Consider the following 55,416-nt stretch of genomic DNA (forward strand, 5'->3'; position numbering starts at 1 on the left):
ATCTGGCCCTGGTCGGCGAATCCGAACCAGCTGGCGATCATAGAATCATAGGTCGCGGTTGCGGCGAACGCCTTGGCGGCCAGCTTCTTGCGTTCCTCGAACGTCGTCTCGCCCTTGTCGAGCAGCGCATAGTCCGCAGGGTCGGTGACGATCGCGACAAAGGCATGGTTCTTCGCCGCCGAGCGCACCATCGACGGACCGCCGATATCGATATTCTCGACGATCTCGTCGCGCTCGGCACCCTTGGCCACCGTCTGGGCGAACGGATAGAGATTGACCACGACCAGGTCGATCGCGCCGATCGCATGCTCGTCCATCGCCTTGGCATGTGCGGGATCGTCGCGCACCGCGAGCAGGCCGCCATGGACCATCGGGTGGAGCGTCTTGACCCGCCCGTCCATCATCTCGGGGAAACCGGTCAGGTCGGATACGTCGCGGACGCTCAGCCCGGCGTCGCGCAGCGCCTTGGCAGTGCCGCCCGTCGAGACCAGTTCAACGCCCTTGGCGGCAAGTCCCGTGGCCAGCTCGACGATTCCGGTCTTGTCTGAAACGGACAGCAGCGCCCGCCGGATGGGGACGATATCGGTGGCCATGGCGATTTCCTGTGTTGGGCTGGGAAGCAGACGCCGCCCCCATTGCCGATCAGGTCGCGCGCTTCAAGGCCCAGCTGATATTCTCGCCGCCCGCCGCCGCCTCGCCGCTTACCACCAATTGCTGGGTGGAGACCGGGCGGCCGTCGGGATCGATCCACAAACTCTCCTCGATCGTCAGCGATCCGCCGCGGCAGCGGAATTGCCACAGCCGCCCCGACGGCAAGCGCAAAAGTGCCGCCATGCCGTCAGCGGTCGGTGCGGCCTCGACCCCTGCCCCCAGATGGAAGCGGATCGCGAACGGGATCGTGCCGACCTTGCGCTTGCGCCCGGCCGGCAACAGCATGTCGTCGCCGCGCAATTCGCGGCCGTCGCTCGCCAGCAGCAATTGGCGGCGGTGGAGGAAGCCGAAGCGCCGGGCATAACCGTCATGGCTCGCTTCCAGCCGGCTGGCGCCGTTGCTCTCCTGCCGCGCCAGTTCGACCTCGGCGACGCCTTTGCCCAAGGTGCCGTCGGCATGGATCGCGGTCGAATTGCTGTCGCCGACCACCAGAGTCGAATGCGCCGCGGTGGTGCGCAGCCCTTCGGACAATGTCGCCGGGATCTGCGCGATCGCCGAACGGGCGCCGCCGCAATTGACGATCAGCCGTTCGGCGCCATCGGACATTTCGAAGGCCAGGGTCGAGGCGCAACCGCCTTCCGCAAGCCGCGACACAGGCGGCGGCGCGGCATCGACGATGACCACCGCTTCGCCCTGCGCCAGCCGCTGATAGCCCCAGTCGCGCGCCTGGCGCAGCGGCCGCGCGCGCACGCCCGTCGCCGCGACGATCTCGTCGATCCGCTCGCCGCGGATCGGACCGCCACCTTGCCAGCTGGAGAGGCCATGATCGCCATGGCAGACGCCCTGCAGCGCGGGAACCATCCGGCCGAGCGCGGCCGACAAGGCCGCCGGCGGCGCCAGCCGCCGCGCCGTATAGGCCTCGCGCAACATGGTCAGCAGCATGATGATGTCGACTTGCGCCAGCGGCGCGCGCGCGATCACTCCGCCATCCTCATAGACGGCGCTCTCGATCGCCTTTTCGAGCCCATCCTCGCCGATCTGGCGGCGCGGATCGCCGCCCGGGATCAGCAGCCCGGCGCAGATTACGCCGCACCAGGCCGCGATCCGCGCGACTCCGGCGGGCGCCTTGTCGGCGCTGCGGTCGAGGTGCCGCGCGCCGCGCGCCAGCGTGTTGAGTACCTTGCTGCGATAGACCAGATCGGACGACGAGAGGATCAGCGGCGCATGCGCGGTCCAGTGGAGAATGCGCCGGCCCCACAATTCCGGCGTCCAGGCGGGCTCGCTGACCTTATCGGCATGGGCTTCCAGCCACAGCCGCATGATCGTCTCGGCGATCGGAACGCCGACCGGGCGCGTCGCCACCGTCGACAGGTCGCGCAGCCAGGCGAAGCTGTGGAGGTAATGCGCGAGAGGCTTCGACCAATCGGGCTTGGCGAAATCGAGATCGGCGATCGCCACGCTGTCGCCGCGGAACGCGACCCGACCGTCGAGCAGCGCATTGCCGCGCCGCGGGTCGCCGACGAACGGATCCTCGGGCACCGCGACCAGCTTGAGCGGATGGCGGCCACGCAGGCGGAGCGCGTGGAGCGGCGTGCGCCAGGTGAGCTTGCGGAAGCGTTCTGCGACGCGGTCGGCGAGCGACAGGCCGGCGCTGCTGCCGATGCGGATCAGCCGCTTGCCTTCGTCGATCCCGTCTGACGCGCGTTCCTCGCTCACCCGTCCCTCAACGCCGCGATATTGGCGGCATAGGCACTCGGCCCGCCGCGGAAAGTGGCAGTGCCGGCGACCAAGGCGTCGGCACCCGCCGCGATCACCCGGGGCGCGGTCTCGCGATCGATCCCGCCATCGACTTCCAGGTCGACATCCAGCCCCTGCTTGTCGATCATCTTGCGGATGGCTTCGATCTTGCGCAGCGCCGAAGGAATGAAGGTCTGCCCGCCGAAACCTGGGTTGACGCTCATCACCAGCACCAGATCGACTTCCTCGAGCAGGTAATCCAGCGCCTTGGCCGGGGTCTGCGGCGTCAGCACCACGCCGGCGCGCTTGCCCAGGCTGCGGATATGGCGAAGGCTGCGATGGATGTGCGGCCCCGCCTCGACATGAATCGAGATCGTGTCGGCGCCGGCTTCGGCGAATTGGTCGAGATAGGGATCGACCGGCGCGATCATCAGATGGACGTCCAGCGGCTTGGCCGTGTGCGGGCGGATCGCCTTCACCACTTGCGGCCCGATCGTGATGTTGGGGACGAAATGTCCATCCATTACATCGACATGGATCCAGTCGGCGCCGGCGGCGTCGATCGCGCGCACTTCCTCGCCCAGTTTCGCAAAATCGGCACTCAGGATCGACGGCGCAATACGGACGGGCTTGGACATGGCTTGCTCTAACCGGCCCTCGCGAATCGGGCAATGAAGAAGCCGTCGCATCCGCCCTGCTCGGCCAGCGCACCTGGCAGAATGCGTACCCAGCCGCGCGGATCGGGCGCGATTCCGGCCGGCAACTCGTCGGCGCGGACTGGATCGATCGTGAAATCGCGATTGGCGGCGAGGAAGGTTTCGACCTGTTCCTCGCCTTCCTCGCGCTCGAGCGAGCAGGTGGCATAGACCAGCTTTCCGCCCTTCTTCACCCAGCCGGCGGCCTGGACCAGCAATTGGCGTTGAAGATGCGCCGCTTCCTCGATGATCGCCGGGTGGACGCGGTGGAGCACGTCGGGATGGCGGCGGAAGATGCCGGTCGCGCTGCACGGCGCGTCGAGCAACACCGCGTCGACTGGTGCCTGTGGCGACCAGAAAGCGACGTCGGCGGCGACGATCTCGGCATTCAGATGCGTACGCGCCAGATTGTCGCGGAGTCGTGCCAGACGACTCTCCGACGCGTCGACGGCGGTGACCGACCATCCCGCGGCGGCGAGCTGCATCGTCTTGCCGCCGGGCGCGGCGCAGGCGTCGATGACACTCCCTGTCGCCGGGCCGAGCAGGCGCGCCGGGATCGCGGCGGATAGATCCTGCACCCACCAATCGCCTTCGGCAAAGCCGGGCAGGTCAGGGATCGCGGTCCCGCGCGGCAGGCGGCGCTGGCCGGGCATCAATTCCAGGCCTTCCGGCCCTTCTTCCCCGCGCAATGTCAGGTCGACCGGCGGCGGTTCGGCCATCGCCCGCCGTGCCGCCAGCACGACCTCGTCGCCCCAGGCCGCTTGCCACCGCAGGGCGACCGCATCGGGCAAGGCCGGCGGTTCGGGCAGGGTCGCCTTGCGCCGGTCGAGCGTGCCGAACACGCCATGGACCAATTTGCGTGGACCGCCATCGACCAGCGGCAGCACGGTCGAAATCGCCGCATGCCCCGGCGTTCCTAGGCGCAGCGACTGGGCGAGCGCGATGCGCAGTGCGAACCGCGCCTTGGCGTCATGCGGCAATGGCCGCTGCGTCGCCGAGTCGATCAACGCGTCGAGATCGGGCAGATGCCGCAGCACCTCGGACGCGATCGCGCGCGCCAACGCACGGTCGTTATCGGCCTTCAGGCTGGACAGCACGCGCGGCGCGGCTTGCTCGAGCGTCTCGCCGCGTCGGAGCACGGCGTCGAGCAGACGAAGCGCGGCCTGGCGCGCGGGAACGCCGGGGGGAAGCGAGGAATTAGACAAGCAGGAAATATCCAATCGTAATCAGCGCGGAGATCCCGGCAAGCCAGACGATCAGCCCGAGAAGGACGGCGGGCACATAGCCGACCCGACGATCCGGACGAAACGCTTTCAGGATGAGCGCCCCGGTCCCCCAGATCAGGCTGTCCAGGACCGTGTCGATAAAAAGATCTGCTATGAAACCGCCCAACAGGCCCTCCGGCACGATCGGCACTTGCGCCGATCCTTTGCTGCGCCAATGTGGTTCGTCGACGATCAGCGTTCAATCAACGGACCCATCATGCCCCGCCCCCCGCACGTCAAGCCGCCCGCTTATCTCACGCCCAGCCCGCCGGTGCCTGAGCCGGAAAAGGTCGAACCGTCGGAGAAGGATCCGCTCGACAAGGATCCGACGCGGTATGGCGACTGGACGCTGAAGGGCATCGCGGTCGATTTTTAATCTTCGTCACCCCGGCCTTGTGCCGGGGTCCACCGGGCGGCAAGCCAGGAAAAAAGAGCTCTAGCTGCTCGCTAACCTGCGCAGTGGATGCCGGGACAAGCCCGGCATGACGACAAGATTTTGATCTGCTCGATCATGCATAGCCATTCCGGTCGCTTCGACGCCATCCGCACCGGCGCCCAACGGTTTCGGCCAGGAAGGCGACCTACCCCTCCTCCACCCAAGCCGTCAGCAAGGTATGCGCGATGGCATAATGCGGCGGCGACAGGAACGGCGCGGACGGGTCGCCGGCCAGCGACTTGCGGACATCCTCCCGGCTGACCCACATCGCATCCTGCAGCTCATGGGGATCGATCGTGATGACGTCGTCCTCGGCCTCGCCGATACAGGCCATCATCAGCGATGACGGGAACGGCCAGGGCTGGCTGGCGACGTAGCGGACGTTGCGCACGCGCACCCCGGCTTCCTCGAAAATCTCGCGCGCGACCGCTTCCTCGATCGACTCGCCCGGCTCCATGAACCCGGCCAGCGCCGAATAGCGTCCCGCCGGCCATTGCGGCCCGCGCCCGACCAGCGCGCGGCCCGAATGTTCGGCGATCATGATCACCACCGGATCGGTGCGCGGGAAATGCTCGGCGCCGCAGTTCGGACACGAACGACCCCAGCCGCCACGGAACATCGCCGTCTGCGTCCCGCAATTGGCGCAGAATTGATGGCGGCTGTGCCAGTCGAGCACGCTGCGCGCCGCGGCATAGGTCTCGGCTTCCTCCGGCCGCATCAGGTCGAGCGCACGGAACAGGCTGGGCGAGCGTCCAGCCGGCGCGCGCATGCCCGGGACATAAGCGGCGAAATGCGGCTTGCCTTCGATCAATCCCAGCAGGACCAATTCGGCATCGTCGGGCGCGTCGGCCAGGCTGGTCCAGCCCAGCGTGCCGTCCTCCGCCACCTCGGGCTCGAAATTGTCGAGCTTGAGCAGCCTGGCGCGCCAGTCGCCCATCGCCGCCGCCAGTTTCTCGGGATCGTGACGCAGCGGATCGGCCCGGTCGAGCGGGCTGCCGGTAAAGCCGGGGCGAATCATTTGGCCCGGAAACGCTGCATGTCGCTGATCAGCGCCTTCACCGTCTCGTCGCGGATCGGCCATTTGTCGGCGGGGAAGTAATTGACCATGATCGTGCCGCGGATCTTCTTGACCGGATTGACCCAGGCCGCGGTGCCGGCGGCTCCGCCCCAGCCGTACGTGCCGGCGCCCATCGAATTCGCCTTGTCCTCCAGCACCACCGATCCGCCGGCGCCGAAGCCCATCTTGGGCCCCGCGGTTCCGCCGGTGGCGCCAGCCACTCCGCCGAACTCGACACCGGCGGGGAGGAGGTTCGACATGGCGAGCCTGGCGGTTTCCGGCTTCATGATGCGGACGCCGTCCAGCTCGCCATAATCCTGCAGCATGTGCAGGAACCGGTCATAGTCGCGCGCCGACATCACCAGTCCGGCGCCGCCATAGGGAAAGCTGGGCGGCGACAGATAGGCCGAGGTCGCGGCCGGATCGATCGCGAACAGCTTGTTGCCGGGCAGGAAAGCGTAATTGGTCGACAGCCGCCCGACCTCGCCCGCCGGGACCGTCCAATAGGTCGACGTCATCTTGAGCGGGTCGAGGATGCGCGTCTGGACGAACGCGTCGAAGCGCATCCCGCTCGCCTTCTCGATCACCGCGCCCATCAGGTCGAGCCCGATCGAATAGCTCCACTTGGTGCCGGGATCGGCGATCAGCGGAACGCTCGCCACGCGGTCGGCGAATTCCTGCAGCGATGTCGGACGCGTCTTGCGCGCATCGACCTCCATCGCCGCATTGACCTGACCGGGGGTGATGCCCTTGTCCATATAGAGCTGGAGCAACGGGCCCTTGGTAATGATGTTATAGCCCAGGCCGGCCGTGTGCGTCAGCAGATTGCGGACCGTGATCGGGCGTACGGCGGGGCGGCTGTCGATCGTATTCTCGTTGAGCTGGACGCGCATCGTCTTGAACGCGGGCAGGAAGTCGCTGATAGGCTCGTCGAGCTTCATCTTGCCGTCCTCGATCAGGATCATCGCCGCCATCGCGGTGATCGGCTTGGTCATCGAATAGACCCGCCACAGGCTGTCGGGCCCGGCCGGCGCGGCATTGGCGTCGGTCGCGATCTTGCCCGACGCGACGAACGTGGTGGGCAGGTCGCCGGTACCGAACGCGCCGACGATGCCGGGCATCTCGTTCTTGGCGACGTACGAATCGTAGAGCGCCTGAGTGTCCGGAAGAGGGCTTGCCGGCGCGGCCGCGGGCGCGGCGGCCGACATGGGCAAGGCGGCCTGTTGCGCGGCGGCGGCACCGGCCAGCAGCGCGATCGTGGCGGTAGCGATAAACAAGGGGGGCACGCGCATCGTCAAAACTCTCCCGTCGCTCTAGCGGCCTTGGCGAAGACGGTCGGCAGACCGGCTTCTCCAAGCGACTCGATCGGCCACCATTCGGCGCCGTCGGGCGCTGCATGACGGTCGACGACGGCGCCCGCAAGCGCCAGCTGCAATCTGAAATGGGTAAAGACGTGTTCGATGCGCCCCGCCAGCATCTGCCAATCGGCCGAGAGCGGAGCGTCGGCGAGGCCCGGCGCCGAATCGACCCAGGGCCCGGTCGGCAGCGCGCGCATGCCGCCGAGCAGTCCCTTGGGCGGCCGTCGCACCAACAGCACGTCGCCGCCGCTTCGCGCCCAGAAGATGGTGCCGTGGCGCGTCGGCTTGCCTGCTTTTGCCGGCTTGACCGGATAGGCTTCCTGGTCGCCGGCCGCATTGGCCGCACATCCGTCGCGCAGCGGGCAGAGCAGGCATTTGGGCGCGCGCGGGGTGCAGATCGTGGCGCCGAGGTCCATCATTGCCTGGGCGAAATCGCCGGCGCGCTCGTTCGGTGTCAGCGTCGCGGCGGCCGGGCGGATCGCGGCTTTCTCCTCGAGCCGGAACAATCGCGCGACGACGCGCTCGACATTGGCGTCGACCACGGTCGCGGGCGCGTCGAACGCGATCGCGGCGATCGCGGCGGCGGTATAGTCGCCGATCCCCGGCAGCGCGCGCAGCTCGGCCTCGGTGCGCGGAAAGACCCCCTCATGCTCGGCGACCACGGCGCGCGCGCAGGCGACCAGGTTGCGCGCCCGGGCATAATAACCCAGCCCCGCCCATGCCGCCATGACGTCGGCCTCATCCGCCCGGGCCAGGCTGGCGAAATTGGGCCAGCGCGCTATCCAGGCGGCGAAGCGCGGACCGACCGCCGCGACGGTGGTCTGTTGCAGCATCACTTCGGACAGCCAGACGCGATACGGATCGGCGGATTCGCCGGGTCCCGCGCGCCATGGCAGGGTGCGGCGATGCGCGTCGTACCAACGCAGCAATGCCGGCGCGACAAAACCGGACAAGGATGGTGCGGAAGGAAGCTTGGCGGCCACCCCGCGGCTATGGCATGGATAGCCGAATGAGCAAGCGCGCCACTCCCAAAGGCCCCGCCAAACCCGTATCCGAACGGCCCCGGAGCGGACCGGCGCGCGCGGTCGGTGACTTGCTGCCCCAGGTCGGCGGCGCGGCGTTCCGCCGGTTCGGCTTCGTTCAGTCGGGAATCGTCACGCGTTGGGCGGAAATCGTCGGCCCCAAATATGCCGGCGTGTCGTCGCCCGAATCGATCCGCTTTCCGCCGGGCAAGAAAGCCGAAGGTGTGCTCACCGTCACGGTGAAAGGTGCCCACGCGGCAATGATGCAGCATATCGCGCCCGAGATCGTCGAGCGGGTCAATCGCTTCTTCGGCTATGCCGCGGTCGCGCGGCTCAACCTCAAGCAAGGCAGGGTCGCCGAGCGCCCGTCGCGCGCCGCGCCGCCCAGCCTGCGTCCCGCGCCGACCCCGCCTGCCGAACTCGGCCCGGGGCTGCGCGCGATCGCCGATCCCGAATTGCAGGCGGTGCTCGCGGCACTCGCCGCCGGCGTCGCGGGTAATCGCGGCATCCCCGTCCTTGGGCCCGTCAAAGTGCCCGTCATCGGAAAGACCGAAAAATGATCCGTTCGTTGCTGGTGTTGGGATTGATTGCCGGACTGCCGCTTGCCGCCGGTGCCGCGACCAGGGCGCCGGCGAAAAAGGCCGCCCCGGCCAAGCGCGCGCCGGCCAAGGTCAATTGGGTCAATGTCGTCGCCGCGACGCCCGAAGGCGGAATGCGGATGGGCAATCCCAATGCCAAGGTGAAGCTGATCGAATATGGCTCGCGCACCTGCCCGCATTGCGCAGCGTTCGACAAGGAAGGGCTTCCGGTCCTCAAGGCGGGGCCGATCGCCGCAGGCAAGCTCAGCTACGAATTCCGCGATTACCCGGTCCATGGCGCGTTCGATCTCGGCCCGATCTTGCTCGGTCATTGCGTCTCGCCGGCGCAATTCTTCCCGTTGCTCGACGCGATGTTCGCCAACCAGCAGGCGCTGACCGCCAAGGCGCAGGCGGCCGAAGCCAAGGTACAGGCGATGACCAACCCCACACCCAATCAGGTCGCGACCAGCTTCGCGACGGAGCTCGGCTATGTCGATTTCGTCAAGCGCCGCGGCATGGCGCCCGCGCGCGCTCAGGCTTGCCTGGCGGCGCGCGCCGGGGTCGACCGGATCGTCGCGGTGACCAATGCCGGCGAGAAGCAATATTCGATCACCGGCACGCCAACCTTCGTCATCAATGGCACCAAGGCCGATAACGTCTATGACTGGGCGGCATTGCAGCCGTTGCTCGCCGCCGCCGGCGTCTGAATTTTCCCCAAGGGAGTAACATATGAAGATTTCGCCCCTGTTTGCCGCTCTGCCCTTGCTGGCGCTCGCCGCTTGCGGCGGGTCGGGTAACGACGCCAACAGCTCGACCCCGGCCGCCCCGGTCGCCGCCAAGCCAGCGCCCGCCGGCACGTCCTGGGTCGATACGGTGGTGAAGACGCCCGAAGGCGGCTTCCGGATGGGCAATCCCGACGCGCCGCTCAAGATCGTCGAATATGGATCGCGCGCCTGCCCCTATTGCGGCAAGTTCGATCAGGAAGGGTTCCCGGCGCTCAAGGAAAAGTACATCTCGGCCGGCAAGGTCAGCTACGAGTTCCGCGAGTATCCGGTCCACGGCCCGCTCGACCTCGGCCCGATCCTGCTCGGCCAATGTTCGGGCGACACCGCGACCTTCTTCCCGATCCTCGATCAGATGTTCGCCAACCAGCAGACGCTGCTCGCCAACGAACAGCAGGTGTCGGCCAAGGTCCAGGCGGCGCAGGGCGCTACTCCCAACCAGGTTGCCACCATGTATGCCGAAGGCCTGGGCTATCTCGATTTCATGAAGCAGCGCGGCCTGCCCGAGGACAAGGCGCGCGCATGCCTCAACGACAAGGCGGCGATCGACAAGCTGGTCGAGCGCACCAAATTCGCCAACGACAAGTTCCAGATCAGCGGCACGCCGACCTTCATCATCAACGGCGAAAAGCTCAACGATGTCGGCGACTGGGCGACGCTCGAACCCGTGCTCAAGGCACGGGGCGCCTGATCGCCGAACGCGCCGGGGGGCTGATCACAGGATGCAGATCAAACGGCTGAGGCTGTCGGGGTTCAAGAGCTTCGTCGACGCGGCCGATCTCCGCATCGAACCGGGGCTGACCGGCGTGGTCGGCCCCAATGGCTGCGGCAAGTCCAATCTGCTCGAGGCATTGCGCTGGACGATGGGCGAGAACAGCCCGAAGTCGATGCGCGGCGCAGGGATGGACGACGTCATCTTCGCCGGCACCGACAAGCGTACCGCGCGCGACTTCGCCGAAGTGTCGATCCTGGCCGAGATCGACGGCAGCGAGACCGAGGTGGTGCGGCGGATCGAGCGCGGTGCCGGATCGGCCTATCGCATCGACGGGCGCGACGTCCGCGCCAAGGACGTCGCCTTGCTGTTCGCCGATGCCGCGACCGGCGCGCATTCGCCGGCTCTGGTCAGCCAGGGGCGGATCAGCGCGGTGATCTCGGCGCGGCCGACCGAGCGCCGCGCGATGCTCGAAGAGGCGGCGGGGATCGCCGGCCTCCATGTCCGCCGCAAGGATGCCGAGCAAAAGCTGCGCGCGACCGAAGCCAATCTGCTGCGGCTCGACGAGATCATGGCCGACCAGGAAGCGCGCGCCTCGGCGCTCAGGCGCCAGGCGCGCCAGGCCGAGCGCTATCGGTTGCTGTCGGATCAGATTCGCGTCGCCGAGGGTCGGATGATCTTCGCCCGTTGGCGCGACGCCGCGGCGGCGGCCGATGCCGCCAAGGCCGAAGCCGCGCAATGTGAGGAAAGGGTTGCGGCCGCGGCCGAGGCGCAGCGTGCGGCGACCGCGCACCAGCATGCCGCAGCCCAGGCACTGGGCGATGCCCGTGCGGCGGCGACCGCGGCGCGCGAGGCAGCGAGCGACGCCGCCCACGCCCTCGCTGCGCTGCGCGCCGAGCATCAGGGCGCCGAGCGGCGGATCGCCGAACTGGCCGATCAGCGGACCCGGATCGGCGAGGATCGCGCGCGCGAAGGCGCGCTGGCGGTCGACGCCGCCGAGGCACTGGCGCGGCTCGACGCCGAGACGAAATTGCTGGCGAAACGTGCCGACGAGGCGGCGGCGCGGCTGCCCGCGCTCGACGCGACGTTGGCGGAGGCCGAGCGCGCGGCACGCGATGCCGATGTCGCGCTGGCGCAAGCGATGAGCCGGCAGGCCGCCGAACTCGCCGATGCCCGTGTCGCCGACGCCGCGGTGGCGGCGGCCAAGGCGCGGCACGACCGCGCGCTGCGCGACCAGACGACCTTGGCGGCCGAGCAAAGGGCATTGGGCGATGCCGCGCCGCTGCGCGAGGAGCGCGAGCGGGCGATCAAGGCGCGCGCCGACGCGCTCGAATCGACCGAGACCGCGCGCGGCGCCCGCGCCCGCGCCGATGCCGACGAACGCGCCGCGCAGGAAGCGCGCGACGCCGCCGAACAGGCGCGCGCCGCTGCCCGCGCCGAACTCGCCGCGATCGAGAGCGAAGTGCTCGCGCTCGAAAAGACGACGCGGCCGTCGGGACGCGACAAATTGCTCGACCATGTTCGCGCCGCGCCGGGCTACGAACGCGCGTTGGCGGCGGCGCTGGGCGACGATCTCGAAACCGGGCTCGACGCCAAGGCCGATCGCTATTGGGCCGGCGCCGAGCCGCAGCCGGGCGACCCCCCGGCGGCGGGGCTGACCCGGCTCGCCGACCATGTCGAGGCGCCGGCGGCGCTGGCGCGGCGATTGGCGCAGATCCTGGTCGCCGAACAGGACGATCAGCGCGCGCTGGCGGTCGGGCAGCGGCTGGTCACGCTGGGCGGGATGCTTCGCCGTTGGGACGGCTATGTCGCCAAAACCGGTGGCGCGGCCGCCGCCGAACGGCTCGAACGAATCAATCGCCTCGCCGCGCTCAACAAGGCGCGGCCCAAGGCGCAAGCCGCGGTCGAAAAGGCCAATGCCCAGCTCGACGATGCCGAACGCCGCATAGCCGCCGCGCGCGCCGATGCCCAGGCGGCACGAGCCTCGCTCGAACGCGCCGAACACGCCGCGCGCGAGGCGAGCCGCGCGGAGGACCGCGCCACCGCCCAACTCGAACGGATCGAGGCGCAGCGCGCCGATCTCGATACGCGGGCGCGCCGGGTAGCAGCCGAAGCCGGTGAGGCCGAAGCCGAACTGGCGCGTGCGGAAGCGGCCCGCGCTGCCTTGCCTGATGGCGCCGACACGCGCGCCGCGGTCGCGCAGCTCCAGGCCGAGGCGGAGGCGCGCCGCGCTCATGCGTCCAACGCCCGCGCCGACCGCGCCCAGCTCGACCGCGCGGTCGCTGCCGACCGCGAGCGGCTGGCCGCGGCGGAGGCCGAGCAGAAAGGCTGGAAAGCGCGCGCCGGTGAGGCGGCTAAGCGCATCGCCGACATGGACAAGCGCGAGGCGCAACTCGCCGCCGCAGCCGAGACGGCGGAAGCGCGTCCGGCGCAACTCGCGGCGCAGATCGCGGATCAGGAATCGCGCCATGCCGAGTTGCGCGCCGCCGCCGACACCGCCGCACTGACCGAGCGCGAGGCGGAAGCGCGCGTCCGCAATACCGACGAGGCGGGGCGGATCGCTTCGGAAGCGCTGTCGCTGGCGCGAGAGGCGCGCGCCGGGGCGACCGCGCGCGCCGAGAACCAGGATTCGCGCCGGATCGAGATGGCACGGCTGTCGGGCGAGCGGTTCGCCTGCCCGCCGCCCCTGCTCGGCGAACGCGTCGGGTTCGATCTCGAGCAGGTCGGCGACCCACAGGACGAATCGGTCAAGCACGACAAATTGCTGATCGATCGCGAGCGGCTCGGACCGGTCAATCTGGTGGCCGAAACCGAACTCGCCGAACTCGATTCGCAGCGCACCGATGCCGCCGCCGAGCGCGAGGAACTGGGCCAGGCGGTCGCCCAGTTGCGCGGCTCGATCGGCACGCTCAACCGCGAAGGCCGGCAACGCCTGCTCGCCGCGTTCGAGGCGGTCAACGGCCATTTCCAGCGGCTGTTCACCACTTTGTTCAACGGCGGCGCGGCGCGGCTCGAACTGGTCGATTCGGACGATCCGCTCGAAGCCGGGCTGGAGATCATGGCGCAGCCCCCGGGCAAGAAGCTGCAGTCGCTGACCCTGCTGTCGGGCGGCGAACAGGCGCTGACCGCGGTCGCGCTGATCTTCGGCCTGTTCCTGACCAACCCGGCGCCGATCTGCGTGCTCGACGAGGTCGACGCGCCGCTCGACGACGCCAATATCGAACGCTTCTGCGACCTGCTCGACCGGATGACGCAGGAAACCGCGACGCGTTACCTGATCGTCACGCACAATGCGGTGACGATGAGCCGCATGCACCGCCTGTTCGGCGTGACGATGGTCGAACGTGGGGTGAGCCGGCTGGTGTCGGTCGATCTGGGTGGCGCGGAGAGTTTGCTGGCGGCGGAATAGACCTAAGCCCCTCCCCTTCAGGGGAGGGGTTGGGGGTGGGGAAGTGCCTCAAGCACATCGCCAGTGGAGAGGCCCCACCCCAACCCCTCCACTAAAGGGGAGGGGCTAAATAGCCGGGCCCTCAATCCGCTCCGGCAACAACAATTTCCCGAACGCCAGCTTGATCGCGACGAATACCGCCGCGGCGCCCAGGATCGCGCCGACATGGATTCCCCAGAAGCGCCCGGCCGGCATGATCTCCAGCCAGCCGCCGACCACGCCGACCAGATAATTGGCCAGCGCCAGGAACAGATAATAGATGCCGACCACCGTCCCCGAAATCGCCCGCGGCGCGGCGCGCGAATAGAGCGCGAGGCTGACCGGAAAGACGTTGGCGAAGCCGAGATTGTTGAGCGTGTTGACCGCGAGCGCGACCCATAACGCCGGCTTGACGCCGGTGGCCTCGTGACGGCTCGCGACGATCATCACCAGGAGGAAGGCGGAGGACGAGATCAGGCAGCCGATGATCAGCTTGGTGATCTCGTCGGGCTCGCGCCAATGCCGCGCATACCAGCGCCAGAACGCTACCGCGCCGGCCAATGTCACGAAGCCGGTAAAGGCGTCGAAGGACACCAGGAACGAGGTCGGCATACGATGGCCGAACAGCATGAACTCGTAGGACCGGTCGGCCCAGACCAGATAGGCGTTGAACATCTGCTGGTTGCCGATCGCGCTGACCGCCAGCACAGGCACCATGAATAGCAGCAGGATTAGCACGACGATATCCCGCCGCGTCATCGCCGCCCGTGGTGCGGCCGATGCGCGCGCCGCGCGCCGCTCGGTCAGCGGATCGGGCGGCAGATGCCGGCGTCCTGCGAGGTAGATGATCAGCCCGATCACCATGCCGACGCCGGCCGCCCCGAATCCCCAATGCCAGCCGACTTCCTCGCCCAAGGCGCCGCACACCAAAGGCGCGAAGAATGCGCCGAAGCTGATGCCGATATAATAGATCTGGAACGCGTCGGTCGCGCGGCCGTCACCCGGCGCGTAAAGCGCGCCGACCTGGCTCGCGAGATTGCCCTTGAGGCACCCGACGCCGAGCACCAGCAACAGCAAGGCGAACAGGAACGATACGTCGAACGCCATCAGGAAATGACCCGCCGCCATCAACAGCGCGCCGATCGTCACCGTTGTGGTCTTGCCCAGCCAGCGATCGGCGAGCAGCCCGCCCAGGATCGGCGTGACATAGACCAGCATCGTGTAGGTGCCGAAAATGTGCGAGGCGAGCGCTTGGGTATTGGGCGGCGCGCCGTAGATCCCCGCCAGCACGTTGCTGAACCAGCCGAACCCTACGATCCGCTCGACATGCGGCGCCAGCAGCAGCGCCTTGACCATGTACAGCACCAGCAAGGTCTGCATGCCGTAATAGGAGAAGCGCTCGAACGCCTCGGTAAAGGCGATGACCGGCAGGCCGACCGGGTGGCCGAGGAATTCGCGGCGATGCGGCACATCGACGGGCTGCGACCCGGCATCCGGTTCTTCGATCGTCACGCACCCACTCCCACTCGAAAGGACGAGGCTAGGGCGGTGGCGCGGTTGGGGCAATGGGGCAGCATCCTGGGTTCGTTCCCGCCGATGAGCCGAAAAAGGTCACGCGAAGGCGCGAAGGCGCAAAGGGAAAGGGTTTTCGCGCAGAGGCGCAGAGCTGTTTAGCGATAGGCGTCCCCGCGCGATCAAATTCGAACGATCGATTAAGGAGCCTCGCATGGCGAGGCTCAGCCGATGATCTCAGCGCCCTCTGCGCCTCTGCGCGAACCGTCTTCGCGCCTTAGTGCCTTGGCGCGAAAAAATTACGACCGGGCAAGGCGGTCGGTTTCGGCCATCATCCCGGCTGTCTCGCTATGGTTTTCCATCGTATCGTACACCAGCTGATCCGGTGGGAGGTGGGCGGATGATGCGACCGGTACTTCGCCTTGCGTTCGCGATGATCGCGGCGACATTGCTGTCGAGTTGCTGGTGGGTCGGCCCGCCCTTCTACAAAGGCGATCCCGCCGATGCCGGTCCGGTTCGGCCCGGCGCCTACAAGGTCGATCTGCTCGGCGACGGCAAGCCCGCGCACCTCTATCGGGTCGCCTGGCAGCCCGACGGGACGATCCTCGTGACGCCGCTCCGGCCGCGAAAGGACGAGCAGCCCTCCCGCGTGATCATGGTGCGGTTCGTGGTGGCTGGGCGCGATCTGTGGATCGTCCAGGACATGCCCGATGAAGGCACGGCCGAGGTTTCCTACGGACTGGCGGAGCTGCGTGGTGATATATTGTGGCTCTCACCGGTGATCGATTGCGACACGACTGAGGATATCGTTCGCGCGGCGGGCGGAGAGGTCGAAGAACCTGCCACGACCAGTGCCGAGGAGACGGACGCCGCGGCCGCGGACAATTCGACCCAGGCCGAACCGGCGGCCGCCCCCAAGCCGAGCGGCGGGGCGACATGCCATTTCAGGGACCGGGCCTCGCTTGAGCGCGCGCTTCGTGCTTATGTCGCGACGAATCCGCGATTTCCCGAGCGGATCCGCCTCAAGAGGATTGGTGATTGACCGCTGCGACCGACGACACGAGCTTCCTCGGCCACCCGCGCGGGGTCGCCTATCTCGCTTTCACAGAATGCTGGGAGCGGTTCAGCTATTACGGCATGACGTCACTGCTGACGCTTTACATGGTCCAGCAATTGTTTCTGCCGGGTCACGCCGAGCATGTGCTGGGACTGGCGGCGTTGCGGCAGCTGTTCAGTTGGCACGGGGCACTCAGCGACGTCGCTTTCGCGTCGCTGATCTATGGCTGGTATGGCGGGCTGGTCTATTTCACCCCGATCCTGGGCGGCTGGATCGCCGATCGCTGGCTGGGGGCGAAGGTCACCGTGATCATCGGCGCGCTGCTGATGTGCGCCGGGCATCTGGCGATGGCATTCGATGCCTCCTTCCTGCTCGCTTTGCTGTTGCTGATCCTCGGCTCGGGCTGCCTCAAGGGCAATATCTCGGCACAGGTCGGCGAGCTCTATCCAGCCGAGGCGGAATCGCGGCGGACGCAGGGCTACACGATCTTTTCCGCGGGCATCAATGTCGGCGCGATCCTGGGGCCGCTGGCGTGCGGCGTGCTGGCCGCGGCCTATGGCTGGCATGCCGGGTTCGGCGCGGCCGCCGCGCTGATGCTGCTCGCTTTGATCATCTATCTCGCGGGCCAGCGCCATCTGGCCGGCCGTAGCCCGCGCGCCGACCGCGTCGCGCTGCCGCCGATGACCGCCGCCGAGCGCAAGCGGATGTGGCTGTTGATCCTGGTCGCGGCGATGACGCTGTTCCCCAACGTCGCCTATCCGATGATCTGGAGCATCGGCGTGCTGTGGGTCGACCAGCATGTCAGCCTGTCGACGCCTTGGGGTGGTGTCCCGCCGTCCTGGTTCAACTCGATCGATCCGTTCGCCTCGGTCGTCGCGGTGCCGCCGCTGGTCGCGCTCTGGGCGTGGCAAGCGAAGCGCGGTCGCGAGCCGTCCGACGTCGCCAAGATGGCGATAGGATCGTTGCTGGCCGGAGCCTCGGCGTTCGTGCTCGCCGTCGGCGCATTGCTGGCCGGGCCGGGCGGCAAGACCGCCGTGGGGTGGGCGCTCGTCGGGTTCTTCGGGATGGGCGTCGCCTTCCTCTATTATTGGCCGGTGCTGCTCGCGCTGATCAGCCAGGCCGCGCCGAAGCAGGTCACCGCGACCATGATGGGCGGGGTGTATCTGTCCTTCTTCCTGGGCAGCGTGATCATGGGCTGGGTCGGCAGCTTCTACGACACGATGAGCCCCGCCGCCTTCTGGGCGCTCGACGGGTCGATCGGGCTGGTCGGCGGGTTGCTGATGCTGGCGATCGCGCGGCCGCTTGCGCGGGCGCTGGAGCCGGTGCCGGACGGGGACGCCAGCGCGAGCTGAGACTCCGTTCGAAAACGCGCTGAGGGGCGCGTTTCGCGGCACCAGCCCGCTCCCCCACCCGATCTCCCATAGAATAAACTGATTGGGAGGTCGGGTGGGGAGCGGGCTGGTGCGGTCTCAAAACTCGCTCTTTCGCGAGTTTTCGACAGACTCTGAGCACGCGCGAATTCGCTTGGTACAAGACCGGAACGGGCGTAACATCACCGTCATGCGCGGGTTTATCCCCTTGCTGGTCCTCGCCCTTGGCGCGACGGCTGCTCCGTCGTCGGCCGATAGCGGCGTTCCCCAGGATCCGCCGGTGGTTCCGGCGACCGGCGCGACGACGCCGGCGACAGCCTCCGAACTGCTCGGCTTCGCCAATGCCGAACAGCGCATGACCGTTCCTGTGTCGATCGGCCCGAGCGGACCCTATTCCTTCATCATCGATACCGGATCGGAACGCACGGTAGTGTCCCGCGAACTGGCCGATGTGCTCAAGCTCAGCACGGGGCGCCGTGTCCGCGTGACGACGATGGCGGGGCAAAGCGAGCTCGGCACCTACAAGCTCTCCGACCTCCGCGTGAACATGATCGCGCCCGACACGCTCGAGGCGCCGGCGGTCGAGGCGACCAATCTCGGCGCGCCCGGCATGCTCGGGATCGACGCGCTCAAGGGGCACGCCGTCTCGATCGATTTCGACAAGAACGTGATGGAAGTTCGGGCTTCCAAGAAACGCGGCCTGATGGGCAGCCCGGACGATATCGTGATCCGCGCCAAGAATCTCTATGGCCAGTTGATCGTCACCGACGCGCGCTATCGCGGCAGGCGCATCTCGGTCGTGATCGACACCGGATCGCCGGTGACCGTCGGCAACCTCGCCTTGCTCAAGCGCGTGAAGACCGAAAAGTCGCTCGGTACCGTGTCGCTGCAAGCGGTGACCGGCCAGTATCTCCAGGCCGATTATCGCGTGATCGACTCGCTCGACATTGCCGGGGTCGGTTTCCACCAATTGCCGATCGCGTTCGCCGATGCCGTGCCGTTCAAGCGGTTCGGACTGACCGATACGCCGGCGCTGATGCTCGGCATGGACTCGCTCCGGCTGTTTCGCCGCGTCCAGATCGATTTCGCCAACCGCGAGATCCGCCTGACCTTGCCGCGCAACGTGATGGCGAGCTCGGCCCGCATGCGTCCCTGACCGCGGGCGGTTGCGTGCCGCCCGGTTTCGGGCTCTAATCTCCTCCAGTCGTCATATAATCGGGGGGTCGTCATGCGCGCATTGGGATGGATCATCGCGGCGGGGCTGCTCGCCCAACCAGTGGCCGGCGCGGCGGCCGATCTCCGGCCGGATCAGCAGGCGTTTTTCGGCCTGTACAAGGAACTGGTCGAAACCAACACGGTGGTCGACATCGGCAGCTGCACCCAGGCGACCGCGCAGATCGCTGCGCGGATGAAGGCGGCGGGCTATAGCGACAGCGAGCTGACGCCATTCTCGGTGCCCGACCATCCCAAGGATGGCGGACTGGTCGCGGTGCTGAAGGGCAGCGATCCCAAGGCCAAGCCGATGTTGCTGCTCGCGCATATCGACGTCGTCGCCGCCAAGCGCGAAGATTGGGTGCGCGATCCGTTCAAGCTGATCGAGGAAAACGGATTCTATTACGGACGCGGCACCGTCGACGACAAGGCGATGGCGGCGATCTGGGCCGATGCGATGATCCGCTTCAAACAGAGCGGCTACAAGCCGAAGCGCACGATCAAGATGGCGCTGACCTGTGGCGAGGAGACCACTTACGCCTTCAACGGCGCGGAATGGCTGGCCAAGAACAAGCCGGACCTGATCGCGGCCGAATTCGCGCTCAACGAAGGCGGCGGCGGGCGCTACAATGCCAAGGGCGAGCGCGAGATATTGGCGATCCAGGTCGGCGAGAAAGCGGCGCAGAACTTCACCTTCACCACCACCAATCCCGGCGGGCACAGCTCGCAGCCGGTGCCCGACAACGCTATTTACGAGCTCGCCGATGCGCTCGAGAAAGTGCGTGGGTACGAATTCCCGGTGAAGTTCACCGATACGACGCGGGCTTTCTTCACCGCGGTGGCCGGCGCGCCGCAGACCCCCGCGCCGATGGCGGCGGCGGTCAAGCGCCTGCTCGCCAATCCCAACGACGCCGAGGCCGACAAGATCGTCTCGCTTGACAAGGCGATGCATTCGACCTTGCGCACGACCTGCGTCGCGACCTTGCTCAGCGCCGGCCATGCCGAGAACGCGCTGCCGCAAAAGGCGACGGCCAACGTCAATTGCCGCATCTTTCCGGGCGAGACGGTCGACGGCACGCTGGCCACGCTCAAGCAACTGGCCGGACCCAAGGTGACGGTGACCGCCAACCAGCCGGTCCGTCCGATCGGCATCCCGCCGACGCTCGATCCCAAGATCGTCGGACCGATGAAGACGCTGGCCGACAAATATTTCCCCGGCGTGCCGATGCTCCCCAGCATGTCGACCGGGGCAACCGACGGCATCTTCCTCGAAGCGATCGGCATTCCGACCTATGGCGCGCCGGGCGTGTTCATCGAATCCGACTTCAGCGGCATCCATGGACTGAATGAGCGCATCCGGGTGGAATCGCTCTATACCGGACGCGATTATCTGTACGATTTAGTGAAAGCGTACGCGGGCTGACTAAATTCCCTCTCCCCTTGTAGGAGAGGGAAGGGGCCCGCGAGCGTCAGCGAGTGGGAAGGGTGAGGGGAACTCTGAGAGTTCGCCGATTCCCCCCTCATCCTTCCGGCGCTTCGCGCCTCCCTCCTTCTCCCACAAGGGGAGAAGGAGTTGTGCCCTAAACCGTCACCTGCTCGCCCAGCTCAAGCACCTTGCCCGGCGGGATATGCAGGAAGTCGGTCGGGTCGCTGGCATTGCGCTGCAGGAACATGAAGATGCGGTCCTGCCATAACGGCATGCCGACCTCGGCATCGGGCTTGAGCGTATTCCGCCCGATGAAATAGCTCGCTTTCATTGGATCGAGCGCGATCAGCCCCGCCTTGGCCGCGTCGGCCAGAGCGCGCGGCACGTCGGGCGTCTCCATGAAGCCGTAACGCAGGATTACGACGCTGAAATTGTCGTCGATCCGTTTGACCTCGCACCTTTCCTCGGGCGGCACTTGCGGCCGGTCGGCGGTGCGCACCGAAGCGATCAGATTGACCTCGTGCAGCACCTTGTTGTGCTTGAGGTTGTGGAGCAGCGCGCCGGGTGCGCTGTCGGGATTGCCGGTCAGGAATATCGCCGTGCCCTCGACCCGTTCGGGCGCTCGCCGTGCCAGCGCCGCGGCAAGATCGGCGAGCGGCACGCTCTGGCGTTGCTCGAACGTCTTCACGATCGCCTTGCCGCGCACCCAGGTGAAGATGACCAGCCCAATCACCGCGGCGATGACCAGCGGCACCCAGCCGCCTTCGATCACCCGCAAGCTATTGGCGCCGAAAAAGATCAGGTCGAGCGTCAGGAACGGCAGAATGATCGCCAATGCCCAGGGACGCGGCCAGTGCCAGCTGTGCCGCACCACGACATATGCGAGCAACGTCGTGATCACCATCGTGCCCGTCACCGCGATGCCATAGGCCGCCGCCATCGCCGATGAGGTGCGGAACTGGACCACCAGCACCAGCACGCCGGCCAGCAGCAACCAGTTGATCGACGGCAGGTAGATCTGGCCGGCATAATCGGCGGACGTGTTGCGCACGCGGAGCCGCGGCAGGAAGCCGAGCTGGACTGCTTGTTGGGTCAGCGAATAGGCGCCGGTGATCACCGCCTGGCTGGCGATGATCGTCGCCAATGTCGCCAGGATGACGAGCAGGGGGCGCACCGGTTCGGGCGCCATCAGGAAGAACCAGTCAGCGCTTTCGAACTTGCCGCCGGCCGCTTGCACCGCCTCCAGCTTGTTGAGCGTAAAGGCACCTTGGCCCAGATAGTTGAGGCATAGGGCAGGAAAAGCGAGTAGGAACCAGCCGAGACGGATCGGCTTCGCCCCGAAATGCCCCATGTCGGCGGTCAACGCCTCGGCGCCGGTCACCGTCAGGAACACCGCGCCGAGCACGAACAGACCCAGCACGCCGTGCGTCGCGAGAAATTGGCCGGCATGCCATGGATTGAACGCCCACAGGATGCCGGGCTCATCGCTGATATGATAGAGGCCGAGGCCGCCGATCACCAGGAACCACAAGACGCAGACCGGGCCGAACAGTACCGATACGCGCGCGGTGCCGCGGGCCTGGATCATGAACAGGCCGATCAGGATGGCGATAGTGACCGCCAGGATGGTGTGCTCGCCGATCGCGTCGGCGCCGCCCGGTATGGTGCGCAAGCCCTCGACCGCGGACAGCACCGACAACGACGGCGTGATGATCGCATCACCATAGAATAACGCCGCGCCCGCCGCGCCGAGCACCAGAGCGATTCGCGAACGCCAGCCGAGTGCGCGCCGCGCGAGCGCCGCCAGCGCAAGCACGCCGCCCTCGCCCTGATTGTCGGCGCGCATCAGGAAGGTGACGTATTTGATCGAAACGACCAGGATCAGCGACCACAAGGCCAGGCTGAGCACGCCCAATATCTCGTCGGCGGTCAGTCCATCCGCCGCCGCCTGGCTCAGCGCTTCGCGAAACGCGTAGAGCGGGCTGGTGCCGATGTCGCCGAACACCACGCCGATTGCGCCGAGAGTTAGCGCGGCCAGCGCCTTTTTCGACATCGTCTGTTGGGGTGAAGGGGCTGCTGACATGGAGTCGGATGGGCCTGCCGGAAAGGACGGCGCGCTTTACGCCTGTTGGCGCGCCGATCAAGGGGCTTTTGTTGCACCGCCGCAAGCCATTGATCGCGCCCTGCTATTACGGCATGAATGGTGAATGGTTCCCTTTTCGTTCGCCGGCCACCAACTTGCCGCCTTGCCCGACGGCGCATTGTTCTGGCCGGCGCGGCGCGCATTGATCGTCGCCGATCTGCATTTCGAGAAGGCGAGCTGGTTCGCCAGCTTCGGCCAGATGCTGCCGCCCTATGACAGCGCGGCGACGTTGGCGGCGCTGGAGCAAGCCGTTGCGGCGACCGCTCCGGCCGAGATCTGGTGCCTTGGCGACAGCTTCCACGATTCGCGCGGATGCGAGCGCTTGCCCGCGGCCGAACAGGACCGGCTGCGCGCGCTGACCGCCGCGCACCGCTTCGTCTGGGTCGTCGGCAATCACGACCATGCGCTGGCCGATCCGTGCGGCGGCGAGATTGTCGACGATGCCGAGCTCGACGGGCTGGTACTGCGGCACGAAGCCGATCCGCGCGATCCGCGGCCGGAATTGTCGGGCCATTTTCACCCCAAATTGCGCGTTCGCGTGCGTGGACGCCTGGTGTCACGGCGCTGCTTCGTCGCGACCGGGTCCAAGCTGATATTGCCGGCATTCGGTTCGCTCACCGGCGGCCTCGACGTCCACCATCCCGAGATCGTCCGCGCGGTGGGTCGGAGCGGCGAGGCGCTGGTGCCGGTCGCCGATCGGTTGCTGCGGTTCCCGTTGGCGGCGTGATCAAGGATTCGAGGGAAACCCGACCCACTCCGTCATGCCGGGCTCGTCCCGGCATCCACCGTGCAAGTGAGCGCTAAGCTGGAGCCGCTTGTCCTGGACTTGTCGCCCGGTGGACCCCGGCACAAGGCCGGGGTGACGGATGGGAGGCCCTACTTCGCCAACGTCGGAAACGCCGCCTTGAACGCCGCGACCTTCGGCTTGTCCCACGCCACGATATAGGGGTGGTTGGGATTCCTGTCGAAGAAATGCTGGTGATAGGCTTCGGCCGGATAGAAGCCGCCGGTCTCGATCTTGGTCACGATCGGCCGCGCATAGGCCTTCGCCTGGCCCAGCTGCGCGATGTACGCCGCGGCTACCGCGCGCTGCGCCGCGTTTTGCGGGAAGATCGCCGAGCGATAGCTTGTGCCGCGATCGGGACCCTGGCGATCGAGTGTCGTCGGGTCGTGCGCGACCGAGAAATAGATGCGCAGCAACGTGCCGTAGCTGACGACGCGCGGATCGTAGCTGACGCGAATCGCTTCGGCGTGGCGCGTGGTTTCGGTCGACACCTGGTCGTAGGTCGCGGTCGCGGCAGTGCCGCCGGCATAGCCGGCTGTGACGTTGGTCACGCCTTTGACGCGCTCGAACACCGCCTCCATGCCCCAGAAACAGCCACCGGCGAGCACCGCGACACTGGGCTTCACGGTCGCCTGGACGTCGTGCGCCGGCACCGGGATCGGCACCGCGCGTTCGGCATGGGCGAAGGGGCTGGTGAAGATCGCCGCGGCCAGCGCTCCGGCGGCGGCAAGCGGCAGAACATATTTGATCATACGGGGGGCTCCGTTACTCCGACCCTGTAGATACGGAACACGGCGCCCCATGGTTTCAGTCCGCCAGATGCACGATCGCCGCAGGGGCCTGCGGCATGGTTTGCGCGCCGGCCGGATGCAGCGTCAGCACGCCGACTCCGCCCAAAGCGAAGCCGCCGACGAAACGCCAGAAAAAGGAGGAAGTGATGAGGGCCTTCATGGCTCTTGTCCTTTGTTGCGGGTGCGAAATCGGCGTTCGGACGCTTCGCTTCAACCCTGATGGTCGAAACGATAGGTTTCCCGGCCTGAACTTTCTCTGGCCCGCCTGTTCATCGGGGGTTGGAATTCGTTACGCGCTCGGACCCACGCTCAAGGTCAGTTGATCGCCGACCGGATGCGCTCTGTTTGAACTCGTCGTGCCGGGCTTGTCCCGGCATCCACCGTGCAGGCCAGCGAGGTGCTGGAGCCTCTTTCCCCAGGTTTGGCGGCCTGATGGACCCCGGCACAAGGCCGGGGTGACGGTTGGATTCGCTTAGCGCAGCGCGGCGCAGGCCGTCTGGATGCGCTCGCACGCCTCGCGCAGCAATTCGTCCGAGGTCGCGTAGCTGATCCGCATCGCCGGCGAGAGGCCGAACGCCTCGCCCTGCACCGCCGCCACCTTGGCGTCGTCGAGCAGATAACCGACGAAATCCTCGTCGGTCGCGATCGTCCGGCCACCCGGTGTGGTCTTGCCGATCAGCGCGGAGAATTCGGGATAGACGTAGAATGCGCCCTCGGGCCGCGGACAGGTCATGCCGCTCGCCTGGTTGAGCATCGACACGACAAGGTCGCGGCGGCGCTCGAACAATTTGGCATTGTCCTTCAGGAATGCCTGGTCGCCGGTCAGCGCCGCGACCGACGCGGCCTGCGCGATCGAGCAGGGATTGCTGGTCGATTGCGATTGCAGCTTCGACATCGCCTTGATCAGCCACGGCGCACCGCCGGCAAAGCCGATCCGCCAGCCGGTCATCGCATAGGCTTTCGAACAGCCATTGGCGGTCAGGGTGCGGTCGTAGAGCGACGGGCAGACCTGGGCGATCGAGGTGAACTTGAAATCGTCGAACACGATGTGCTCGTACATGTCGTCGGCATAGATCCAGACGTGCGGGTGGCGATCGAGCACCTCGCCCAGTGCCTTCAGCTCGGCCTCGCTATAGGCGGCGCCGGTCGGGTTGGACGGCGAATTGAGGATCAGCCACTTGGTCCTTGGCGTGATCGCCGCCTCGAGTTGCTCGGGCTTGAGCTTGTAGTTCTGCGCGGCCCCGGCCGCGGCGAATACCGGTGTACCGCCGGCGAACAGCACGACGTCGGGATAGCTCACCCAGTAAGGCGCAGGCACGACGACCTCGTCGCCCGGATCGAGCGTCGCGACCATCGCGTTGAACAAGGTGTGCTTGCCGCCGGCGTTGATCGTGATCTGGCTGATGTCGTAATCGAGCGCATTGTCGCGCTTGAACTTCAGCTGCACGGCTTCCTTCAACTCGGGCGTGCCGTCGACATTGGTGTACTTGGTCTTGCCGTCGCGGATCGCCTTGATCCCGGCTTCCTTGATGAAGTCGGGCGTGTCGAAATCGGGTTCGCCGGCGCCCAGGCCGATCACGTCGACGCCGGCACGCTTCAATTCCTGAACGCGGCTGGTGATCGCCAGCGTCGGAGAAGGCTTGATGCGGGCGAGCGCGGCGGAAGGCTGCATGATGGGCTCCTGATGGTCGCACGCGGCTATAGCGATGCGCTCGGCCTTCGCAACCGCACCAAAAGTTTCGCGCGTTTATAGCTTCGCTGTGCCGGCCTTCGCCTTATCGCTCGCGGGTCGCCGCGAACTTCACCTTGGGATAGCGATCCGCGACATAGCCGACTTCCCAGGCGGTCTTGGCCATGAACACCGGATTGCCGTCGCGATCCTTGGCCAGCGCGCTCCGATTGAGATCGAGGAATTGCTTGAGCGCCGCCGGGTCGTCCGACGAGATCCAGCGCGCGGTTTCGTACGGTGCCATTTCCAGCGCCGCCGCGACTTTGTACTCGGCTTCCAGCCGGCTGATCAGCACGTCGAGCTGAAGCTGCCCGACCACGCCGATCACCCAGTTCGACCCGATCTCGGGATAGAAGACCTGAGTGACGCCTTCCTCGGCCATGTCGTCCAACGCCTTGCGCAGCTGCTTGGTCTTGGTCGGATCCTTGAGCACGACGCGACGCAGGATTTCCGGGGCGAAATTGGGCAGGCCGGTAAAGCGCACATCGGCGCGCTCGGACAGCGTATCGCCGACGCGCAAGGTGCCGTGATTGGGGATGCCGATGATGTCGCCCGGATAGGCCTCGTCGGCGACCTCGCGATTCTGCGCGAAGAACAGGATCGGCGAATGCACCGCGATCGGCTTGCCGTGCCCGGTCGGGGTCAGCTTCATGCCGCGCTTGAAGGTGCCCGAGCACAGCCGCATGAACGCGATGCGGTCGCGATGCTGCGGGTCCATATTGGCCTGCACCTTGAACACGAAGCCGGTGACCTCGTCCATCTCGGGCGAGACGGGAGCGGGCTCGGCCGGCTGCGGCCGCGGCGGCGGGGCGTAGGCGGCAAGCGCGGCGATCAGCTCGGCGACGCCGAAATCCTTGAGCGCGGAGCCGAAATAGACCGGGGTCAGGTCGCCATGGCGATAGGCCTCGGCATCGAAAGCGGAATAGCCCGCCTGCGCCAGCTCGACTTCCTCGGCGATCTCGACCGGCAGTTCGGGCGCGTCGTCGACCTTGCCCAGGAATTCGCGGCTGTCGCCCTCGGGCCTGCTGACCTTGTTGGTCGTCAGGTCGAGCACGCCCTGGAACTGCCCGCCCATGCCGACCGGCCAGCTCATCGGCGCGACGTCGAGCGCCAGCACGTCGGCGATCTCGTCGAGCAATTCGAACGGCGGCCGGCCCTCGCGGTCGACCTTGTTGACGAAGGTGATGATCGGCACCGAGCGCAGGCGGCAGACCTCGAACAATTTGCGCGTCTGCGCCTCGATGCCGCGCGCCGCGTCGATCACCATGACCGCCGAATCGACCGCGGTCAGGGTGCGATAGGTGTCCTCGGAAAAGTCCTCATGGCCCGGCGTGTCGAGCAGGTTGAAGGTGATGCCGTCCTTCTCGAACGTCATCACCGAGCTCGTCACGGAGATGCCGCGCTGCTGCTCGATCTTCATCCAGTCGGACCGCGCGCGCCGTGTCTGGCCGCGCGCCTTGACCTCGCCGGCGAGATGGATGGCGCCGCCGAAGTACAACAGCTTTTCGGTCAGCGTGGTCTTGCCGGCGTCGGGGTGCGAGATGATCGCGAAAGTGCGGCGGTCGGAAATGCTCATGGTGCGCGGCTCCTAGGGGGTGGCGGCGCTACCGGCAAGCTGAGCGGGATCAGGCGGCGAGCGCGGGTCGTCGCTCGTCGTCATTGGCGGGCGGGCGCTGTCGCTTGACGCGTGGCCGGCGAGCGCGCCGGCGCGGCGCGATTGTCTGCCGCACCCATGTCCCCACAGCCCGAAAGTGGATCGTCGTGGCCGCGATCACCGCCACCGCGGCAAGATCGAGCAGCGCCGAAAGATCGATCGCGGTGGCGAAACCCAGGAATTCGGGCAGCCCCATCGTCACCAGCATCCGCCCGTCATTGTCGAGCAGCCAGATCACGCTGGCGATGATGGACAGGGTGAGCAGGACGAACAGGACATGGCCACGCGTGATCCGCGACAGCCGTCGTGCGGGCGCTTCGACCAAGACGCGGTGCAGGGTGCCGCCCGCGGGCGTACCGCGCGCCGTGATCATCGCCAGCCACAAAGTGAGCAATAACGCCGTCAGCATCGATGACCCCGTCCGTTTGTGTGGATATGGCGCGCGTCCCTCCGACGGCAAGGTCTCAGGGTTCGAGCGTGATCTCCATCCGGCACGCCCAATCGCCACCCGGCGCGACTTCGAATACCCCCGGCTTGGTCCGGAAATCGCCATCGAACCCGGCGGGGTCGGCATGGCCGTGCCACGGCTCGACACAGACGAAGGCAGCGCCGGGCTTGGTCCAGATGCCGAGATAGGGCGTGTCGGGGAAATCGACCCGGAGCTGCGGGCCGTCTGGCGCGCCATAGGTTACGCTCTGCGAAGCGACCGGATCCCAGATCAGCGCATCGTCGACGAAAAGCTCGTCGGCCAGAATCAGGTCGCGGCCATCGAGCGGAGACGGGCGTCGCGCCGCGAACAGCCCTTCGGCCAATTCGATGATATCCCCCGGCTCGTCGGTGGCGAAGCGGATGCGATGGTCGCCGCGCGGACGGCCATAGGGCAGCGGCCAGGCAAAAGCGGGGTGAAACCCCAGGCTGGCTGGCAGTGGCGCGGTGCCGGGATTGGATATGCGGACGCCGATCGTCAGCGTTGCTCCCTCGATCGAGAAGCTCACGCCCAGTTCGAACTCGAACGGATAGCATGCGCGCGTGTCGTCATTGGCGGTCAGCCGAAACGTCGCGCCGGTGGCGGTGCGCGCGGCCAGCTCGAAGAGCTGACGGCGCGCGAAACCGTGCTGTTTCATCGCATAGTCGCGGCCGTCGAGCCGCAGCGCGTCGCCGTTCAGCCGGCCGACGATTGGAAACAATATCGGTGCATGCCCGGTCCAATAGGCAGGGTCGGCATCGGTCATCAGCTCGCGCCCCTCGGCATCGCGCAGGCTGGTGAGTTCAGCGCCGAGCGGATTGGTCGCCGCCGACAGATGCTCGTTACCGATCGCGATCAAACCGTCCGTCACATCGATTCCCCCTTACGCACTCCGCGCCACGCGGAAACGATCGCGTCGGCGGTAAGGTCCGCGTCATGCTCGGTGGTTGCCGACGAGCTCACCGACAACCGCATCACCCATTGCCCGCGCCACTGCGCGCCGCCGATCCACGCGACCGCATCATCCTGCACGCGCTGAATGGTGGCGAGCGTCGCCGCGTCGTCGTCACCGAAGCGGAACATCGCCTGATTGAGTTCGGGATCGAGGATCATGGTGATGCCCGGCTCTCGGCCAACGCGGTCGGCGATGCGCGTCGCGACCCGGCAGCAGCGCTCGACCATCTCGGCGACGCCGTCGCGGCCCAATTGGCGGATCATCGCCCAGGTCGCGAAGCCCCGCGCGCGGCGCGACAATTCGGGGACATAGGAGGAGGGATCGCGCTCGCTGCCCGCGGCGGGCGGCAGGTAACTGGCCGAGATCGCCATCGCGCGGCGGTGTGCCTCGGCATCGCGAACGATCGCGAATCCGGAATCGTAGGGTGTCTGCAGCCATTTGTGGCCATCGGTCGCCCAGCTGTCGGCGAGCTCGACGCCACGCGTCAGATGCGCCCGCGACGGCGCGGCCTGCGCCCACAGCCCGAACGCGCCATCGACGTGCAGCCAGGCGCCGGCAGCACGCGCCATCGGTGCGATCTCGGCGAACGGATCGCTTGCGCCGCTGTTGATCTGTCCGGCCTGAGCGATCGCGATGACCGGCCCCGACGCCACGTTCAGGGCAGCCTCGAACGCCGCGGGGAGCATCCGCCCTTGCCCATCGGTGGCGATCGTCGTCACCCGCTTGGCGCCGAGGCCAAGATATTTCAGCCCCGAAAAGACGGTGGCGTGCGCATCCGCGCCGATCAGCACATTGATCGGCGGCGCGCCGAACATGCCATCGCCTTCGACATCCCAGCCGGCGCGGCGCAGCACCTCGCTGCGCGCGGCAGCCAGGCAGACGAAATTGGCGACGGTCGCACCGGTAACGAAACCGACCGACGCCTCTGCCGGCAGTCCGAGCAGGTCCAGCAGCCATCGGGCGGCAACCGCTTCGACCGCGCTGGCGGCCGGGGCGGCGACGACGTTGGCGGCATTCTGGCCCCAGGCGGCCGCCAGCCAATCGGCGGCGACCCCGGCCGGGTGCGAGCCGCCGATTACCCAGCCGTAGAAGCGCGGTCCCGTCGAGGCGCGGATACCCGGGCTCGCGCGCTCGATCAGCTCGGCGATGATCGCGTCGGCATCGCCGCCTTGCTCTGGCAGCGGCGCATCGAACGCGGCGAAGATATCGGCATAGCTCGCCGCCGGCGTCGTCTCGGCGGTGGCGGTCGCGCGGCGATAGTCGATCGCGGCTTGGGCGGCACGCATCATCGCGCTGGAATCGGAGTCGTTCATGACCGCGGTGTCGGTGCGCACGCCATCCCGTGCAATCCGGAATCTGTGTTCGAACTTAGTTCCGCGCCACCTGGAACCCCGCGAAGGACTGGCTGACCGGCATCAGTTCGAGCGTGTTGATGTTGAGATGCGGCGGCAGCTCGGCGACCCACAACAAGGTGTTGGCGATGTCCTCGCCGGTCATCGGATTGGCGCCGCCATAGAGCTTGTCCGACGCTTCCTGGTTGCCCTCGGTGCGGACCAGGGTGAATTCGGTCTCGACCATCCCCGGCTCGATCGAGGTGACGCGGACGCCGGTGCCCGACAGGTCCGAACGCAGCCCGAGGCTGAACTGGCGGACGAACGCCTTGGTCCCGCCATAGACATTGCCGCCGGTATAAGGATAGGTCGCCGCCACGGACGACAGGTTGATGATCGCGCCCTTGCGCTCGACCAGGGCGGGCAGCAGCTTGCGCGTCAGCGACACCAGAGCGGTGACGTTGGTGTCGATCATCGTTTTCCATTGATCGAGCGAAGCGGACTGCGCCGGAGCGGTGCCGAGCGCGAGGCCCGCATTGTTGATCAGCAGGTCGAACTGGCGGAAGTCGGCCGGTAGCGCGTCGAGCGCGGCGTCGCGGGCGGCCTCGTCACGCACATCGAACGCGAGGCCCTGGGCCTTGTCAGCGCCAAGCTCTGCGACCAGCGCATCGAGCCTTTCCTTACGGCGCCCCGTCGTGACGACACGCCAGCCGGCGGCGACGAACGCGCGCACCGCGGCCTCGCCGATGCCCGAGGTTCCGCCGGTGATCAAGGCTGTGCGCATCGTCTACTCCTTCGTCCTATCTCGACCCTCACCCTTCCGCGGCTTCGCCGCTCCCTCCCTCTCCCAATGGGAGAGGGAAGAGCCCGCCGCCGTCAGGCGCTGGGAAGGGAGAGGGCGATTATCAACCTCGCAACGTCGCTCCGAGCTTCTCCGCGGCCGCCACGACCTTGTCCGCCACTGCCTTCAAATCGGCATCGGTGAAGCTCTTCTCGCTCGGCTGCAGCGTGACCTCGATCGCCATCGACTTGACCCCGTCGCGCTCGAAGAGGTCGAACACGCGCGCGGAGGTGATCGCCGCCTTGTCGCTGCCGCGTACCGCGCGAGTCAGCGCGTCGGCGGTCAGGCTGGCGGGGACGGTGAAGGCGAAGTCGCGCTTCACCGCCTGGAGGGCGGGCGGCGTGTAGGCCGGGCGCATGAAACCAGTCGACCTTTTGCCCGGGATCGCGTCGAGATAGAGCTCGACCGCGGCGACCGGACCGTCGAGATCGAACGCCTTGGCGGTCAGCGGGTGGAGCATGCCGAACGCGGCGAGCACGGTCTTCGGCCCGAGCCGCAAGGTGCCCGATTGGCCAGGATGCCAAGTCTCGCCCGCGTCGCCCATCACCTGGAGATTGTCGACCGGTGCGCCCGCCGCGGCGAGCAGCGCCAGCGCCTCGGCCTTGGCGTCGAACGCGTCGAACGCCACGGCCTTGCCCGCTTGCCAGCCGCGCGGACGGCGGTCGCCGGCCAGCACCACGCCAAGGGTCGGGCGCTCCGCGTCTGCCAGATAGCGCCGGCCGAGCTCGAATAGCCGTACGCTGCCCGCGCCGCGATTGAGGTTGCGCGCGGCGGCCGACAGCAAGCCGGGCAGCAGCGACGGCCGCATGACCTTCAGGTCCTCGCTGATCGGATTGGCGAGGCTCCACGCTCCGCCGCCGAATGCGTCAGCTTCGGCGTGGCTCAGGAAGCTCCAGGTCACCGCTTCGTCGAGCCCCCGCGCGGCGGCCGCACGGCGGACCTTGCGCTCGAGCTTCTGCTCGGGCGTCGCGGTCGGGCGCGCCACGCCGGGCGCGCGGTCGAGCGGCGTGACGGGGACATTGTCGATACCCTCGATGCGGATGACTTCCTCGACGAGGTCGGCCGCGCCGTCGACGTCGCGGCGCCAGGTCGGAACGGTGACCTGCCAGTCGCTACCGACGGTGAAGCCGAGCCGCTCCAATATGTCCTTTTGCCGCTCGGGCGCGACGGCGAGGCCGCCGAGCGTTTCGGCACGGGCCGGATCGTACTGGATAGTGCGCAGCGTGACGGGCGGTTCGCCGGCGCGCGTGATTCCGCTCGCCGTCCCGCCGCAATGGTCGAGCACCAATTTGGTGGCGATCGCCAGACCATCGTCGAGAAAGGCGGGATCGACCCCGCGTTCGAACCGCTGGCGCGCGTCGCTGGTCAGGCCGAGCTTCTGCCCGGTCCGTGCGATATGGTCGGGATCGAAATAGGCGCATTCGATGACGACGTCGGTGGTCGTCTGCGACACGCCCGAATGCTCGCCGCCCATGATGCCGCCGATATCGTGAACGGCGACGTCGTCGGCGATGACGGTCATCGTCTGGTCGAGCGTATAGGTCTTGCCGTTCAGCGCCAGCACCTGCTCGCCAGCCTTGGCGCGCCGCGCGACGAGGCCGCCCGACAACTTGGCCTTGTCATAGACGTGCAAGGGGCGGCCGAGATCGACCGAGACGAAATTGGTGATGTCGACCAGCGCCGAGATCGGCTTCTGCCCGATCGCAGTCAGGAACCGCCGCATCCATTCGGGCGCCGCGCCGTTGGTGACGCCGCGCACTTCCTGGCCGTAGAAGGCCGGGCAGCCCGCACTGTCGTCGGTCCGCACGTCAGGGCCCGGACCCTCGCCCGCGACCGGCGCGATTGCCTCGACACGATAGACCTGAGCGAGCGGCTTGAGCGACCCCAGTCCCGCCGCGGCGAGGTCGCGCGCGATGCCGCGCACGCCCATGCAATCCTGGCGGTTGGGCGTGATCGACACGTCGATCACCGGATCGTTGAGCCCGGCATAATCGGGGAAGGTGGTCCCGACCGGCGCGTCGGCCGGAAGTTCGATGATCCCGTCATGATCGTCACCGAGCTCGAGCTCGCGCGTCGAGCACATCATGCCGTTCGATTCGACGCCGCGGATCGCCGAGACCTTGAGCTCCATGCCGTTGGCCGGCACGATCGCGCCCGGCAGGCCGAGCACGCCGACCAGCCCGGCGCGGGCATTGGGCGCGCCGCACACGACCTGCAGCGGATTGCCGTCCCCGGTATCGACGGTCAGCACCTGGAGCTTGTCGGCCTGCGGGTGACGCTCGGCGGTCAGCACCTTCGCCACCTTGAAGGCGGCCAGCTTCTCGCCGGGATTGTCGACGCCTTCGACTTCGAGCCCGACGCGCGTCAGCGCCTCGACGATGTCGTCGAGCGAGGCCTGGGTGTCGAGATGCTCCTTGAGCCAGTTCAGGGTGAATTTCATGCCCCTACTCCCCCGCTCAGCGTGGGCACGTCGAGCGCCGCGAAGCCGTAATGTTTGAGCCAGCGGATATCGCCGTCGAAGAAGGCGCGGAGGTCGTCCATGCCGTATTTGAGCATCGCCAGCCGATCGATGCCGCAGCCGAAGGCAAAGCCCTGCCATTCATCGGGGTCGAGCCCGCAGGCGGCGATTACCTTGGGGTGGACCATGCCGCTGCCCAGCACTTCCATCCAGCCGCCGCCGGACCCGCCGATGACGCGCTTGCCCTTCTCCAGCGTGTAGCCGACATCGACTTCGGCCGAGGGTTCGGTGAAGGGGAAATAGCTCGGGCGCAGCCGAAGGACGATGTCGTCGCGCTCGAAGAACGCCTTCAGGAAAGTCTCGAGCGTCCACTTCAAATGGCCGAGCGTGATGCCTTTGTCGATCACCAGGCCCTCGACCTGGTGGAACATCGGGGTGTGGGTCGCGTCCGAATCCGAACGGTAGGTGCGGCCCGGCGCGATGATGCGGATCGGCGGCTTCTGGTTGACCATCGTGCGGATCTGCACCGGCGAGGTGTGGGTGCGGAGGAGCATCTTGCGCTCCCCGTCCGGCTGGTCGGGGAAGTAAAAGGTGTCGTGCATTGCCCGCGCCGGGTGGCTCTCGGGAATGTTGAGCGCGGTGAAATTGTGCCAGTCGTCCTCGATCTCGGGGCCGGTCGCGACCGCGAAGCCGAGATCGGCGAAGATCTCGGCGAGTTCGTCCATCACCTGGCTGACCGGATGGACCGTGCCCGCCGCCGGCACGTCAACCGGGAGTGTCATGTCGAGCGTCTCGCCCGCCAGTCGCGCGTCGAGTGCCGCACGCTCCAGCCCGGCCTTGCGAATGGCGAGCGCCTCGGTCACCGCCTCGCGCAGCGCGTGGATGCGCGGGCCAATGGTCTGGCGCTCCTCGGGCGACATGCCGCCCAAGGTCTTGAGCAATCCGGTGACGGTGCCCGATTTGCCGAGCGCCGAGACGCGGATGTCTTCCAGCGCTGCGAGGTCGGCACCGCCGATCGCCGCGAGCAGGTCGCTCTTGAGCTGGTCGAGATCACTCATCGTTCAATCCGATCGTCCATAGATAGAGGGCGCCGTCCTCGGGGTCGGTGCGCTCGCCGGTGCGGAGGAAGCCATTCCGCTCCAGCACGAGTTGCGAGGGCCGGTTGCCCACCCCGGTCTCCGCGGTCAAGCCGTCAAAGCCGCGCACCCGAACGATCGGCAGCAAAGCGGCGACCGCTGCGGTGGCATGGCCGCGTCCCTGGCGGCTGTCGGCGATGCCATAGCCGATCTCCGGCCGCTTGCCGTCGTGCGGGCGGGTGAAGCTGATCATGCCGACCGCCTCGTCGCCGGCGACCACCAGCCAGGCGACGTCGCCGCCCAATGCCTCGCGATTCTTCGCCGCGACGCCACGGATCAGCTCCACGACTTCTCGCGGAGCCACGCCGCCGTCGCAAATCGCGGGCGGGTTCGCTGGTGCCGAGCGCTCGCCCAGCAACCATGCGAAGTCGCTGTCCTGCATTGCCTTCAACTCAACCACGGATCGCTCCTCTGGGCCCGGAAAAGAAAAGGGCGCCGGTGTTGCCACCGACGCCCCGTATCTTCACTCGCTACAGGTCGCTCAGGCGGCCTGGGGCAGTGCCGCCTTCGCCTGCGCGATGATGGCGGTAAAGGCTTCGCCCTCGTTCATGGCGATATCGGCCAGGACCTTGCGGTCCAGCTCGATGCCGGCGAGCTTCAGCCCGTGCATGAATTGCGAATAGGTCAGGCCCTCGGCGCGGACGCCGGCGTTGATGCGCTGGATCCACAGACCGCGGAAAGTCCGCTTTTTGACCTTGCGGTCGCGATACGCATACTGACCGGCCTTTTCGACGGCCTGACGAGCGATGCGGATGGTGTTCTTGCGGCGACCCGAATAGCCCTTGGCCTGCTCAAGAATGTTCTTGTGCTTGGCGCGGGTGGTCACACCACGTTTGACGCGTGCCATATCTTCTAGCTCCTCAGTTCAGGCCGTACGGGGCCCAGGCCTTCACCGTCTTGGTGTCGGCGTCCGACAGCACCGAGGTGCCGCGGTTCTGGCGGATGTACTTGCCGTTGTGGCTGATGAGCCGGTGGCGCTTGCCGGCGACGCCGTGCTTCAGCTTACCGGTGGCGGTGAGCTTGAAGCGCTTCTTGACGCCGCTCTTCGTCTTGAGCTTGGGCATTTTGGTCCTTTCGGTTTGAGCGAGACTGGAACAGCCGCGGCAGCCCTGATGGCCGGGCCGTTCTTTCCACGCATCGCTCGGGAGGCTGGCGCGCATAGCCGCGAGTCTTGGGAAATGCAACCGCGGCTGGAGGATTGAGATTCACGCGGAGGCGCGGAGGCGCGAAGAAAGCCGGGTTGTGCGCCGGCATGCAAGCCCGACTCTCCGCGCTCTCCGCGCCTCCGCGTGATAATATCAGTGCCCCCGGCAGGCCATCGCTTCGAGAATCTCTTCCACACGCGCCGGGTCACCCACCGCGATCACTTCGCCGTTGCTGGTGGTGGTCAGCGGATCGCCGGACCAGTCGCACATATGCCCGCCGGCGCCCTCGACGACCGGGACCAAAGCGGCGAAGTCGTGGAGCTTGAGACCTGCTTCGACCACCACGTCGAGCCAGCCCGACGCCAAAGTGGCGTAATTGTAGCAATCGCCCCCCAGCACGACCGATCGCACCGCGGCGTCGAGATGCTCGAAGGCATGGAGCTGCGAATCGTCGAACAAGGCGGGGGATGTCGTAGCGAGAAGGGCATGGCTCAATTCGCGGCAGGCGCGGGTTCTGGCCGGCTTGCCGTTGAACAAGGTCGGCCGGCCGATCGCGCCGACCCAGCGCTCCTTCAGGATCGGCTGGTCGATGATGCCGATCGCCGGCCAGCCGTCGATCACCAGCGCGATCAAGGTGCCGAACAGCGGCCGTCCGGCGATGAATGCGCGGGTTCCATCGATCGGATCGAGCACCCATTGCCGCCCGGTCGATCCTTCGGTCGTGCCGAATTCCTCACCCGAAATGCCATCGCGCGGCGCTTCGGCGGCGAGCAAGGCGCGCATCGCCTGCTCGGCGGCGCGGTCGGCGATCGTGACGGGGGAGGCGTCTTCCTTCATCTCGACGTCGAACGGCGCGCGGAAATGCGGCCGGATCGCCGCGCCGGCGGCGTCGGCCAAGGCCATGGCGAGGGCGATGTCGGTATCGGTGATGCGCATGGCACCGGCCGTACGGTGAGTCCGAGCGGGCGGCAATGGCCCTGACTATCCCCTCCCAGCGAGCGAGAGGGACCGCGCCCGTCCACCTTGCCTCAGGCGGCGTTGTCGATGCCGAGTTCGCCGAGTTTTCGATAGAGTGTCGAGCGCCCGATCCCCAATCGCCGCGCGACTTCGGTCATGCGGCCGCGATAATGGCCGATGGCGAGGCGGATGACATCAGCTTCGATCTCTTCCAGCGGACGCATATTGCCGTCTGCGCGGAACAGGGTGACGCCGCCCGAGGTCGCCATCTGGCCGCCCGGCGTCGGGATGCGCGCGGTGCCGAGCGCGGCGATCTGCGGGAAGTCGGCGCGAGTCAGCGCGTCGCTTTCGCACAGGACGGCGGCGCGGAAGAGCGCGTTCTGGAGCTGGCGGACGTTGCCAGGCCAGTCATAGCGACCGAGCAGCGCCAGCGCGTCGTCGGTAATGCCGAGCGGGCGCAGACCGGGCTGGTCGGCGATCCGCGCGAGCAGATGGCGGGCCAGCGCCGGGATGTCGCCGGTGCGTTCGCGCAAAGGCGGGATCGTCACCTGGACGACGTTGAGGCGGTAATAGAGATCCTCGCGGAACCGGCCGGCTTCGACTTCCTCGATCAGCCGCTTGTTGGTCGCGGCGATGACGCGGACGTCGACTTCGCGGACATGGCGCGCGCCGATCGGCTGGACTTCGCCCGATTGCAGCACGCGGAGCAATTTGACCTGTGCGTCGAGGGGCATCTCGCCGATCTCGTCGAGGAACAGGGTGCCGCCATCGGCATCGGCGAACTTGCCGATCTTGCGCTCGAACGCGCCGGTAAAGGCGCCCTTTTCGTGCCCGAACAGTTCGCTTTCGACCAGGTTGGCGGGAATCGCGCCGCAATTGATCGCGATCATCGGCTTCTTGCCGCGCGGAGAGGCTGCGTGGATCGCCTCGGCGACGACTTCCTTGCCGACGCCGCTTTCACCTTCGATCAGCACCGGCACGCGGGCGCGCGCCGCCTTGGCCGCGATCGCCAGCGCGGCGCGGAAATCCGGCGACGCCCCGACGATCTCGTCAAAGCCGAGCAAGGCGGGAATCTTCTCGGTCAACGGGCGAAGCTCCCCCGCTTCGGTGCCGGCGACCGCCGCTTCGAGCGCCGACAGCAGGCGTTCGGACGCGAACGGCTTGACCAGATAGTCGGTGGCGCCCGCGCGCATGGCGGCGACCGCTTGCGCGACCGAACCGTTGGCGGTGAGCATCAGAATGGGAAGCTGCGGACGGCGCGCGCGCAATTCGGTGATCAGCGCCTCGGCCTCGCTTTCAGGACCGAAACTGTCGAGCAGGATCGCGTCGAGCTGCATCCCGTCCTGGGTGCCGAGCATCGCGATCGCGGTTTCGCCGTCGGGCGCGAAGACCGAGCGCCAGTCGCGCCGCGCGGCAATGGCCGAGACCAACCGGCGCTGCGCGGGTTCGTCGTCGATCAACATCAGGAGGCGCTGTCCGTTGCGCGTCATCCCGCCCTCTTCTGCTCCCTGTTCATCAGGTAACCATAAGCCAAGGGGGTAAAGGTCAGCTTAAGCGCGTACGCTAACGATGTTGGCGCTTGCGGGCTTGAGGCGAGGGGCTGCGCTGGCTAAGACCGCGGCACTATCAGGGTGGAGAGAGTAGCGGCATGGCCGATCAGACCGACATGAAGGCACACGAATCGACGTACCATTCGGTGCTGGGGATGCTCAAATACGGCGCCGTGGGGTGCTTCCTGATCGCGGCGATCGTGATCTGGCTCATCTCCTCCGGTCACAAGTAATCCGCGAGTGAAGATCGCCGTCCTGCGGGAAACCGCGCCGGGCGAGCGCCGCGTTGCGGCAACCCCGGAAACGGTCAAGAAGTTCGTCGCGCTCGGTGCCGAGGTCGCGGTCGAACAGGGCGCTGGCCTTTCCGCCAGCTATGACGATGCGGGATACGAAAGCGCCGGCGCCAAGCTCGCCGCGCGCGCCGCGGTGCTAAAGGGCGCGGATATCGTGCTCGGCATCCAGGGACCCGATCCCGCGGAGCTGAAGGACGCCGCCAAGGGCGCCTGGATCGTCGCCGGTCTCAATCCGTTCGGCGAACGGGCTCGCGTCGACGCCTATGCCGCGGCCGGGGTCGAGGCGCTGGCAATGGAATTCATGCCGCGCATCACGCGCGCGCAGTCGATGGACATATTGTCGAGCCAGGCGAACCTCGCCGGCTACAAGGCGGTGCTCGACGCGGCGGCCGAATATGGCCGCGCGTTTCCGATGATGATGACCGCAGCGGGTACCGTGTCGGCCGCGAAATGCTTCGTCATGGGCGTCGGCGTCGCCGGGCTTCAGGCGATCGCCACGGCGCGGCGTTTGGGCGCGCAAGTCTCGGCGACCGACGTGCGCTCCGCGACCAAGGAGCAGATCCAGTCGCTCGGCGCCAAACCGATCTTCGTCGAGAATGTCGCCGGGATCGAGGGCGAAGGCTCGGGCGGCTACGCCACCGAGATGAGCGAGGAATATCAGAAGGCGCAGGCCGAATTGGTCTCCGGCCATATCGCCAAGCAGGACATCGTCATCACCACCGCGCTGATCCCCGGCCGTCCCGCGCCGCGGCTGATCAGCGACGCCCAGATCGCGACGATGCGGCCGGGCAGCGTGATCGTCGACCTCGCGGTCGAAAGCGGCGGCAATGTCGAGGGCGCGGTCGCGGGCGAGGTGGTCGAGCGCCACGGCGTGAAGATCGTCGGGCACAAGAACATGGCCTCGCGGCTGGCGTCGGACGCCTCTGCGCTGTTCGCGCGCAACCTCTATAACTTCCTTTCGACCTTCTGGGACAAGGAAGCCGGCAAGCCGGTACTCGACGAGGAGATCGGCGACGCGGTGCGGCTGACGCGGGACGGGCAGGTCGTGAACGCTAGGCTGCTGGGCTAGTGGGCATCTTCAACGCGACCGCCGTCAATCCTGCCGAGGTCGCGCAGGCGCATGGGCACGCGCTGTTGGCGGAAGAGACTGTCATTTACGCTTTCAAGACGATCCGTGATTTCATCGTCTTCACCAACTGGCGGCTTCTGTACGTCAACGTCCAGGGCCTCACCGGGTCGAAGAAATCGTATCTCACGATTCCCTATCGCTCGATAACGTCGTTCGCGATCGAGAGCGCGGGGACGTTCGATCTCGATGCCGAGATCAAGATTGCTCTGTCCGGCATGCCGCCGATCGAATTCAAGATCGGCCGGAATTCCGATGTTCGCGGGCTGCAAACGTTGCTCGCACAGAAGCTTGATAGATAGGGAACAGCATGGACTTCATCTCGATCCTGTCGATCTTCGTGCTGGCGGTGTTCGTCGGCTATTATGTCGTGTGGTCGGTGACGCCGGCGCTGCACACGCCGTTGATGGCGGTGACCAATGCGATCTCGTCCGTGATCATCGTCGGCGCGCTGATCGCGAGCGCCGCGGTGACGATCGGCGAAAGCGGGGCGACGTCGAAATGGCTGGGGCTGCTCGCGGTGGTGCTGGCCAGCGTCAACATCTTCGGCGGCTTCGCCGTCACGGCGCGGATGCTCGCCATGTACAAGAAGAAGGACCGGCCGGCGGCGGGTCACAAATAGTCGTCACCCCAGCGAAAGCTGGGGTCTCGTGCGGCGTTGCTCCGCGCGAACAACAGGGAGATGCCAGCTTTCGCTGGCATGACGGGGTAGGATAGAATGGAAGAAGCGGTCGCGATCAATCCCTGGGCGGCACTGGCCTATCTCGTCGCCGGGGTGTGCTTCATCCTCGCGCTGCGCGGGCTGTCGAGCCCGACCTCGAGCCAGCGCGGCAACCGCTTCGGTATGATCGGCATGACGATCGCCGTGGTGACGACACTCATTACGCATGTGCCGGGACACGGCGACAGCTTCGGCTTGGTGGCCGAGGATACTGCCAGCTTTGTCTTTCATCTCGACACCGTCACATTGATTGAAATCCTTGCCGCGATCGGCATCGGCGCCGCGATCGGTGTCGTCACCGCACGACGGATCGCGATGACTGCGATGCCGCAGCTTGTTGCCGCGTTCCATTCACTGGTGGGTCTCGCCGCAGTGCTTGTGGCGGCAGCGGCGTTCCTCAATCCCGAAGCGTTCGGTATCGCCGCGGCAGGAGAGATCTTCACCCAGAGCCGCATCGAGATGGGCCTCGGCGTCGCGATCGGCGCGATCACCTTCTCCGGCTCGGTGATCGCGTTCCTCAAATTGAACGGCAATATGGGCGGCAAGCCGATCCTGTTGCCCGCGCGCCACGTCATCAACCTCGCGGTGCTCGCCGGCATTATCGGGCTGGTCGGCTATTTCACCCAGGACCAGGCGCCCTGGATTTTCTGGACGATCACCATCCTGTCGTTCGCGATCGGCTTCCTGCTGATCATCCCGATCGGCGGCGCCGACATGCCGGTCGTGGTGTCGATGCTCAACAGCTATTCGGGCTGGGCGGCGGCGGCGATGGGCTTCACGCTGCACAACACCGCGATGATCATCACCGGCGCGCTGGTCGGCTCCTCAGGTGCGATCCTGTCCTACATCATGTGCCGCGCGATGAACCGCAGCTTCATCAGCGTCATTGCCGGCGGTTTCGGTGGCGACGCCGGCGGTGGCGGCGGCGAGGTCAAGGAACAGCGGCCGTGGAAGCGCGGCTCGGCCGAAGACGCGGCGTTCCTGATGAGCCAGGCCGATCAGGTGATCATCGTCCCCGGCTACGGCATGGCGGTCAGCCAGGCGCAGCACGTCCTGCGCGAAATGGCCGACAAGCTGAAGGAAGAGGGCGTCAAGGTGAAGTACGCGATCCACCCGGTCGCGGGGCGCATGCCCGGGCACATGAACGTGCTGCTCGCCGAAGCCAACGTTCCCTATGACGAGGTGTTCGAGCTCGAGGACATCAATAGCGAGTTCGCCCAGACCGACGTCGCGTTCATCATCGGCGCTAACGACGTGGTCAATCCGGCGGCCAAGACCGACAAGTCCTCGCCGATCTACGGCATGCCGGTATTCGACGTGAACAAGGCGAAGACCGTCCTCTTCATCAAGCGCTCGATGGGGGGCGTCGGTTATGCCGGCGTCGACAACGACGTCTTCTATCAGGACAATACGATGATGCTCCTCGCCGACGCCAAGAAGATGGTCGAGGAGATCGTGAAGGCGCTGGGCTGAATATGGTGGACGGTGCGATGCCGATGGCGCGGCCCGGAGCGCTCGTGATCGGCCGGACCGGCGCGCGCGTTCATCTCGCCGCCGCGGCAGTCCGAGCTGGCGCCGATGTCGTTGCCGAGTCCGACTGGTCGGATGCTGGATCGTCCGGCGCGACGGGCGTGCAACTCGTCATCGCCGCGCTCGAAGACCTCTCGGGCGACTCGCTGAACGACGCGGTCGACCGGCTCGGCCATGTTCCGGAAACCGAATTCGGCCTGATCGTCACGCTGACCGAAAGCCAGATCGACGCGGTCGCCGCGCCGTTGCTCGCCAGGCGGATAACCTTGCTATGCGATCCGCAAGCGGCCGATCTCGCCGCGGCGATCGCGCAGGTTCTGGTAGCGCCGGTCGAACCGACGGCGCGCGTGCTTCCGGCGAATGTTGCCGATCAGCGCAGCGACTATGGCTTGCCTGCCGAGCCGGTACAGGTCGCGGCGGCCGATGTCCGCAAGGCGATCCGCGCGCGGCGGCTGCGCAGCCGGCCCTTTCCGGAGGTGCTGTTCGAGGATCCGGCCTGGGACATGCTGCTCGACCTCTATGCCGCGCATCTCGAACGCGCCCAGGTGTCGGTGTCGAGCCTGTGCATCGCCTCGGCAGTGGCGCCGAGCACCGCGTTGCGCTGGATCGGACGGATGACCGAAGACGGCTTGTTCGTCCGCGAACCGGACCCGTTCGATCGCCGTCGAGCCTTCATGGCGCTGAGCGAAACGGCGCTCGACCGCATGAACCGCTATTTCGCAACATTGGCGCAGAACGGTCTGGCGATCGCCTGACCCCTTGCGTCCGGCGGCGCATCGGGCCACAGGGCAATCCGTACGGGCGGTTAGCTCAGTTGGTAGAGCATCTCGTTTACACCGAGAGGGTCGGCGGTTCGAGACCGTCACCGCCCACCATTCCTTATTCAGAGCACAGGACGCGGGGCTCCGTTGACGGAGCGTAGCGAGTCGACGTCGAGGGCGGGTTGCCCTGACGTCAATATGGTCTTTTGCTACAAAACCTGGCGCCCGCCGAAAGGTCGATCGCGAGCGTCTGGATTTTCGTTCGTGCATATGTAACTCTAGTTTTCATATGCGAGAAGCATCTTAGGGTGTTGCAGGGCCCGTGGAGAGCGACCAATGCTGACGAGACGTGACGCCTTGTTGACCGCAGGAGCAGTAGCTTTGGCGGGTAAGGCCAGTCTCGCGCAGGGTACCGGAAGCGCGCCGTTCGCGGCGGACTGGCAATCGCTGGCGGCCGGCTATCGCCATCCCGAATGGTTTCGCGATGCCAAGCTCGGCATCTGGGCGCATTGGGGGCCGCAATGCCAGGCCGAGTTCGGCGACTGGTATGCGCGGCTGCTGTATATGCAGGGGCGCCAGCCCTGGGAGACGGGCAAGACGGCATATGAAGATCATCTCCAACGCTACGGTCATCCCAGCCGAACCGGCTTCATCGACATTATCGGCGACTGGAAGGCCGAGAATTGGCAGCCGGATTACCTCGTCAAGAAATATGCGGCGGCGGGCGCGCGCTACTTCGTCGGCATGGGGTGCCATCACGACAATCTCGACCTGTTCGCCAGCAAGCACCACGAATGGAACAGCGCGCGAGTCGGGCCGCAAAAAGACATATTGGCGGGCTGGGAAAACGCCGCGCGCGATGCCGGCTTGCGTTTCGGGGTGTCGAACCATTCGGGCCATGCCTGGCATTGGTATCAGCCGGCTTACGGCTATGACGCGGAAGGGCCGATGCGCGGTCGGCGTTACGATGCCTTTTGGCTCCGCAAGCAGCATGGCGCGGGCAAATATTGGCAAGGCCTCGACCCTCAGGAGCTCTATACCGGCCCTTATTATGTGGCGCCCGATGGCATCCAATCCGCCAGGGAAATGTCGGAATGGCACGACAAGCGCGACGGCCAGTGGATCGAGGGTGTGCCTTCGGGCAACATCCGCTTCGTCGAGAAGTGGCTGAGGCGCCAGAAGCAGGTCGTCGAGGACTACAAGCCCGACCTCATGTTCATGGACCATGCCGGTGTGCCGTTCGGCAAATATGGGCTGGAAGCGGTCGCCCATTATTACAACCAGGCGGTCGAATGGCACGGATCGCCCGACGTAATCATGACCGGCGGCGTGCTCGACCCGTTCGCGCAGCGGGCCATCACCTGGAATGTCGAGCGCGGCGTGCTCGACGATATTCACGATACGCCCTGGCAGACCTGCACCTGTCTCGGGGCGTGGCATTACTCGCGGCCGCTCTATGAGAATAACGGCTATAAGAGCGCGAAACAGGTCGTGCAGATCCTGGCCGATGTCGTGTCGAAGAACGGCACTCTGCTGTTCAACGTGCCGGTGCGCGGCGACGGCACGATCGACGAGAAGGAAGAGGCGATCGTCGATCAGTTCACGGACTGGACGCGGCGCAATGGCGAGGCGATCTTCGCCACGCGTCCCTGGCGCAAATATGGCGAAGGCCCGACCAAGCCGCCCCCCGCCGGCGCGTTCGGCGAGGACAAGCAGAAGCCGTTCACCGGGGAGGACGTCCGCTTCACCAAGAAGGGCGAGACGCTCTACGCGATCTTCCTCGACTGGCCGACGAGCGAAAGCGCGATCGCCTCGTTGGGTAAGACCGCTCTGCGCGATGCGATGATCGAGCGCGTCGACCTTATCGGCGGCCCCGAATTACGCTTTCGCCGCGACGCCGACGCGCTGCGGCTGACGCTGCCGACGGCGCAGGATGGCGCGTTCGTGCCGGCGCTGCGTATCAGGGGTAGGGGACTGGTCTAGCGCGGTCTCGTGTTCACAAGGCGCGCACCAGCGTCCGCGCTTCCGCGATCCAGGCAGGATCGCTGACCACTTGCTGACGTTGGCCGGAGCCGAGCGGGAGCAACTGCAACCGGTCGCCCTCGCGCCCGATCAGCCGGCCGAACAGGAACCGTCCGCCGGGGCGTGGTACCAGCACGTCGCGGTTGAGCGCGCGGCCGAACGCTTCGGGCGCCAGCCGCGTACACCAGATCGTGTCGCCCGTGCGATAATCGCCGATCCCCGCGCTGACCGATATCGCCACCGCGCCGGCTTCGGGGCGCGGCGGCGGGATCAGGCTTTCCCGTACGGGCGCGAACACGCCCTCGGCACCCAACACGGCCGCAACCGGCAATTCCGCCTGGTCGGGCAAGCGCACCAGGTCCGCCGCTTCGACGCCGAGCGCAGCGGCGATGCGATTGAGCCATTTGACCGAAACGGTGCGCATGCCCGTCTCCAGCCGGCCGATCGTCTGCGCGGTGGTCGGCGGCACGCAGCGCCGCGCGACATCGTCGAGCGTCATTCCCTTGGCACGGCGCACTTCGCGGATCGCGGTGATCATATCGCCCTCCAGCCAGCCAACCAGATTGGTTCGTGACCTTCGGGCAGAAGGGGCGTTCTTGGCAAGTTCAAAATGGACAGGTTGGTTCGCCCGCTCTCCCGTTCGGGGCAGAGGGCCTTGATGAGAAAACATTAAACCATTCGGTTGACAGTAGCCGCCGGCTGCGAATATAAAACCATATGGTTGAACGACTCGATCTCACTTTCGCGGCTTTGGCCGATCCCACGCGCCGCGCGATGCTCGCCAGCCTCGCGCTGGGCGAGCAATCGGTTGGCGAACTTGCCGCTCCGCATGCGATGAGCTTTGCCGGGGCCGCCAAGCATGTCGGCGTGCTCGAACGCGCCGGGCTGGTCGAACGCCGCAAGGCCGGCCGCCAGCAGCTCTGCCGGTTGAAGGCGGAGCGGCTGCGCGAAGCCGACCAATGGCTGCGGCAGTGGGAACGTTTCTGGATGTCGACGCTCGATCGGCTGGAGGCGATCATCATCGAGGATCAGGAGAAACGGACATGACCGATGCCACGCCTTTCCTGATGTTCGAGGGACGCGCCGAGGAAGCGCTCGACTTTTACGTCGCTACAATTCCGGACAGCAGGACCGAGCATATCGACCGCTACGGCGCCGGCGAGCCGGGGCCGGAAGGATCGGTGCGGCTGGCGCGGGCGGTGGTGGCCGGACTCCCGATCCTGGCCAGCGACAGCTTCGTCCGCCACGGGTTCACCTTCACGCCGTCGATCTCGTTCATGCTCGGCTGCAAGGACGAGGATGAACTCGACAGTCTGGCCGCTGCATTGGCCGAGGGTGGCGGCGTGTTGATGGCGCCGGGCAATTACGGGTTCAGCCGGAAATTCGCCTGGGTGAACGATCGGTTCGGCGTCTCCTGGCAAGTGAATCTGCCATGACCGATCCCATCATCCTCACCGTCAGCCGCGATATCGCGGCGCCGCCCGAGCAAGTGTTCGATGCCTGGCTCGACCCCGCGGTCGCGCGGCGTTTCCTGTTCGCGACGCCGGATGGCGAGATGCTGACGTGCGAGATCGATGCGCGGATCGGCGGGCGTGGGCTGATCGTCGAGCGGCGGCCGTCGGGCGATGCGCGCCACCGTCTGCTGTTCGAGGAAATCGACCGTCCGCGCCGCCTGGTCTTCCTGTTCGCCGCCGATCCGGCGGAGGAAGGGCAATGGACGCGCGTGACGATCGAGATCGCGGCGACCGCAGCCGGTGCTCGACTGATACTTACTCATGAAATGGACCCGGCCTGGGCGGCGTATGAAGACCAGACGCGCCACGGCTGGACGATGATCCTCGACACGCTTTCCGACACGATCGGATCCGACACGATTGGAGACAAATGATGACCGATAGTCTGACCGCAACCGAGCTTCGCTTCGAACGCATTCTGCCCGCGCCGGTCGAGACGGTGTGGAAATATCTGACCGATTCGAAGCTTCGCCAGCGCTGGTTCATGGGTGGGTCGATCGACGGCCGTGTCGGCGGCGAGATCGAATTCGTGTTCGATCACGACCGATTGTCGGATGACGATGTGCCCATGCCCGAGCGCTACGCCGGCAATGTCGGCCGCCGCTGGAGCGAGAAGCTGGTGCGCTATGAGCCGCCGCATGCCCTGGCCTATACGTTCGGCAGCGATGCCGACAGCATCGCGACGTTCGAGCTGAAGGACGCGGGCGACGGCAAGACCTTGCTCACCCTGGTGCATAGCGGAATCAAGAACCGCGACCAGGCGGCGAATTTCGGCGGCGGCTGGGCATCGCATCTGGCGGTGCTGGAAGCGCGGCTCGAGGGACGCGGCGTCCCCGATTTCTGGGCGCTGCATAGGCAGGCCGAAGACCGCGCCAAGGCTGCGCTGGCTGGCGCGGACGCCTGAGCGGCGGCTTTCGCCGGGATTCGTCCCTCTGTCTGCGGGCGGCAAAGCGCAACCGCGCCAGCCGGGGTGCAGCTGCGGGTTGTGCCGAAAAGTGCTGCCCGACGCCTGGCTAGACTACGGACAGCCTGAAACTTGCATCTTGAGGCCGCCTCTTCATGCCTTTTATCATGAACGTCCCCCGGCGCTCGTATCGAGATAGGGCTTGCTACACGCCCATTATCCGATGCGCCGTCTGGTGCCACCAGGGCTTGTCCCAGGCCACGACGACCATCGTCGTCGCAGGAATGTAAAACGCAAGGAACAGCCAATAGGCCTGATGAACCCGGCGGTGCCGAACCACGTCCCAGATGAATAAAGGGGCAAGGCTGGCCAGCACGTAGACGTAACTGGCCCACGGGCTCCCGGGCATGCTGGACGGCAGCCAGGACATCCGGTCGATCGCGGCACCGAGCGGTACGGCGGTCGCGAGGAACATCATCCTCTTGTGCAGTCCCGAGTTCGTTGCGCGCGCTTTGAGTGCAATCGTCATGAAAATGGCGAAGAGCGCGCCCGCGCTTATCTGAAGCAACAGGATATTTTCTACGATCGGCACGACCGGCGCCAGTGCTGCCCGGACATTGGGGGGGCCGAACGTCGCCGCGCCCCAGACCTGGTAGTACATGGTCGGCGCCACGATGAATCCAACGCCGACGAGGGCCGGTACCAGCACATAGGCCGCGATGCCGACCTGCTTGTGGAGCGCGCCGCGTCCCGTCGCGACCATGACCGTTTGCGAAAGCAGCAGCAGCAGAAAGCTGCCCATCAGCACAGCGTGAACGTGGAGAATGAACGGAAAAGGCGCTCTTGCTCCGGCTTTGATCATCGCCACCTTCATCATCGAATCCGGAACGAAGCCCACCAGGACGATGGCGATGAACCAGAGCGCCATACCGACGAAGATCCAACGGTCGACGGAATGTGCGCGCGGCGTGCCCGATGGATGCTCGCCCTGGCGCTCCCCGAATTGAGCGTCTGCGACTGTCGCCATGATTTTCTCCCCCTGTTTCGATCCCGGACCCGATTGTTCCCGCTCTAGGTCCGACCCCCTCCGAAGAATCTGCCTTTGTCCGTAAGCCGGGTCACACTGTAGCTCGCCATCGTTGCCAACGTCGTTTCCCTTGGCTGACGATACGCTCGGCCGGATCCCGGCACCCAACCGGTATCGGCCTGCAAGGCCAGCGTATTGGATCAATGCGACGCTGGCCTTTGTCCGCTATTGGGCCGCCTGCCCAAGGCGGCTTTCCGCGCCGGCAAACAAAATCAAAACGCTGCTTTTCCGCTCCGCCGGGCCTTCGAACAGTAACGCACATGCTATAGGCCCGCGCTCCAGCGACAATGGAGGCGAGGATGGCGCGAGAGGTTCGGTTCGAGAATGCGACGGGCGTGTCGCTCGCGGGATCGCTCGAACTGCCGCCGGGGCGAGTCCGCGCCATCGCCCTGTTCGCGCATTGCTTCACCTGCACCCAGGCGAGTCACGGCGCGCGGCGCGTCAGCACGGCGCTGGCCGCGCAAGGCATCGCGACCCTGCGGTTCGACTTCACCGGTCTCGGCAAGAGCGAAGGCGAGTTCGCCAACAGCCATTTCGGGGCCAATATCGAGGATCTCGTTGCCGCGGCAGCCCATCTCCAGGCGACGATCGGCGCGCCGTCGATCCTGATCGGTCATTCGCTGGGCGGGGCGGCGGTGATCGCCGCCGCAGCCCATATTCCCTCATCGCGCGCCGTGGTCACGATCGGCGCGCCGTTCGACCCGGCGCATGCGCTGCACCATATCAGCGCGGAGGATGCCGCGCGGATCGAGGCCGAAGGTGTCGGCACGGTGGCGATCGGCGGGCGTCCGTTCCGGGTCGGGCGCGACTTTCTCGACGCGGTCAAGGGGCAGGACCAGGCGACACGGCTGGCGCACCTCAAAAAGGCGCTGCTCGTGCTCCACGCGCCGACCGACGCGGTCGTCGGGATAGAGAATGCCAAGGCGATCTACGATGCCGCCAAACATCCCAAGAGCTTCGTCGCGCTGGACGGCGCCGACCATCTGCTGACCGATGCCGAGCGCGCCTCCTATGCCGCGTCGATCATCGCCGCCTGGGTCGAACCCTTTCTGCTACCCGCCAAGTCGCCTGACATGTTGCCCGAAGGCTGCGTCCGCGTCGGTTCGGGCGAAGGACCGTTCGTCCAGCTGATCGATGCCTCGGGGCACACTTTGCTTGCCGACGAACCGCTGCGGTCGGGTGGCAGCGACCTCGGTCCCACGCCATACGACCTGCTGCTCGCGGCACTCGGTACCTGTACCGCGATGACGATCGAACTTGTCGCGCGCGCCGAAGGCATCCCGGTCGAGGGAGTCGAGGTGCTGCTTCGTCACGAACGCCGCCACGCCGACGATTGCGCCGCCGCTGCGGGCGGGCGGCCCCGGCTGGAGATCCTCCATCGCGAGATCCGGCTGGAGGGCAACCTGACCCAGCAACAGCGCGACCGCATGCTGGTGATCGCCAACAAATGCCCGGTGCACCGGACGCTGGAAAGCGGTCCGACCGTGGAAACGAAGTTGGTCGATTAGCCCGGAGCGACTCTAGCTATTTGTGGTCGCATCGCTTGCGCGGAAAACCGGTACCCACTTTTCCGCGCGATGCTCTAGAGGGACGCGATGACTGTCCTCAAACTCGGCACGCGGGGTTCGCCGCTCGCATTGGTCCAGGCCAATATGGTCAAGGACGCGCTGGTGGCGGCGCACGATATCGCCTGCGAGATCCACGTGATCCGCACCACCGGCGACCGCGTCCAGGATCGCGCGCTGGCCGAGATCGGCGGCAAGGCCTTGTGGACCAAGGAGCTCGACCGCGCCTTGCTCGAGGGCGAGATCGACCTCGCGGTCCATTCGATGAAGGATGTCGAGACGATCCGGTCCGACAGCATCGTCATCGCCGCGATGCTGGAGCGCGCCGACGTCCGCGACCGGCTGGTCGGTGCCGACAGCATCGCGGCGATCCGCGAAAATGGCGTGGTCGGCAGCAGCAGCCCGCGCCGGCGCGCGCAGATCCTCCGCGCGCGGCCCGACCTGTCGGTGGTGCTGTTCCGTGGCAATGTCGACACCCGGCTGGCCAAGCTGGCGGCGGGCGAAGCCGATGCGACCTTGCTCGCGGCGGCGGGGCTCGCCCGATTGGGGCGCGACGATGTCGGCGTCGCGCTGGCGGTCGAGGAGATGCTGCCCGCGCCCGCGCAAGGCGCGGTCGGGATAGAATGCCGTGCCGATGACGCCATGACGGCGGCGCTGCTCTCGGCGATCGACCATCGCGCGACCAGCCGGGCGGTCCGCGCGGAGCGGGCGTTCCTCGCGGCGCTCGATGCGACTTGCCACTCGCCGATCGCGGCGCTGGCGACGATCGCCGACGATATCGTGACCTTGCGCGCCGAATTGCTGTCCGAGGATGGCTCCGAGCATGTCGCGGGGGATGCGTCGGGACCGGATGGCGAGGCATTGGCGCGCGACCTGGCGAGCGCGCTGTTCGAGCGCGCGACGCCGGCGATACGCGCGGGGTTTGCCGGATGAGTCGTGCCATCGCGGTGCTGCGCCCGGAGCCGGGCAACGCCGCGACCTCCGCCGCGATCGAGGCACTGGGGCTGACCGCTATCCGCCTGCCGCTGTTCGAAATCCACGCGATCGACTGGACGCCCCCCGAGGTCTCGCGGTTCGATGCGCTGTTCCTCACCAGTGCGAACGCGGCGAGGCATGCCGGACCAGGGCTTACCGGCCTGCGGAGCCTGCCCGTTCATGCGGTCGGCGACGCGACTGCCTCGGCGGCGCGCGAGGCGGGGTTGCAGGTGGTCGCCGCCGGCGATCGCGATGGCGCGGCCATGGTCGCGGCCGCTGCGGCAGACGGTGTGGGGCGAGCCTTGCTGCTCGGCGGCCGCGATCGCGCCCTGGGCAGCGACCCGATCATCGCCGAGGCAATCGCGGTCTATGCCAGCGATCCGGTTGATGTAGGCGGCCAAGCGCTCGACCAATTGGCGGGCTCGGTGGTGCTGGTCCATTCGCCGCGCGCGGCGCGCCGCGTCGCCGATCTGGTCGACCGCGCCGGTATCGACCGCCGGACAATGCGGCTGGCGGCGATCAGCGCCGCGGCCGCCGACGCCGCCGGCGACGGTTGGGAGCGAATCGCAGCGGCGGCTTCCCCTGACGACACCGCGTTGATCGCGCTCGCCCGCGCCCTGGCCGATTGACCGTTCCTGCCCTGCGCAGGATAAGGACGTCATGAGCGATATCGCGCAAAGTCCGCCGGAGCCCGTTCGGCAGCTGACCCTGACCGCGACGATTGGGATCGCGCTCGCCACCTTCATCATCGGCTTGCTGATCGCCGGACTGGTCGTCTGGCGGATGGTCCCCGCGCAACCCGCGCCCGAACCGCAGGCCGCGGCGCCCGCGACCAAGGTCATCGTTGCCCCGCCGGTGGCGACCGATCCAGCCTCGATCTCCGCGCGCCAGCAAATGCTCGCCGCGGAGCTTTCCGCGCTCGAACAGCGCACTGCCGCGGTGACCGGGGAAGCCGCCAATTCCTATGGCAACGCGACTCGCGCCGAGGGCATGATGATCGCGTTTGCAGCGCGCCGCGCAATCGATCGCGGGTCGCCGCTGGGCTATATCGAACAGCAATTGCGCGACCGGTTCGGCGCGACGCGACCAAATGAGGTTGCCGCGATCATCGATGCCGGACGCAACCCGATCACGGTCGAGGATCTTCGGCTCAGCCTCGATCAGATCGGATCGCAGCTCGCTTTGGGCCCCGCGGGCGACGGCTGGGGCGGGTCGTTCGTCCGCATGCTCGGCAGCCTGGTCGTGATCCACCCGCGCAACGCGCCTTCGCCGGTACCGGGAGAACGGCTGGCACGGATTCGCCGCTTCCTGGCCCAGGGACAGGTCGAGGCCGCGGTCGAGGAAGTGAAGCGGCTTCCCGGCGCCGCCCAATCCAAGGCCTGGCTCGACGGCGCGCAGCGCTACATCGCGACTCGCCAGGCGCTCGACACGCTCGAAGCCGCGGCGCTGCAGGGCAATGCCGCGGCGCCGGCGCCGGCCGGACGGTAGCGCCCCGAGGCGAGGCTTCATATCGTCATCCCCGCGAACGCGGGGACCCATCACCGACCCTGTCAACCTTCACAAATGTCGTGTTGCGCTGCTCGCTCGGGAGTTGGGTCCCCGCTTACGCGGGGATGACGGGCAGTATGGAGCGAAAAATCAAAGGCGCGAAATCAGCGCCTGCGCCGCCGCCGGCGCCCGGACCTTGGCGCCGTTGATCATGAAGATGAAGGTGTCGCGCGGCGTCTTCGGCGCGGGGTCGGCGACATAAGGCAATCCGGCGGGCGATCCGCCCGCCGCCCAGTCCTTCGCCACGACCGCCCAGTGATCGAGCGCTTCGGAGGAATAGCCCTGCGGCTCTTCCTCCACTGCGTTTTCGAGCCGCGCATAGACGAAATCGCCGGTCACGTCGGCGATCGCGGGATAGTCGGCCGATTCGGCATAGACGATCGCGACCCCGGCCGTCCGGCATAGATCGACGAATTCGGGGACGTGGAAACTGTCGTGCCGGACCTGCACCGCATGGCGCAGCGCGACACCGTCATGGCTCGCCGGCAGTAGCTTCAGGAACGCGCCGAAATCGTCCGGGTCGAATTTCTTGGTTGCCATGAACTGCCACAGGATCGGGCCGAGCTTGGGGCCGAGCTCGACGATGCCCTGAGCGACGAACCGAGCGATCGATTCGCCGCCTTCGGCTAGCACCTTGCGGTTGGTGCAGAAGCGCGAGGCCTTGACCGTGAAGACGAAGTCGTCTGGCACGACTTCCGCCCAGCCGGCGAAGGTCGCCGGCTTGAACCCCGAATAATAGGTGCCGTTGATCTCGATCGCCGTGAGCTGGCGCGAGGCATATTCAAGCTCGCGTTTTTGCGGCCATTTTTCCGGAAAGAAGGTTCCGCGCCACGGCTCGTAGGTCCAGCCGCCGATTCCGATTCGTATCTTCGACATGAGGGCGAGGATATCCCTCAACGCCGCACGAAGCGATAGCGGTCGCGGATGCGGCGGTTGAAGAATCCGCCCTTGGAGGTCGCGCGGCGCATCGCTTCGACGACGCGCTCGGGCACGTCGAGATATGAGTAAACTCGTCCGCTGACGAAGCGGATATCGAGCCGGTGCGCGGCTTCATCATAATCGAACGAGCGTATCACGCTGGAGGGCATGGGTTTTAAAACGCATTGGGGACGCAGCGCGTTTCATGACTGGAAGGGCGCGCGGCTTGAAACGCACTGCGCGCTGGTGCACACCCGCGACTCGGGTGCGGGGGGCGCCTGTCGCCGCGCATCCGCGGCTGCGCGCGCCGCCAACCCGCCAGGTGAGGGGTAAGGCGTGTTGCGTTTGATGAAGTCCCGGATCGCTCCATTGCTGGCCGCGCTGGGCGGCATGATCAGTGCCAGTGTCGCGCACGCGCAGGATTCGCTGAACGATCCCGCCGGATCGGGCGTGTTGGTGTCCGCGGTGCGCTGGCTGCAGGGCACGTTGCTCGGCACGGTCGCCACCGTCGTCGCGATCATCGCGGTCGCCGCGGTCGGGTTCATGATGCTGACCGGGCGGATCAATTGGCGCTATGGCGCGACCGTCATCATCGGCTGCTTCATCCTGTTCGGTGCCGCCTCGATCGTCGCGGGAATCCAGTCCACCGCCACTCTGGGCAATTGAGTCATGGCCGGGGGGCTCGATCGCGATCCCTTGTTCGTCGCGTTGACGCGGCCGCAGATGTTTGCGGGCGTGACCTATAGCTATTTCGTCGTCAACGGCGTGGTCGCGACCGAATTGTTCCTGATCTTTCACTCGATCTGGGTTCTGGCAGCCGCCGCCCTGATCCACGTCGTCGGCATGATCCTGTGCGTGCGCGAGCCGCGCTTTTTCGACCTGTGGCTGGCCAAGGTCAGCCGCTGTCCGCGCGTGCGCAATTATTCGATCTGGCGATGCAACTCCTACCGCCCCTGACCAACGACCGGCGAACGGTCGCGCGCGAGAAAGCGGCCGGGGTGCATTTGCCCTATGCGCGCCATGTCGACGATCACACGATCGAGACGCGCGATGGCCTGTTGATGCAGGTGATCCAGCTGCGCGGGCTGTTGTTCGAGACCGCCGACACCGACGAGATCAATTATCGCAAGTCGCTGCGCGACGCGATGCTGCAGGCGATCGGATCGTCGCGATTCGCGATCTACCATCACGTCATCCGGCGTGAGGCCGATGCCGAGATGTCGGATAAATTCCCCGACGATTTCTCGACCCGGCTCGACGCGGCGTGGCGCGCGCGGTTGTCGGCGCGGCGGCTCTACGTCAACGATATCTTCCTGACCCTGGTCCGGCGGCCGATGCAGGGTCGCGTGGGGGTCGCCGACCGCATTCGCGGCTGGTTTGGCAGCACCGGCGTCGATCCGGACATCACCCGCAAGCACGAGGTGCACCAGCTCGATACCGCACGCGATGCGTTGCTGGCGCAGCTCGGCAGTTACGATCCGCGTTTGCTGTCGGTCTATGAGACCAAGACAGGTTTCTGTTCGGAGCCGCTCGAATTCCTCTCGGCGTTGTACAATGCCGAAATGCGGCCGGTGCTGATGCCGATGCAGGATGCCGGTGCCTATCTGCCCTATCGCCGGATCAGTTTCGGCGAAGAGACGGTCGAGCTCGGTCCGGCGGGCAATACCGGTCGCAGCTTCGTCGGCATGGTGTCGATCAAGGATTATCCCGCGCAGACCGCGCCGGGCATGCTCGACGAACTGTTGCGGCTGCCGTTCGAGATCACCGTCTCGCAATCGTTTGGCTTCGTCGACCGCCAGGCGGCGCTGGGCAAGATGAACCTGGCGCTCAGGCGCATGCGCTCGGCCGAGGACGAGGCGGTCAGCCTGCGCGCCGAACTGTCCAACGCCAAGGACGATGTCGCCGCCGGCCGTGCCGGGTTCGGCGAGCATCACATGACGGTCGCGGTGCACGGCGACACGATCGAGGAGGTCAATGCCGGGGTTGCCGAGGTGCAGGCGTCGCTGTCCGATCTCGGCATCATCGCGGTGCGCGAGGAGATCGCGCTCGAGCCAGCCTTTTGGGCGCAGTTCCCGGGCAACTTCAAATATATCGCACGACGGGGGCTGATCTCGACCGGCAATTTCGCGGGCTTCGCCTCGAGCCACAATTTTGCGCTCGGCAAGCCCGAAGCCAATCATTGGGGCCAGGCGGTCAGCCTGCTCGAGACGACCGC

At 66.7% G+C, this 55,416-nt stretch carries 57 protein-coding genes and 1 tRNA gene (2 of these 58 running past the window's edge); 29 read left to right on the forward strand and 29 right to left on the reverse strand.

The genetic code is table 11. The features are described 5' to 3' along the window. The 5 genes in view from purH to Q0L25_RS09895 are tightly spaced (at most 49 nt apart) and all read right to left on the reverse strand, a layout consistent with a single transcriptional unit that may run on beyond the window. Positions 1–593, reverse strand: the beginning of a protein-coding gene (gene purH / locus Q0L25_RS09875; RefSeq protein WP_296613803.1) for a bifunctional phosphoribosylaminoimidazolecarboxamide formyltransferase/IMP cyclohydrolase. It extends 985 nt beyond the left edge of the window; the window shows 593 of its 1,578 coding nt (coding positions 1–593); it begins with the start codon at positions 591–593; its stop codon lies off the left edge, out of view. A gap of 49 nt (positions 594–642) precedes the next feature. After that, positions 643–2,367, reverse strand: coding sequence for a heparinase II/III family protein (locus Q0L25_RS09880; protein ID WP_296613805.1), 1,725 nt, complete (start codon positions 2,365–2,367; stop codon positions 643–645). After that, positions 2,364–3,026: a ribulose-phosphate 3-epimerase gene (gene rpe / locus Q0L25_RS09885; protein ID WP_296613806.1), complete on the reverse strand. Its 663-nt coding sequence runs from the start codon at positions 3,024–3,026 to the stop codon at positions 2,364–2,366. The genes Q0L25_RS09880 and rpe overlap by 4 nt, the downstream gene beginning before the upstream one ends. A gap of 8 nt (positions 3,027–3,034) precedes the next feature. Further along, a complete protein-coding gene (locus Q0L25_RS09890; RefSeq protein ID WP_296613807.1) occupies positions 3,035–4,288 on the reverse strand; it encodes a transcription antitermination factor NusB in 1,254 nt (417 codons plus the stop codon). Further along, positions 4,281–4,499, reverse strand: a complete 219-nt coding sequence (locus Q0L25_RS09895) for a hypothetical protein (protein ID WP_296613809.1) — start codon at positions 4,497–4,499, stop codon at positions 4,281–4,283. The genes Q0L25_RS09890 and Q0L25_RS09895 overlap by 8 nt, the downstream gene beginning before the upstream one ends. A gap of 63 nt (positions 4,500–4,562) precedes the next feature. Between Q0L25_RS09895 and Q0L25_RS09900 the strand changes: the two genes are divergently transcribed. After that, complete coding sequence (locus Q0L25_RS09900; protein WP_157093974.1) at positions 4,563–4,724, forward strand: DUF1674 domain-containing protein; 162 nt, start codon at positions 4,563–4,565, stop codon at positions 4,722–4,724. 205 nt (positions 4,725–4,929) lie between these two features. On the opposite strand, the gene nudC is transcribed toward Q0L25_RS09900, so the two are convergent. From nudC to Q0L25_RS09915, 3 genes are read right to left on the reverse strand one after another with little or no spacing between them, the layout of a single operon-like run. Further along, the gene (gene nudC, locus Q0L25_RS09905; protein ID WP_296613810.1) at positions 4,930–5,802 is read right to left on the reverse strand and encodes an NAD(+) diphosphatase; all 873 of its coding nucleotides are present in this window, start codon (positions 5,800–5,802) and stop codon (positions 4,930–4,932) included. Beyond that, positions 5,799–7,133 (reverse strand): serine hydrolase, encoded by a 1,335-nt coding sequence (locus Q0L25_RS09910; RefSeq protein WP_296613812.1) that lies wholly within the window; start codon positions 7,131–7,133, stop codon positions 5,799–5,801. The genes nudC and Q0L25_RS09910 overlap by 4 nt, the downstream gene beginning before the upstream one ends. A gap of 2 nt (positions 7,134–7,135) precedes the next feature. Then, positions 7,136–8,128 (reverse strand): A/G-specific adenine glycosylase, encoded by a 993-nt coding sequence (locus Q0L25_RS09915; RefSeq protein WP_296615665.1) that lies wholly within the window; start codon positions 8,126–8,128, stop codon positions 7,136–7,138. An 80-nt stretch (positions 8,129–8,208) separates the two neighbouring features. Between Q0L25_RS09915 and Q0L25_RS09920 the strand changes: the two genes are divergently transcribed. Genes Q0L25_RS09920 through smc form a run of 4 tightly spaced genes read left to right on the forward strand, consistent with a single transcriptional unit; the run spans position 8,209 to position 13,702 of the window. After that, the gene (locus Q0L25_RS09920; RefSeq protein ID WP_296613813.1) at positions 8,209–8,781 is read left to right on the forward strand and encodes a DUF721 domain-containing protein; all 573 of its coding nucleotides are present in this window, start codon (positions 8,209–8,211) and stop codon (positions 8,779–8,781) included. Continuing rightward, complete coding sequence (locus Q0L25_RS09925) at positions 8,778–9,506, forward strand: thioredoxin domain-containing protein (protein ID WP_296613815.1); 729 nt, start codon at positions 8,778–8,780, stop codon at positions 9,504–9,506. The genes Q0L25_RS09920 and Q0L25_RS09925 overlap by 4 nt, the downstream gene beginning before the upstream one ends. 22 nt (positions 9,507–9,528) lie before the next feature. Further along, positions 9,529–10,272, forward strand: coding sequence for a thioredoxin domain-containing protein (locus Q0L25_RS09930; RefSeq protein WP_296613817.1), 744 nt, complete (start codon positions 9,529–9,531; stop codon positions 10,270–10,272). Between the two features lie 31 nt (positions 10,273–10,303). After that, a complete protein-coding gene (smc, locus tag Q0L25_RS09935) occupies positions 10,304–13,702 on the forward strand; it encodes a chromosome segregation protein SMC (protein WP_296613818.1) in 3,399 nt (1,132 codons plus the stop codon). Positions 13,703–13,807: 105 nt separating this feature from the next. On the opposite strand, the gene Q0L25_RS09940 is transcribed toward smc, so the two are convergent. Then, positions 13,808–15,232: a peptide MFS transporter gene (locus tag Q0L25_RS09940; protein WP_296613820.1), complete on the reverse strand. Its 1,425-nt coding sequence runs from the start codon at positions 15,230–15,232 to the stop codon at positions 13,808–13,810. Positions 15,233–15,632: 400 nt separating this feature from the next. Here Q0L25_RS09940 and Q0L25_RS09945 point away from each other — a divergent pair, with 400 nt between their 5' ends. From Q0L25_RS09945 to Q0L25_RS09960, 4 genes are all read left to right on the forward strand, one after another. Further along, positions 15,633–16,274 carry a hypothetical protein gene (locus tag Q0L25_RS09945; RefSeq protein ID WP_296613821.1) on the forward strand — a complete coding sequence of 214 codons (642 nt, stop codon included), beginning with the start codon at positions 15,633–15,635 and terminating at the stop codon, positions 16,272–16,274. Further along, positions 16,271–17,641 (forward strand): peptide MFS transporter, encoded by a 1,371-nt coding sequence (locus Q0L25_RS09950; RefSeq protein ID WP_296613823.1) that lies wholly within the window; start codon positions 16,271–16,273, stop codon positions 17,639–17,641. Before Q0L25_RS09945 ends, Q0L25_RS09950 begins: the two co-directional genes overlap by 4 nt. 208 nt (positions 17,642–17,849) lie before the next feature. Beyond that, on the forward strand, positions 17,850–18,815 hold the full coding sequence (locus tag Q0L25_RS09955; RefSeq protein ID WP_296613824.1) for an aspartyl protease family protein: 966 nt from the start codon (positions 17,850–17,852) through the stop codon (positions 18,813–18,815). A 72-nt stretch (positions 18,816–18,887) separates the two neighbouring features. After that, a complete protein-coding gene (locus Q0L25_RS09960; RefSeq protein ID WP_296613826.1) occupies positions 18,888–20,294 on the forward strand; it encodes a M20/M25/M40 family metallo-hydrolase in 1,407 nt (468 codons plus the stop codon). Positions 20,295–20,451: 157 nt separating this feature from the next. On the opposite strand, the gene Q0L25_RS09965 is transcribed toward Q0L25_RS09960, so the two are convergent. Next, positions 20,452–22,380: a potassium transporter Kup gene (locus tag Q0L25_RS09965; protein WP_296613827.1), complete on the reverse strand. Its 1,929-nt coding sequence runs from the start codon at positions 22,378–22,380 to the stop codon at positions 20,452–20,454. Between the two features lie 124 nt (positions 22,381–22,504). On the opposite strand from Q0L25_RS09965, the gene pdeM reads away from it, so the two are divergent. Further along, the gene (gene pdeM / locus Q0L25_RS09970) at positions 22,505–23,167 is read left to right on the forward strand and encodes a ligase-associated DNA damage response endonuclease PdeM (protein ID WP_296613829.1); all 663 of its coding nucleotides are present in this window, start codon (positions 22,505–22,507) and stop codon (positions 23,165–23,167) included. A 149-nt stretch (positions 23,168–23,316) separates the two neighbouring features. On the opposite strand, the gene msrA is transcribed toward pdeM, so the two are convergent. From msrA to Q0L25_RS10045, 15 genes are all read right to left on the reverse strand, one after another. Beyond that, entirely contained in the window at positions 23,317–23,976 is a 660-nt protein-coding gene (gene msrA, locus Q0L25_RS09975; protein WP_296613830.1) for a peptide-methionine (S)-S-oxide reductase MsrA, read from the reverse strand. Positions 23,977–24,031: 55 nt separating this feature from the next. After that, positions 24,032–24,175 (reverse strand): hypothetical protein, encoded by a 144-nt coding sequence (locus Q0L25_RS09980; RefSeq protein WP_296613832.1) that lies wholly within the window; start codon positions 24,173–24,175, stop codon positions 24,032–24,034. Positions 24,176–24,487: 312 nt separating this feature from the next. Next, entirely contained in the window at positions 24,488–25,687 is a 1,200-nt protein-coding gene (locus Q0L25_RS09985; RefSeq protein WP_296613833.1) for a pyridoxal phosphate-dependent aminotransferase, read from the reverse strand. A gap of 103 nt (positions 25,688–25,790) precedes the next feature. Further along, on the reverse strand, positions 25,791–27,320 hold the full coding sequence (locus Q0L25_RS09990; protein WP_296613835.1) for a peptide chain release factor 3: 1,530 nt from the start codon (positions 27,318–27,320) through the stop codon (positions 25,791–25,793). Positions 27,321–27,369: 49 nt separating this feature from the next. Further along, positions 27,370–27,807 carry a hypothetical protein gene (locus tag Q0L25_RS09995; RefSeq protein ID WP_296613838.1) on the reverse strand — a complete coding sequence of 146 codons (438 nt, stop codon included), beginning with the start codon at positions 27,805–27,807 and terminating at the stop codon, positions 27,370–27,372. Between the two features lie 55 nt (positions 27,808–27,862). Next, positions 27,863–28,735 (reverse strand): aldose 1-epimerase family protein, encoded by an 873-nt coding sequence (locus tag Q0L25_RS10000; RefSeq protein WP_296613840.1) that lies wholly within the window; start codon positions 28,733–28,735, stop codon positions 27,863–27,865. Beyond that, complete coding sequence (locus Q0L25_RS10005) at positions 28,732–30,132, reverse strand: pyridoxal-dependent decarboxylase (RefSeq protein ID WP_296613841.1); 1,401 nt, start codon at positions 30,130–30,132, stop codon at positions 28,732–28,734. Before Q0L25_RS10005 ends, Q0L25_RS10000 begins: the two co-directional genes overlap by 4 nt. 55 nt (positions 30,133–30,187) lie before the next feature. Then, the gene (locus Q0L25_RS10010) at positions 30,188–30,934 is read right to left on the reverse strand and encodes an SDR family NAD(P)-dependent oxidoreductase (protein WP_296613843.1); all 747 of its coding nucleotides are present in this window, start codon (positions 30,932–30,934) and stop codon (positions 30,188–30,190) included. 121 nt (positions 30,935–31,055) lie between these two features. Continuing rightward, positions 31,056–33,431 (reverse strand): phenylalanine--tRNA ligase subunit beta, encoded by a 2,376-nt coding sequence (gene pheT / locus Q0L25_RS10015; protein ID WP_296613845.1) that lies wholly within the window; start codon positions 33,429–33,431, stop codon positions 31,056–31,058. Further along, the gene (gene pheS, locus Q0L25_RS10020; protein ID WP_296613847.1) at positions 33,428–34,507 is read right to left on the reverse strand and encodes a phenylalanine--tRNA ligase subunit alpha; all 1,080 of its coding nucleotides are present in this window, start codon (positions 34,505–34,507) and stop codon (positions 33,428–33,430) included. Before pheS ends, pheT begins: the two co-directional genes overlap by 4 nt. Continuing rightward, positions 34,500–34,985: a GNAT family N-acetyltransferase gene (locus tag Q0L25_RS10025; RefSeq protein WP_296613849.1), complete on the reverse strand. Its 486-nt coding sequence runs from the start codon at positions 34,983–34,985 to the stop codon at positions 34,500–34,502. The genes pheS and Q0L25_RS10025 overlap by 8 nt, the downstream gene beginning before the upstream one ends. Before the next feature lie 81 nt (positions 34,986–35,066). Next, entirely contained in the window at positions 35,067–35,432 is a 366-nt protein-coding gene (gene rplT / locus Q0L25_RS10030) for a 50S ribosomal protein L20 (RefSeq protein ID WP_296613851.1), read from the reverse strand. A gap of 13 nt (positions 35,433–35,445) precedes the next feature. Next, positions 35,446–35,649, reverse strand: a complete 204-nt coding sequence (gene rpmI, locus Q0L25_RS10035) for a 50S ribosomal protein L35 (RefSeq protein WP_007406658.1) — start codon at positions 35,647–35,649, stop codon at positions 35,446–35,448. A gap of 234 nt (positions 35,650–35,883) precedes the next feature. Then, positions 35,884–36,666: a histidinol-phosphatase gene (hisN, locus tag Q0L25_RS10040; protein WP_296613853.1), complete on the reverse strand. Its 783-nt coding sequence runs from the start codon at positions 36,664–36,666 to the stop codon at positions 35,884–35,886. Between the two features lie 92 nt (positions 36,667–36,758). Then, positions 36,759–38,177, reverse strand: a complete 1,419-nt coding sequence (locus Q0L25_RS10045; protein WP_296613855.1) for a sigma-54 dependent transcriptional regulator — start codon at positions 38,175–38,177, stop codon at positions 36,759–36,761. Positions 38,178–38,335: 158 nt separating this feature from the next. Between Q0L25_RS10045 and Q0L25_RS10050 the strand changes: the two genes are divergently transcribed. The 8 genes from Q0L25_RS10050 (at position 38,336) to Q0L25_RS10085 (ending at position 44,651) form a co-directional block, all read left to right on the forward strand. Continuing rightward, positions 38,336–38,470 carry an aa3-type cytochrome c oxidase subunit IV gene (locus Q0L25_RS10050; protein ID WP_084239282.1) on the forward strand — a complete coding sequence of 45 codons (135 nt, stop codon included), beginning with the start codon at positions 38,336–38,338 and terminating at the stop codon, positions 38,468–38,470. A gap of 7 nt (positions 38,471–38,477) precedes the next feature. Further along, positions 38,478–39,599, forward strand: a complete 1,122-nt coding sequence (locus Q0L25_RS10055) for a Re/Si-specific NAD(P)(+) transhydrogenase subunit alpha (protein ID WP_296613858.1) — start codon at positions 38,478–38,480, stop codon at positions 39,597–39,599. Continuing rightward, positions 39,599–39,958, forward strand: coding sequence for a PH domain-containing protein (locus Q0L25_RS10060; RefSeq protein WP_296613860.1), 360 nt, complete (start codon positions 39,599–39,601; stop codon positions 39,956–39,958). The genes Q0L25_RS10055 and Q0L25_RS10060 overlap by 1 nt, the downstream gene beginning before the upstream one ends. Positions 39,959–39,966: 8 nt before the next feature. Further along, positions 39,967–40,278 carry a proton-translocating transhydrogenase family protein gene (locus tag Q0L25_RS10065; protein WP_296613862.1) on the forward strand — a complete coding sequence of 104 codons (312 nt, stop codon included), beginning with the start codon at positions 39,967–39,969 and terminating at the stop codon, positions 40,276–40,278. Positions 40,279–40,374: 96 nt separating this feature from the next. Continuing rightward, positions 40,375–41,850 (forward strand): NAD(P)(+) transhydrogenase (Re/Si-specific) subunit beta, encoded by a 1,476-nt coding sequence (locus tag Q0L25_RS10070; RefSeq protein ID WP_296613888.1) that lies wholly within the window; start codon positions 40,375–40,377, stop codon positions 41,848–41,850. Between the two features lie 2 nt (positions 41,851–41,852). Continuing rightward, on the forward strand, positions 41,853–42,662 hold the full coding sequence (locus Q0L25_RS10075) for a hypothetical protein (protein WP_296613890.1): 810 nt from the start codon (positions 41,853–41,855) through the stop codon (positions 42,660–42,662). 44 nt (positions 42,663–42,706) lie between these two features. Beyond that, a tRNA-Val gene (locus Q0L25_RS10080) sits at positions 42,707–42,782 on the forward strand. Positions 42,783–43,004: 222 nt separating this feature from the next. Beyond that, positions 43,005–44,651, forward strand: a complete 1,647-nt coding sequence (locus Q0L25_RS10085; protein ID WP_296613892.1) for an alpha-L-fucosidase — start codon at positions 43,005–43,007, stop codon at positions 44,649–44,651. A 13-nt stretch (positions 44,652–44,664) separates the two neighbouring features. Here Q0L25_RS10085 and Q0L25_RS10090 read toward each other — a convergent pair whose 3' ends face one another. Continuing rightward, on the reverse strand, positions 44,665–45,228 hold the full coding sequence (locus tag Q0L25_RS10090; RefSeq protein ID WP_296613894.1) for a helix-turn-helix transcriptional regulator: 564 nt from the start codon (positions 45,226–45,228) through the stop codon (positions 44,665–44,667). Between the two features lie 179 nt (positions 45,229–45,407). Between Q0L25_RS10090 and Q0L25_RS10095 the strand changes: the two genes are divergently transcribed. Genes Q0L25_RS10095 through Q0L25_RS10110 form a run of 4 tightly spaced genes read left to right on the forward strand, consistent with a single transcriptional unit; the run spans position 45,408 to position 47,108 of the window. Then, positions 45,408–45,737 carry a helix-turn-helix transcriptional regulator gene (locus Q0L25_RS10095; protein WP_296613895.1) on the forward strand — a complete coding sequence of 110 codons (330 nt, stop codon included), beginning with the start codon at positions 45,408–45,410 and terminating at the stop codon, positions 45,735–45,737. Next, positions 45,734–46,126, forward strand: coding sequence for a VOC family protein (locus tag Q0L25_RS10100; RefSeq protein WP_296613897.1), 393 nt, complete (start codon positions 45,734–45,736; stop codon positions 46,124–46,126). Before Q0L25_RS10095 ends, Q0L25_RS10100 begins: the two co-directional genes overlap by 4 nt. Further along, the gene (locus Q0L25_RS10105) at positions 46,123–46,578 is read left to right on the forward strand and encodes an SRPBCC domain-containing protein (RefSeq protein WP_296613899.1); all 456 of its coding nucleotides are present in this window, start codon (positions 46,123–46,125) and stop codon (positions 46,576–46,578) included. Before Q0L25_RS10100 ends, Q0L25_RS10105 begins: the two co-directional genes overlap by 4 nt. Next, the gene (locus Q0L25_RS10110) at positions 46,575–47,108 is read left to right on the forward strand and encodes an SRPBCC family protein (RefSeq protein ID WP_296613901.1); all 534 of its coding nucleotides are present in this window, start codon (positions 46,575–46,577) and stop codon (positions 47,106–47,108) included. Before Q0L25_RS10105 ends, Q0L25_RS10110 begins: the two co-directional genes overlap by 4 nt. Positions 47,109–47,313: 205 nt before the next feature. Here the strand turns inward: Q0L25_RS10110 and Q0L25_RS10115 are convergent, their stop codons facing one another. Beyond that, the gene (locus Q0L25_RS10115) at positions 47,314–48,135 is read right to left on the reverse strand and encodes a hypothetical protein (RefSeq protein WP_296613903.1); all 822 of its coding nucleotides are present in this window, start codon (positions 48,133–48,135) and stop codon (positions 47,314–47,316) included. Between the two features lie 359 nt (positions 48,136–48,494). Here Q0L25_RS10115 and Q0L25_RS10120 point away from each other — a divergent pair, with 359 nt between their 5' ends. From Q0L25_RS10120 to Q0L25_RS10135, 4 genes are all read left to right on the forward strand, one after another. After that, positions 48,495–49,703: a bifunctional alpha/beta hydrolase/OsmC family protein gene (locus tag Q0L25_RS10120; protein ID WP_296613904.1), complete on the forward strand. Its 1,209-nt coding sequence runs from the start codon at positions 48,495–48,497 to the stop codon at positions 49,701–49,703. Between the two features lie 87 nt (positions 49,704–49,790). Continuing rightward, a complete protein-coding gene (gene hemC / locus Q0L25_RS10125; protein WP_296613906.1) occupies positions 49,791–50,693 on the forward strand; it encodes a hydroxymethylbilane synthase in 903 nt (300 codons plus the stop codon). Continuing rightward, positions 50,690–51,364: a uroporphyrinogen-III synthase gene (locus tag Q0L25_RS10130; RefSeq protein WP_296613907.1), complete on the forward strand. Its 675-nt coding sequence runs from the start codon at positions 50,690–50,692 to the stop codon at positions 51,362–51,364. Before hemC ends, Q0L25_RS10130 begins: the two co-directional genes overlap by 4 nt. Positions 51,365–51,395: 31 nt before the next feature. After that, positions 51,396–52,223, forward strand: a complete 828-nt coding sequence (locus tag Q0L25_RS10135) for a hypothetical protein (RefSeq protein ID WP_296613909.1) — start codon at positions 51,396–51,398, stop codon at positions 52,221–52,223. Between the two features lie 150 nt (positions 52,224–52,373). On the opposite strand, the gene Q0L25_RS10140 is transcribed toward Q0L25_RS10135, so the two are convergent. Continuing rightward, entirely contained in the window at positions 52,374–53,159 is a 786-nt protein-coding gene (locus Q0L25_RS10140) for a DUF72 domain-containing protein (protein WP_296613911.1), read from the reverse strand. Positions 53,160–53,176: 17 nt separating this feature from the next. Beyond that, on the reverse strand, positions 53,177–53,371 hold the full coding sequence (locus Q0L25_RS10145) for a KTSC domain-containing protein (RefSeq protein WP_296613912.1): 195 nt from the start codon (positions 53,369–53,371) through the stop codon (positions 53,177–53,179). A 178-nt stretch (positions 53,372–53,549) separates the two neighbouring features. Here Q0L25_RS10145 and Q0L25_RS10150 point away from each other — a divergent pair, with 178 nt between their 5' ends. The 3 genes in view from Q0L25_RS10150 to Q0L25_RS10160 are tightly spaced (at most 3 nt apart) and all read left to right on the forward strand, a layout consistent with a single transcriptional unit that may run on beyond the window. Then, positions 53,550–53,867: a TrbC/VirB2 family protein gene (locus Q0L25_RS10150; RefSeq protein WP_296613914.1), complete on the forward strand. Its 318-nt coding sequence runs from the start codon at positions 53,550–53,552 to the stop codon at positions 53,865–53,867. A gap of 3 nt (positions 53,868–53,870) precedes the next feature. Next, on the forward strand, positions 53,871–54,158 hold the full coding sequence (locus tag Q0L25_RS10155) for a type IV secretion system protein VirB3 (protein ID WP_066588138.1): 288 nt from the start codon (positions 53,871–53,873) through the stop codon (positions 54,156–54,158). Further along, positions 54,137–55,416: the 5' portion of a VirB4 family type IV secretion/conjugal transfer ATPase gene (locus Q0L25_RS10160; RefSeq protein WP_296613916.1), read on the forward strand. 1,093 nt of this gene lie beyond the right edge of the window; only the first 1,280 of its 2,373 coding nucleotides appear in the window; it begins with the start codon at positions 54,137–54,139; the stop codon falls past the right edge of the window. The genes Q0L25_RS10155 and Q0L25_RS10160 overlap by 22 nt, the downstream gene beginning before the upstream one ends.

Origin of the sequence: Sphingomonas sp., from assembly GCF_024508665.1 — a bacterium.
Classification (GTDB): Bacteria; Pseudomonadota; Alphaproteobacteria; order Sphingomonadales; family Sphingomonadaceae; genus Sphingomonas.

Bases quoted from the DNA above. Each gene is read 5' to 3' on its own strand.
- rpe (WP_296613806.1), bottom strand. From the start codon at position 3,026: ATGTCCAAGCCCGTCCGTATTGCGCCGTCGATCCTGAGTGCCGATTTT.
- nudC (WP_296613810.1), bottom strand. From the start codon at position 5,802: ATGATTCGCCCCGGCTTTACCGGCAGCCCGCTCGACCGGGCCGATCCG.
- Q0L25_RS09910 (WP_296613812.1), bottom strand. From the start codon at position 7,133: ATGCGCGTGCCCCCCTTGTTTATCGCTACCGCCACGATCGCGCTGCTG.
- Q0L25_RS09920 (WP_296613813.1), top strand. From the start codon at position 8,209: ATGAGCAAGCGCGCCACTCCCAAAGGCCCCGCCAAACCCGTATCCGAA.
- Q0L25_RS09925 (WP_296613815.1), top strand. From the start codon at position 8,778: ATGATCCGTTCGTTGCTGGTGTTGGGATTGATTGCCGGACTGCCGCTT.
- Q0L25_RS09930 (WP_296613817.1), top strand. From the start codon at position 9,529: ATGAAGATTTCGCCCCTGTTTGCCGCTCTGCCCTTGCTGGCGCTCGCC.
- smc (WP_296613818.1), top strand. From the start codon at position 10,304: ATGCAGATCAAACGGCTGAGGCTGTCGGGGTTCAAGAGCTTCGTCGAC.
- Q0L25_RS09945 (WP_296613821.1), top strand. From the start codon at position 15,633: ATGATGCGACCGGTACTTCGCCTTGCGTTCGCGATGATCGCGGCGACA.
- Q0L25_RS09955 (WP_296613824.1), top strand. From the start codon at position 17,850: ATGCGCGGGTTTATCCCCTTGCTGGTCCTCGCCCTTGGCGCGACGGCT.
- Q0L25_RS09960 (WP_296613826.1), top strand. From the start codon at position 18,888: ATGCGCGCATTGGGATGGATCATCGCGGCGGGGCTGCTCGCCCAACCA.
- Q0L25_RS09965 (WP_296613827.1), bottom strand. From the start codon at position 22,380: ATGTCAGCAGCCCCTTCACCCCAACAGACGATGTCGAAAAAGGCGCTG.
- pdeM (WP_296613829.1), top strand. From the start codon at position 22,505: ATGGTTCCCTTTTCGTTCGCCGGCCACCAACTTGCCGCCTTGCCCGAC.
- msrA (WP_296613830.1), bottom strand. From the start codon at position 23,976: ATGATCAAATATGTTCTGCCGCTTGCCGCCGCCGGAGCGCTGGCCGCG.
- Q0L25_RS09980 (WP_296613832.1), bottom strand. From the start codon at position 24,175: ATGAAGGCCCTCATCACTTCCTCCTTTTTCTGGCGTTTCGTCGGCGGC.
- Q0L25_RS09985 (WP_296613833.1), bottom strand. From the start codon at position 25,687: ATGCAGCCTTCCGCCGCGCTCGCCCGCATCAAGCCTTCTCCGACGCTG.
- Q0L25_RS09990 (WP_296613835.1), bottom strand. From the start codon at position 27,320: ATGAGCATTTCCGACCGCCGCACTTTCGCGATCATCTCGCACCCCGAC.
- Q0L25_RS09995 (WP_296613838.1), bottom strand. From the start codon at position 27,807: ATGCTGACGGCGTTATTGCTCACTTTGTGGCTGGCGATGATCACGGCG.
- Q0L25_RS10005 (WP_296613841.1), bottom strand. From the start codon at position 30,132: ATGAACGACTCCGATTCCAGCGCGATGATGCGTGCCGCCCAAGCCGCG.
- Q0L25_RS10010 (WP_296613843.1), bottom strand. From the start codon at position 30,934: ATGCGCACAGCCTTGATCACCGGCGGAACCTCGGGCATCGGCGAGGCC.
- pheT (WP_296613845.1), bottom strand. From the start codon at position 33,431: ATGAAATTCACCCTGAACTGGCTCAAGGAGCATCTCGACACCCAGGCC.
- pheS (WP_296613847.1), bottom strand. From the start codon at position 34,507: ATGAGTGATCTCGACCAGCTCAAGAGCGACCTGCTCGCGGCGATCGGC.
- rplT (WP_296613851.1), bottom strand. From the start codon at position 35,432: ATGGCACGCGTCAAACGTGGTGTGACCACCCGCGCCAAGCACAAGAAC.
- rpmI (WP_007406658.1), bottom strand. From the start codon at position 35,649: ATGCCCAAGCTCAAGACGAAGAGCGGCGTCAAGAAGCGCTTCAAGCTC.
- hisN (WP_296613853.1), bottom strand. From the start codon at position 36,666: ATGCGCATCACCGATACCGACATCGCCCTCGCCATGGCCTTGGCCGAC.
- Q0L25_RS10045 (WP_296613855.1), bottom strand. From the start codon at position 38,177: ATGACGCGCAACGGACAGCGCCTCCTGATGTTGATCGACGACGAACCC.
- Q0L25_RS10050 (WP_084239282.1), top strand. From the start codon at position 38,336: ATGGCCGATCAGACCGACATGAAGGCACACGAATCGACGTACCATTCG.
- Q0L25_RS10065 (WP_296613862.1), top strand. From the start codon at position 39,967: ATGGACTTCATCTCGATCCTGTCGATCTTCGTGCTGGCGGTGTTCGTC.
- Q0L25_RS10070 (WP_296613888.1), top strand. From the start codon at position 40,375: ATGGAAGAAGCGGTCGCGATCAATCCCTGGGCGGCACTGGCCTATCTC.
- Q0L25_RS10075 (WP_296613890.1), top strand. From the start codon at position 41,853: ATGGTGGACGGTGCGATGCCGATGGCGCGGCCCGGAGCGCTCGTGATC.
- Q0L25_RS10085 (WP_296613892.1), top strand. From the start codon at position 43,005: ATGCTGACGAGACGTGACGCCTTGTTGACCGCAGGAGCAGTAGCTTTG.
- Q0L25_RS10090 (WP_296613894.1), bottom strand. From the start codon at position 45,228: ATGATCACCGCGATCCGCGAAGTGCGCCGTGCCAAGGGAATGACGCTC.
- Q0L25_RS10095 (WP_296613895.1), top strand. From the start codon at position 45,408: ATGGTTGAACGACTCGATCTCACTTTCGCGGCTTTGGCCGATCCCACG.
- Q0L25_RS10100 (WP_296613897.1), top strand. From the start codon at position 45,734: ATGACCGATGCCACGCCTTTCCTGATGTTCGAGGGACGCGCCGAGGAA.
- Q0L25_RS10105 (WP_296613899.1), top strand. From the start codon at position 46,123: ATGACCGATCCCATCATCCTCACCGTCAGCCGCGATATCGCGGCGCCG.
- Q0L25_RS10110 (WP_296613901.1), top strand. From the start codon at position 46,575: ATGATGACCGATAGTCTGACCGCAACCGAGCTTCGCTTCGAACGCATT.
- Q0L25_RS10115 (WP_296613903.1), bottom strand. From the start codon at position 48,135: ATGGCGACAGTCGCAGACGCTCAATTCGGGGAGCGCCAGGGCGAGCAT.
- Q0L25_RS10120 (WP_296613904.1), top strand. From the start codon at position 48,495: ATGGCGCGAGAGGTTCGGTTCGAGAATGCGACGGGCGTGTCGCTCGCG.
- hemC (WP_296613906.1), top strand. From the start codon at position 49,791: ATGACTGTCCTCAAACTCGGCACGCGGGGTTCGCCGCTCGCATTGGTC.
- Q0L25_RS10130 (WP_296613907.1), top strand. From the start codon at position 50,690: ATGAGTCGTGCCATCGCGGTGCTGCGCCCGGAGCCGGGCAACGCCGCG.
- Q0L25_RS10135 (WP_296613909.1), top strand. From the start codon at position 51,396: ATGAGCGATATCGCGCAAAGTCCGCCGGAGCCCGTTCGGCAGCTGACC.
- Q0L25_RS10140 (WP_296613911.1), bottom strand. From the start codon at position 53,159: ATGTCGAAGATACGAATCGGAATCGGCGGCTGGACCTACGAGCCGTGG.
- Q0L25_RS10145 (WP_296613912.1), bottom strand. From the start codon at position 53,371: ATGCCCTCCAGCGTGATACGCTCGTTCGATTATGATGAAGCCGCGCAC.
- Q0L25_RS10150 (WP_296613914.1), top strand. From the start codon at position 53,550: ATGAAGTCCCGGATCGCTCCATTGCTGGCCGCGCTGGGCGGCATGATC.
- Q0L25_RS10155 (WP_066588138.1), top strand. From the start codon at position 53,871: ATGGCCGGGGGGCTCGATCGCGATCCCTTGTTCGTCGCGTTGACGCGG.